This is a genomic window from Acinetobacter sp. YH12255 (genome assembly GCF_013417355.1).
Lineage (GTDB): Bacteria > Pseudomonadota > Gammaproteobacteria > Pseudomonadales > Moraxellaceae > Acinetobacter > Acinetobacter pseudolwoffii.
In genome coordinates, this window is sequence record NZ_VPEC01000017.1 from 1 (window position 1) to 57,671 (window position 57,671).

At 42.9% G+C, this 57,671-nt stretch carries 53 protein-coding genes, 1 pseudogene and 1 riboswitch (1 of these 55 running past the window's edge); of the genes and pseudogenes, 25 read left to right on the forward strand and 29 right to left on the reverse strand.

Annotation, left to right across the window (positions count from 1 at the left end):
- Positions 1-162: 162 nt before the first annotated feature.
- The 6 genes and pseudogenes from FTV30_RS08750 to FTV30_RS08775 form a co-directional block, all read right to left on the reverse strand.
- Positions 163-741: a transglycosylase SLT domain-containing protein gene (locus FTV30_RS08750; protein WP_180001429.1), complete on the reverse strand. Its 579-nt coding sequence runs from the start codon at positions 739-741 to the stop codon at positions 163-165.
- A gap of 211 nt (positions 742-952) precedes the next feature.
- Positions 953-1,441, reverse strand: coding sequence for a GNAT family N-acetyltransferase (locus FTV30_RS08755; RefSeq protein ID WP_180001430.1), 489 nt, complete (start codon positions 1,439-1,441; stop codon positions 953-955).
- Between the two features lie 89 nt (positions 1,442-1,530).
- Positions 1,531-2,729 (reverse strand): annotated as a pseudogene (locus FTV30_RS08760) (acyl-CoA dehydrogenase family protein).
- Between the two features lie 22 nt (positions 2,730-2,751).
- A complete protein-coding gene (locus tag FTV30_RS08765) occupies positions 2,752-4,047 on the reverse strand; it encodes an acyl-CoA dehydrogenase family protein (RefSeq protein WP_074382715.1) in 1,296 nt (431 codons plus the stop codon).
- A 239-nt stretch (positions 4,048-4,286) separates the two neighbouring features.
- Positions 4,287-5,660: an AarF/ABC1/UbiB kinase family protein gene (locus FTV30_RS08770; protein ID WP_180001431.1), complete on the reverse strand. Its 1,374-nt coding sequence runs from the start codon at positions 5,658-5,660 to the stop codon at positions 4,287-4,289.
- A gap of 160 nt (positions 5,661-5,820) precedes the next feature.
- A complete protein-coding gene (locus tag FTV30_RS08775) occupies positions 5,821-6,129 on the reverse strand; it encodes a hypothetical protein (protein WP_005097049.1) in 309 nt (102 codons plus the stop codon).
- 199 nt (positions 6,130-6,328) lie between these two features.
- On the opposite strand from FTV30_RS08775, the gene FTV30_RS08780 reads away from it, so the two are divergent.
- From FTV30_RS08780 to FTV30_RS08805, 6 genes are all read left to right on the forward strand, one after another.
- A complete protein-coding gene (locus FTV30_RS08780; protein ID WP_180001432.1) occupies positions 6,329-6,715 on the forward strand; it encodes a DUF1311 domain-containing protein in 387 nt (128 codons plus the stop codon).
- A gap of 204 nt (positions 6,716-6,919) precedes the next feature.
- Positions 6,920-7,930 (forward strand): 50S ribosomal protein L3 N(5)-glutamine methyltransferase, encoded by a 1,011-nt coding sequence (gene prmB / locus FTV30_RS08785; protein WP_034609000.1) that lies wholly within the window; start codon positions 6,920-6,922, stop codon positions 7,928-7,930.
- Positions 7,931-7,943: 13 nt separating this feature from the next.
- Entirely contained in the window at positions 7,944-9,038 is a 1,095-nt protein-coding gene (gene aroC / locus FTV30_RS08790; protein WP_180001433.1) for a chorismate synthase, read from the forward strand.
- 68 nt (positions 9,039-9,106) lie between these two features.
- Positions 9,107-9,625 (forward strand): GNAT family N-acetyltransferase, encoded by a 519-nt coding sequence (locus FTV30_RS08795; protein ID WP_074382719.1) that lies wholly within the window; start codon positions 9,107-9,109, stop codon positions 9,623-9,625.
- A gap of 127 nt (positions 9,626-9,752) precedes the next feature.
- On the forward strand, positions 9,753-10,661 hold the full coding sequence (locus FTV30_RS08800; protein ID WP_180001434.1) for an AEC family transporter: 909 nt from the start codon (positions 9,753-9,755) through the stop codon (positions 10,659-10,661).
- A gap of 330 nt (positions 10,662-10,991) precedes the next feature.
- Positions 10,992-11,079, forward strand: a riboswitch (glycine riboswitch).
- A gap of 135 nt (positions 11,080-11,214) precedes the next feature.
- The gene (locus FTV30_RS08805; protein WP_180001435.1) at positions 11,215-12,459 is read left to right on the forward strand and encodes a D-amino acid dehydrogenase; all 1,245 of its coding nucleotides are present in this window, start codon (positions 11,215-11,217) and stop codon (positions 12,457-12,459) included.
- Positions 12,460-12,543: 84 nt separating this feature from the next.
- Here the strand turns inward: FTV30_RS08805 and FTV30_RS08810 are convergent, their stop codons facing one another.
- Positions 12,544-13,197 (reverse strand): hypothetical protein, encoded by a 654-nt coding sequence (locus FTV30_RS08810; protein ID WP_180001436.1) that lies wholly within the window; start codon positions 13,195-13,197, stop codon positions 12,544-12,546.
- Between the two features lie 100 nt (positions 13,198-13,297).
- Between FTV30_RS08810 and ispF the strand changes: the two genes are divergently transcribed.
- A complete protein-coding gene (ispF, locus tag FTV30_RS08815) occupies positions 13,298-13,786 on the forward strand; it encodes a 2-C-methyl-D-erythritol 2,4-cyclodiphosphate synthase (RefSeq protein WP_005170695.1) in 489 nt (162 codons plus the stop codon).
- Positions 13,787-13,788: 2 nt separating this feature from the next.
- Here the strand turns inward: ispF and FTV30_RS08820 are convergent, their stop codons facing one another.
- The 3 genes from FTV30_RS08820 to FTV30_RS08830 form a co-directional block, all read right to left on the reverse strand.
- Positions 13,789-14,313, reverse strand: coding sequence for a protein tyrosine phosphatase family protein (locus tag FTV30_RS08820; protein WP_100535153.1), 525 nt, complete (start codon positions 14,311-14,313; stop codon positions 13,789-13,791).
- 63 nt (positions 14,314-14,376) lie between these two features.
- A complete protein-coding gene (locus tag FTV30_RS08825; protein WP_180001437.1) occupies positions 14,377-15,468 on the reverse strand; it encodes a 3-deoxy-7-phosphoheptulonate synthase in 1,092 nt (363 codons plus the stop codon).
- A gap of 127 nt (positions 15,469-15,595) precedes the next feature.
- Complete coding sequence (locus tag FTV30_RS08830) at positions 15,596-16,486, reverse strand: sulfite exporter TauE/SafE family protein (protein WP_180001438.1); 891 nt, start codon at positions 16,484-16,486, stop codon at positions 15,596-15,598.
- A gap of 389 nt (positions 16,487-16,875) precedes the next feature.
- Here FTV30_RS08830 and lpxB point away from each other — a divergent pair, with 389 nt between their 5' ends.
- Entirely contained in the window at positions 16,876-18,048 is a 1,173-nt protein-coding gene (gene lpxB, locus FTV30_RS08835) for a lipid-A-disaccharide synthase (protein WP_180001439.1), read from the forward strand.
- Here lpxB and FTV30_RS08840 read toward each other — a convergent pair.
- Positions 18,037-18,987, reverse strand: a complete 951-nt coding sequence (locus FTV30_RS08840) for an AraC family transcriptional regulator (RefSeq protein ID WP_180001440.1) — start codon at positions 18,985-18,987, stop codon at positions 18,037-18,039. The two genes, lpxB and FTV30_RS08840, sit on opposite strands and share 12 nt — an antisense overlap.
- 188 nt (positions 18,988-19,175) lie before the next feature.
- On the opposite strand from FTV30_RS08840, the gene FTV30_RS08845 reads away from it, so the two are divergent.
- Entirely contained in the window at positions 19,176-20,390 is a 1,215-nt protein-coding gene (locus tag FTV30_RS08845; RefSeq protein WP_180001441.1) for an alkane 1-monooxygenase, read from the forward strand.
- A gap of 54 nt (positions 20,391-20,444) precedes the next feature.
- On the opposite strand, the gene FTV30_RS08850 is transcribed toward FTV30_RS08845, so the two are convergent.
- Entirely contained in the window at positions 20,445-22,268 is a 1,824-nt protein-coding gene (locus FTV30_RS08850) for an acyl-CoA dehydrogenase (protein WP_180001456.1), read from the reverse strand.
- 78 nt (positions 22,269-22,346) lie between these two features.
- On the opposite strand from FTV30_RS08850, the gene FTV30_RS08855 reads away from it, so the two are divergent.
- The gene (locus FTV30_RS08855) at positions 22,347-23,327 is read left to right on the forward strand and encodes a GlxA family transcriptional regulator (protein WP_180001442.1); all 981 of its coding nucleotides are present in this window, start codon (positions 22,347-22,349) and stop codon (positions 23,325-23,327) included.
- A gap of 6 nt (positions 23,328-23,333) precedes the next feature.
- Here FTV30_RS08855 and FTV30_RS08860 read toward each other — a convergent pair whose 3' ends face one another.
- Positions 23,334-24,533, reverse strand: a complete 1,200-nt coding sequence (locus tag FTV30_RS08860; RefSeq protein WP_005097026.1) for an MFS transporter — start codon at positions 24,531-24,533, stop codon at positions 23,334-23,336.
- Positions 24,533-24,973: a MarR family winged helix-turn-helix transcriptional regulator gene (locus FTV30_RS08865; RefSeq protein WP_180001443.1), complete on the reverse strand. Its 441-nt coding sequence runs from the start codon at positions 24,971-24,973 to the stop codon at positions 24,533-24,535. The genes FTV30_RS08860 and FTV30_RS08865 overlap by 1 nt, the downstream gene beginning before the upstream one ends.
- A gap of 256 nt (positions 24,974-25,229) precedes the next feature.
- Between FTV30_RS08865 and FTV30_RS08870 the strand changes: the two genes are divergently transcribed.
- Genes FTV30_RS08870 through FTV30_RS16325 form a run of 3 tightly spaced genes read left to right on the forward strand, consistent with a single transcriptional unit; the run spans position 25,230 to position 27,793 of the window.
- On the forward strand, positions 25,230-26,675 hold the full coding sequence (locus tag FTV30_RS08870) for a cytochrome ubiquinol oxidase subunit I (RefSeq protein ID WP_074382730.1): 1,446 nt from the start codon (positions 25,230-25,232) through the stop codon (positions 26,673-26,675).
- Positions 26,672-27,676: a cytochrome d ubiquinol oxidase subunit II gene (cydB, locus tag FTV30_RS08875; protein WP_005097023.1), complete on the forward strand. Its 1,005-nt coding sequence runs from the start codon at positions 26,672-26,674 to the stop codon at positions 27,674-27,676. The genes FTV30_RS08870 and cydB overlap by 4 nt, the downstream gene beginning before the upstream one ends.
- A 9-nt stretch (positions 27,677-27,685) precedes the next feature.
- Positions 27,686-27,793, forward strand: a complete 108-nt coding sequence (locus FTV30_RS16325; RefSeq protein WP_100328576.1) for a DUF2474 domain-containing protein — start codon at positions 27,686-27,688, stop codon at positions 27,791-27,793.
- A gap of 67 nt (positions 27,794-27,860) precedes the next feature.
- On the opposite strand, the gene FTV30_RS08880 is transcribed toward FTV30_RS16325, so the two are convergent.
- Positions 27,861-28,415: a thermonuclease family protein gene (locus FTV30_RS08880; RefSeq protein WP_005170726.1), complete on the reverse strand. Its 555-nt coding sequence runs from the start codon at positions 28,413-28,415 to the stop codon at positions 27,861-27,863.
- Between the two features lie 221 nt (positions 28,416-28,636).
- Complete coding sequence (locus FTV30_RS08885; RefSeq protein ID WP_074382731.1) at positions 28,637-29,554, reverse strand: LysR family transcriptional regulator; 918 nt, start codon at positions 29,552-29,554, stop codon at positions 28,637-28,639.
- A gap of 92 nt (positions 29,555-29,646) precedes the next feature.
- Between FTV30_RS08885 and FTV30_RS08890 the strand changes: the two genes are divergently transcribed.
- The 5 genes from FTV30_RS08890 to FTV30_RS08910 all read left to right on the forward strand — a co-directional run bounded on the left by FTV30_RS08890 (position 29,647) and on the right by FTV30_RS08910 (position 35,100).
- The gene (locus FTV30_RS08890) at positions 29,647-30,888 is read left to right on the forward strand and encodes an acyl-CoA dehydrogenase family protein (RefSeq protein ID WP_180001444.1); all 1,242 of its coding nucleotides are present in this window, start codon (positions 29,647-29,649) and stop codon (positions 30,886-30,888) included.
- Positions 30,889-30,943: 55 nt separating this feature from the next.
- Positions 30,944-32,065 carry a phosphotransferase family protein gene (locus FTV30_RS08895; protein ID WP_180001445.1) on the forward strand — a complete coding sequence of 374 codons (1,122 nt, stop codon included), beginning with the start codon at positions 30,944-30,946 and terminating at the stop codon, positions 32,063-32,065.
- On the forward strand, positions 32,062-32,760 hold the full coding sequence (locus FTV30_RS08900; RefSeq protein ID WP_074382732.1) for a histidine phosphatase family protein: 699 nt from the start codon (positions 32,062-32,064) through the stop codon (positions 32,758-32,760). The genes FTV30_RS08895 and FTV30_RS08900 overlap by 4 nt, the downstream gene beginning before the upstream one ends.
- A gap of 53 nt (positions 32,761-32,813) precedes the next feature.
- Positions 32,814-33,557 (forward strand): SDR family oxidoreductase, encoded by a 744-nt coding sequence (locus FTV30_RS08905; protein ID WP_005097014.1) that lies wholly within the window; start codon positions 32,814-32,816, stop codon positions 33,555-33,557.
- A gap of 481 nt (positions 33,558-34,038) precedes the next feature.
- Positions 34,039-35,100 carry a fatty acid desaturase gene (locus FTV30_RS08910; protein ID WP_180001446.1) on the forward strand — a complete coding sequence of 354 codons (1,062 nt, stop codon included), beginning with the start codon at positions 34,039-34,041 and terminating at the stop codon, positions 35,098-35,100.
- 41 nt (positions 35,101-35,141) lie between these two features.
- On the opposite strand, the gene FTV30_RS08915 is transcribed toward FTV30_RS08910, so the two are convergent.
- The gene (locus FTV30_RS08915) at positions 35,142-36,512 is read right to left on the reverse strand and encodes an alpha/beta hydrolase-fold protein (protein WP_257228921.1); all 1,371 of its coding nucleotides are present in this window, start codon (positions 36,510-36,512) and stop codon (positions 35,142-35,144) included.
- A gap of 182 nt (positions 36,513-36,694) precedes the next feature.
- Between FTV30_RS08915 and FTV30_RS08920 the strand changes: the two genes are divergently transcribed.
- Together FTV30_RS08920 and FTV30_RS08925 are read left to right on the forward strand one after the other, a co-directional pair.
- Positions 36,695-37,405: an SGNH/GDSL hydrolase family protein gene (locus FTV30_RS08920; protein WP_074382734.1), complete on the forward strand. Its 711-nt coding sequence runs from the start codon at positions 36,695-36,697 to the stop codon at positions 37,403-37,405.
- Between the two features lie 32 nt (positions 37,406-37,437).
- The gene (locus FTV30_RS08925) at positions 37,438-38,022 is read left to right on the forward strand and encodes a uracil-DNA glycosylase family protein (protein WP_005170739.1); all 585 of its coding nucleotides are present in this window, start codon (positions 37,438-37,440) and stop codon (positions 38,020-38,022) included.
- Positions 38,023-38,297: 275 nt separating this feature from the next.
- Here the strand turns inward: FTV30_RS08925 and FTV30_RS08930 are convergent, their stop codons facing one another.
- Entirely contained in the window at positions 38,298-38,735 is a 438-nt protein-coding gene (locus tag FTV30_RS08930) for a hypothetical protein (RefSeq protein ID WP_005170745.1), read from the reverse strand.
- A gap of 168 nt (positions 38,736-38,903) precedes the next feature.
- A complete protein-coding gene (locus tag FTV30_RS08935) occupies positions 38,904-40,460 on the reverse strand; it encodes a phospholipase D family protein (protein WP_180001447.1) in 1,557 nt (518 codons plus the stop codon).
- Positions 40,461-40,580: 120 nt separating this feature from the next.
- Between FTV30_RS08935 and FTV30_RS08940 the strand changes: the two genes are divergently transcribed.
- From FTV30_RS08940 to FTV30_RS08955, 4 genes are all read left to right on the forward strand, one after another.
- Complete coding sequence (locus tag FTV30_RS08940; RefSeq protein WP_159515735.1) at positions 40,581-41,693, forward strand: S-(hydroxymethyl)glutathione dehydrogenase/class III alcohol dehydrogenase; 1,113 nt, start codon at positions 40,581-40,583, stop codon at positions 41,691-41,693.
- Between the two features lie 210 nt (positions 41,694-41,903).
- Entirely contained in the window at positions 41,904-42,434 is a 531-nt protein-coding gene (locus tag FTV30_RS08945) for a hypothetical protein (RefSeq protein ID WP_005097004.1), read from the forward strand.
- Positions 42,435-42,948: 514 nt separating this feature from the next.
- The gene (locus FTV30_RS08950) at positions 42,949-43,998 is read left to right on the forward strand and encodes a 3-deoxy-7-phosphoheptulonate synthase (RefSeq protein WP_180001448.1); all 1,050 of its coding nucleotides are present in this window, start codon (positions 42,949-42,951) and stop codon (positions 43,996-43,998) included.
- 251 nt (positions 43,999-44,249) lie between these two features.
- Complete coding sequence (locus FTV30_RS08955) at positions 44,250-45,446, forward strand: PilT/PilU family type 4a pilus ATPase (RefSeq protein WP_074382739.1); 1,197 nt, start codon at positions 44,250-44,252, stop codon at positions 45,444-45,446.
- Positions 45,447-45,501: 55 nt separating this feature from the next.
- Here the strand turns inward: FTV30_RS08955 and FTV30_RS08960 are convergent, their stop codons facing one another.
- From FTV30_RS08960 to FTV30_RS08980, 5 genes are all read right to left on the reverse strand, one after another.
- Entirely contained in the window at positions 45,502-46,686 is a 1,185-nt protein-coding gene (locus FTV30_RS08960) for an MFS transporter (protein ID WP_100328583.1), read from the reverse strand.
- 241 nt (positions 46,687-46,927) lie between these two features.
- Positions 46,928-47,302, reverse strand: coding sequence for a glycine cleavage system protein GcvH (gcvH, locus tag FTV30_RS08965; protein WP_005097000.1), 375 nt, complete (start codon positions 47,300-47,302; stop codon positions 46,928-46,930).
- Positions 47,303-47,384: 82 nt separating this feature from the next.
- Complete coding sequence (locus FTV30_RS08970) at positions 47,385-48,413, reverse strand: AraC family transcriptional regulator (RefSeq protein WP_100354802.1); 1,029 nt, start codon at positions 48,411-48,413, stop codon at positions 47,385-47,387.
- 151 nt (positions 48,414-48,564) lie between these two features.
- On the reverse strand, positions 48,565-49,014 hold the full coding sequence (locus FTV30_RS08975; protein ID WP_005096996.1) for a MaoC/PaaZ C-terminal domain-containing protein: 450 nt from the start codon (positions 49,012-49,014) through the stop codon (positions 48,565-48,567).
- Positions 49,014-50,867 (reverse strand): ABC transporter ATP-binding protein, encoded by a 1,854-nt coding sequence (locus FTV30_RS08980; protein ID WP_005096995.1) that lies wholly within the window; start codon positions 50,865-50,867, stop codon positions 49,014-49,016. The genes FTV30_RS08975 and FTV30_RS08980 overlap by 1 nt, the downstream gene beginning before the upstream one ends.
- A gap of 223 nt (positions 50,868-51,090) precedes the next feature.
- On the opposite strand from FTV30_RS08980, the gene FTV30_RS08985 reads away from it, so the two are divergent.
- Entirely contained in the window at positions 51,091-51,732 is a 642-nt protein-coding gene (locus FTV30_RS08985) for a hypothetical protein (protein WP_373683712.1), read from the forward strand.
- A 131-nt stretch (positions 51,733-51,863) separates the two neighbouring features.
- Here FTV30_RS08985 and FTV30_RS08990 read toward each other — a convergent pair whose 3' ends face one another.
- The 5 genes from FTV30_RS08990 to FTV30_RS09010 all read right to left on the reverse strand — a co-directional run.
- Positions 51,864-53,102: a mechanosensitive ion channel family protein gene (locus FTV30_RS08990; RefSeq protein ID WP_180001459.1), complete on the reverse strand. Its 1,239-nt coding sequence runs from the start codon at positions 53,100-53,102 to the stop codon at positions 51,864-51,866.
- A 185-nt stretch (positions 53,103-53,287) separates the two neighbouring features.
- On the reverse strand, positions 53,288-53,824 hold the full coding sequence (locus tag FTV30_RS08995) for a DUF2058 domain-containing protein (RefSeq protein WP_180001449.1): 537 nt from the start codon (positions 53,822-53,824) through the stop codon (positions 53,288-53,290).
- A 15-nt stretch (positions 53,825-53,839) separates the two neighbouring features.
- A complete protein-coding gene (locus FTV30_RS09000; RefSeq protein ID WP_180001450.1) occupies positions 53,840-54,514 on the reverse strand; it encodes a YoaK family protein in 675 nt (224 codons plus the stop codon).
- Positions 54,515-54,556: 42 nt separating this feature from the next.
- Complete coding sequence (gene sstT / locus FTV30_RS09005; RefSeq protein WP_180001451.1) at positions 54,557-55,753, reverse strand: serine/threonine transporter SstT; 1,197 nt, start codon at positions 55,751-55,753, stop codon at positions 54,557-54,559.
- Positions 55,754-56,081: 328 nt separating this feature from the next.
- Positions 56,082-57,671 carry the 3' portion of a SulP family inorganic anion transporter gene (locus tag FTV30_RS09010; protein WP_180001452.1) on the reverse strand. It continues 159 nt past the right edge of the window, so the window shows 1,590 of its 1,749 coding nt (coding positions 160-1,749); its start codon lies off the right edge, out of view; it ends in the stop codon at positions 56,082-56,084.

The window sequence follows — 57,671 nt, forward strand, 5'->3', positions numbered from 1 at the left end:
AGATCCATGCACGCATGGCAGTCTTGAATAAATTCACAGAATTAGGTCGCCCTCATACCCAAGTTGTCTCTTAAATTTGAGTAGCTTAAGGGAACTCAGCCTTTCAAACCTTTATGCAACAAAGCCGTTTTAAACTGATTCAAGCATTATGTTAAAGATAAATTAAATTACATTCTTCAGATCTTTTTTATGCTGTTTCACTTGTTGTGCATAACGTTTGCCTTGCTTACGCATTTTACGGTTTTTCTCATAGGCAGTCGGACCTACATTATAATAGCCCAGTGCTTTTTCTAAGCTGCCACTGGATTCATGATAACGAGAAAGAATATGGCTACCACATGAAATATTTATAGCTTCATTATATAAATCATCACCACAAGTCGCTTGCCAATATCTTGGCATAATTTGCATGAGGCCAACAGCTCCAGCATGTGAAGCCACTTGGCTACGATAAGTTGACTCCTGACGAATTACGGCTGCTACAAGTAATGGATCCAGACGATTTTTTTCTGCATTCTGAATAATCAAAGGTGAAACGCGAGTTGCGGTGGTTGCTGGAACACCGTAGGCTGTCTGAATTCCTTTAGACAGTTGAGCAGAACGTTTTTCTAAAGAATTGCCGCCAAGAGAAGAACAGGCACTAAAAAACACGGTACTTAGACCAAGCAGCCCAATTTTAAAAATTGTGCTATTGAATACTGGTAATAATAAGTTTTTTCTAACAGAAAATTTGCCTAACAACTTTCAGCTTCCATGTATTTTTAAAATTAAACTGATCTTAGGAAGATGTATAAAAATCGTCAAGAAATTATATGATTTGTTTACAAAGTCAAAGCAGATCTGCTTGAATCATGGATGATTTATGAAGAGGTGATCAAAGAAAAGCCGGTTGGAATAGAGATTTATTTAAGGCTTTTCTTGGTGTTATGGATAAGATGAGGATCGACATCGATTAGGCTAGGTTTTTAAGCATCCAGATTTCACAGGCTTGACTATGGCCAGTGTCGCCTTCAGGCCGATCCAGATGCTCAAAACCTAAGTTCTCGTACAGCTTCACCGCTTGCCAAAGGTTTTTGGTAGTCTCGATATAAATCCGTTCAAATTTATGTTGTTGGGCAAAATCAAAGGCCAAATTCAAAATCTGTTTTGCAAAGCCATATCTACGAATGGCTGGTAGAAAATACATTTTCTGTATTTCTAGAATATTGTGGTCACCTTGTAGTGGAGCAATACCACCACCGCCATAAACCTGATCCTGTTCATCAACAATGACCCAATAGGCAGAATTTGGCTGTTGATATACGTCATACAGGTGATCCAGAATTGAATCACCTACAGCGCAACCGGACTCCGCTGCCAGACCAAACTCCATGGAAACGTCACGAATAATCTTGGCAATTTGAGCATTATCTTGAGGCTGAAGGGGACGAATAGAATACATAGCACATGACATAAAAGAAGATGGAATTTTTATAGTCCGAAAACTTTAAAAAATCCATCTTTTTCCTTCAATTTTTCTTCGATAAAGTTTTATTTTAGCTCACTCGAAGATTTACCCAGTTCGCGTCGAGCGTAATCAGTTGCTGAATCTGCTGGGTACCTTCAAAAATATCCAGAATCTTGGAATCACGTGCCCATTTTTCTAACAGTTCAGTTTCGTTATAGCCTACCGCAGCTGCCAATTCTACACATTTTAAGGTGATTTCATTCCCCATACGTCCAGCTTTGGCCTTTGCAATAGATGCTTCACGTGAATTCGGTTTATGATTATCTGCCATCCACGCCGCTTTGAGCATCAGCAAGCGCGCAGCTTCCCATTCTGCTTCCATACGATAGATTTGTGCAGCGATATTGGAGCTTTGTAAATAGGGCGTGACATAACTGGAATCCAGTTGATCCTTAAAAATTTCCTTGATACGTTCCAGCGAGGCTTTGGCACAGCCAATTGCCATGGCAGCGACCAATGGCCGGGTATTATCAAAGGTTTCCATTACACCGGCAAAGCCCTTGGCAACATCGATTTCTGCATGACCGAGCAAGTTTGCCGCAGGTACTCGACAATTGATCAGACGAATCGTGGCAGTATCCGAAGCTTTAATTCCTAACTTATGTTCCAGTCGTTCAACCTTCATTCCGGGCGTACCTTTGGTCACCACAAATGATTTAATTGCCGATCGTCCCAGTTTTTTATCTAATGTTGCCCAGACCACAACCGCATCGGCACGTTCCCCAGAGGTCACAAAAATCTTCTCACCATTTAAAATATAGTCATCACCATCTTTGGTCGCAGTGGTGCGAATTGCAGCAGAATCTGAGCCGAAACCTGGTTCGGTAATCGCCATGGCTGCCCAAGTCCCATGAAAACGTTGTCGCTGTTCTTCATTTGCCACCGCTGCAATGGCTGAATTTCCTAAACCTTGACGTGGCATAGACAGCAATAAACCCGTATCGCCATAGCACATTTCAATAATACTCAGGGCAGTAGACATATTAATACCATTTTTATTGCTGCTGTCGGTCTCGCCCCGTTTATTCACTGCTGCGCCCGCATTCATACCTTCACTGCCTTGGTTCATACCATCTACGATGGAGGCCAGCATATCCAGCTCTTTAGGATAAGTGTGTTCAGCCTTATCATATTTACGCGAAATAGGGCGGAGTACATTGAGTGCAACTTCGTGCGCTTGATCAATCAGGAGTCTGAATTTTTTTGGATTTTGTAGATTCATGATAGTTTTCTTTATTCTCCGATCAGGCATGTAGGCCAGAATGAACAATCGCAGTGGCTCTGAGGTCTCGATACCAGCGCTCGACCGGATGTTCTTTGGTAAAGCCATGACCACCCAAAATCTGCACGCCATCTGTACCGATTTTCATGGATTTTTCTGCGCAGAGTAAACGTGCCAGATAAGCTTCACGATGAAAAGGTTGGCCGGATTCAGCCAGACTGGCAGCATTGAAAATCAGCATCTGCATGGCATCAATTTCAATCGCCATATCAGCAATCATAAAAGCGACACTCTGACGATGGGAAATGGGCTCGCCAAAGGCAGTCCGTTCATTGGCATATTGTATGCAGTATTTTTTCACGGCTTCACAAGTGCCGACGGCCATGGCACACCACATCAAATTGCCTAAATCAACGAAAGTATGATAATCGAAATCATCATCACCCAAACGCTGCGCTGGTGTATTTTTAAATTGAAGTGTGACGCTTTCAGTTGCTTTTAGACCCATGGCAGGGGATTTTTTTGCAGTAATGCTATGGTCACGTTGTACCACAAAGACCTCAGGTGTTCCGTCTAGATCGGCACTGACCAGATAAAGATCCGCATTTTCTCCGAGCATGACCAAGGTCTTTTCACCGCTAATCAGATAATGCGCCTGATGAGCAATCGCTTGAGTTTTTAGTTGATACGGATTAAATGCGGCGGTTTCTTCCTGTACCGCAAAGCTTGCTTTCAGCTCTGGATTTTCTGCGAAAGCACCAAGATATTTTGCCTGAATCTGCTCTGAACCCCAGCGGGTAATGGCATTGATCACACTAAAGCTAGACAGTAAACCGGCAGTCAAACTGAAATCCCCGCGAGCCAAATGTTGTGCAATTAAAATATTACTGACAATATTCTGTTCGCAGGCGATACCCCCTAAAGCTTCGGGCAAGGCATAGAAATTCAGACCGAGATCGGTGTTATATTGCCACAGTTCATACGGAAATATTTCCTGCTGATCGGCAGCATGCGCCAATGGATAAAGTACCTCTTGAGCAAATTTCTGCATCGCATCGCAGGTCAGTTGCTGTTCTACAGACAGGTTTAGATCAAACAGTGCTTTAGATTGAGGGGGGAGACGCTGTTTTTGAATGTTCTGGCCAGATTTCAGGATTTTCTGGGTTTGACTCAGGGTTTTAAATCCTGCTTTGGAACTTTGATACAGGGATTTTTCTATAAATTTACGCAGCTTTAATTGATCTAATATTTCGCTACCCGCAATTTTGGTCAGCATGGACAAGCCAAATCCTTGAGCTTTGTTCACCATATTATTCATTTTGATTATCCTATGGGTGTTGTCACGTTATTTTATTCATGCTGACATGCACGCCAAGAAAAAACCATGTCATCGCTGACATGAATGATTGACAATTTTTAAGTTATTAAAAGTTAATAGATGGTAAGCTAAGTTTATGAAAATATAATTAAAAACAAGAAAAGAGAAAATTATTTTTGAATAAAAATTGACCCGGATGACAAAATCATCCGGGTTTCTATGTAGCGTCTATTAGGGTATCAAAGGTAATTTTTGATCATGGCACGCACATTGGTTTTGGCATCAATCACGGTCATAAAGGTATATGCACCGATGAATTTACGACTAATAAACATAAATTCCTTGGGTGGAACACTGAAATAACGCGAAGCCATAGATCTTGAAGCCTGTTGCATGACACGGCTATGCAATTGGCTTTTTTTCCAGTCATAACGATTATGTTGATCCATCACATTAGCTGGCAGCTCCTGATTATTCAATGGTGAGCTAAAAGCCTCAGTGGCCAGTAAAAAGACCTTGGCCATATCCGGCTTGATGCTTTGCGGAATTGAATCAAAAAACTCATAACCGGTCATGGCTTTGACCATCATGTCTGAGTCGTGATGATAACCGGCCTGAATCAGATTTCGCGCGACGCTGAGCAAATGCTGGTCAAACTGACGGATGGCACCAAAGTCGAGCAGGACAATCTTGTCAGGAATATCTTCGCCATTGCCCAGACGAACCAGATAATTCCCAAAGTTCGGATCGGTCTGCATTTCACCCCATTCAAAAATTTCACGTACGGCAATTTCTAACGATGCTTCACCCAACTGGTTGCGGCGTTCTTGTGGCAGAGACAACATTACTGGGCTATTGATCGGCACACCGCGTTCGAAAGTCATGCACAGCACGCGATCAGAGCAATACTCATCAATAATCATCGGCACGATATAGCGCGGATCGTCTTTTAAACGTGCCGCAAAACGCCGTGTGGTATCTGCTTCAATCTGATAGTCCACTTCACGATGCATCATCTCACGGACTTCATCGAACCACTGGTCGAACTCGCGGGTTTGCGGCACCAGACGCGTCAGTTTGAGCATGTTTTTAAACAGGCTCATATCTGAATCAATGGCTTCTGCCACACCGGGATACTGAATTTTTAAGACCAGTTCCATGCCATCAGATTTGCGGGTAGCGCGATGGACTTGGGCTAAAGATGCAGTGCCCAAAGGCTCATGATCAATGGTGAGATCATTCAGCTTTGCACCGAGCTGCTGCTGTAATTGTGTCTTGATCGCTGGCCAAGCCAGTGCCACGGTCTGGTTGTTGAGCGTATTTAAAGCCTGTGTGACTTCTTCTGGCAAAAAGTGTTCGCCATACAGCGCCATCATCTGGCCGATTTTAACGATTGAACCTTTGAGCTTACCAATTTCTGCAACCAGATAATCCGCCTGCTCTTTCATGGCCTTTTTACGTTTCTTTTCTTTTTCTTCTTCACTCGAAAATATGGAGCCTGCACTGGAAGCCGCCCAACGCGTGCCTGCCAGCAAGGATGCCTTTGCGATCGATAAGCGTCGATCCATAGAGGAGGTTTTCAGTTGTTTAAGCTTATCGTTCTGATCTGACATGTAAACTCAATCCTTTCATCATCAGCATGAAGCAGAATAAATCATTGTAGGGGATATTAGCGCTTCTGCACGTATTAAAAAAGTTTAAGCCGCTGAATTCATAGTAAAAGCTAGGCAAGCTTTCATTTATTCACCAGCCTGTATCAGTTTAGACAGGGCATTATGCCATTTGAAATTGGATTTTTAATTCAGATCGTTGTTGTAACTGTTGTTTATTTGTTTGAATATGTTGATGAATCAGGTGCTGGACACTGTCGTGCATAAAACCCAATGCATAGCCTTTTACAATCACAATACTCGGCAAACCAAAAAACAGATATTTGGCATCGTCCAGTGTCGCACTGCTAAATACACCATGCTGGATTAAAGTTGACTGCAAAAATACCTTTTCTTGCTGCACCTGACCGGAAACCTGGTCATTCCAGTAATTTTGGCGCATCGCCATAAGATTATTGTGCTTATAGCTCATAGGACCGGGCTCGTTTGAAGATTTAATTCGGATTATATGTGGGTGATAGGCCAGTTTTCAATTGCACAACTGTTTAATTTGCTGCCGGAGAAATACATAGGATTATTGCAAGGACTGCGTTAATATTCATGGATAATTTAAACAATATTGATTGTTAAACATTTATTGGAATTATACCAGTTTAGGTAAAGGGGATTTTATGCGTCTTGCATGGTTTTTGGTTGCAGTTTTTGTGGGTAGTGCAGTTCAGACTCAGGCTGCTGTAGGATATTCCAAGGAATATTCGCAGTGTATGAACTTTAGTTATGGTAATACCGCTAAAGCAGAGAAATGCCTAAAGAAAGAGCTGAAACTACACAACAAACGTCTGAAGAAAAGCTATAAAAATTATCTAAAGCTGAATCCGAATCAGACCGCGGCCATCCGCAGTCAGCATGTGCTTTGGGAACGTAAACTGTCGCAGCAATGTAATTTAAGAGTGTCTGGAAAATATGCCAAACAGCAACAAGGTCAATGTATGCTGGCCTTGATTATGGATCAGGCAAATCTTTATCAATCCCGCTCCTATGCACCAGGTTCACGATAAATCACCACATGAGGCATAGTTTGAATTGTCTGAACTTGCTCTGAAAAAACTAGAATGACAGGTTGAGGATTGGGTAAAAAAACACGAATTTTATCATTTTTATGAGCCTAGAGAATTCGTGTTTTTCATACTTTTAGCATTATAAAAGCAGGCAAAACAAGGTATCATAAGGCGTTTAAAAAAATGACCTTGGAGACGCCCTACGTGGATCGACCGACTATTAGCCCTGAACATATTCAGGAAGCCGCTGAAAACCTAAGCACAATTCGTGATTTTATCCGCTTTGGTGTGACAGCATTACGTCAATATGATGCGCACTTAGGCCAAGGTACAGAAGATTATTTTGCTGAAAGTTCAGCATTGGTATTACAAAGCATGTCATTGGAATGGAAAGCGGATGCTGAAATTCTCGAGGCAAAATTACTCCCAAGTGAAAAAGCTGAATTTTTAGGATTGTTGGAGCGCCGTATCAATGAGCGTATGCCAACTTCATATTTATTGAATTTAGCCTACTTTGACGATAAACCTTATTACGTGGATGAGCGTGTACTGATTCCACGTTCACCGATTGCTGAACTGATTCAAAATCGTTTTGCACCTTACTGCCTGGATGAAAATTATCAGGCGCGTGAAGGTGTAAACAATCTACCTGAAAATCCAGATCCAAAAATGCCTCGCCGTATTTTAGATATGTGTACAGGTTCAGGTTGTATCGCGATTGCTCTGGCTTATGCTTTTCCGGAAGCCGAAGTCGATGCCACTGATTTATCTAAGGATGCTTTAGAAGTAGCACAAATTAACTGTGAACATCATAACCAACAGTTTAATGTGGCCTTGCTTGAGTCTGACCTGTTCGAAAAAATTCCTGCTGAAAATCAATATGATTTAATCGTATCGAACCCACCATATGTGGATGCAGAAGATATGGCTGATCTTCCCGATGAGTTCCATCACGAACCTGAAATGGCATTGGCTGCGGGTCAGGATGGTTTGGATCTTGTACGTAAAATGTTGGCACAAGCGGCAGATTACCTGACTGAAGACGGTCTTATTGTCATTGAAGTCGGTAACTCGGAATGGGCGATGAAACAGAACTTCAATTCAGTCGATTTCTACTGGTTACAATTCCAGAAAGGTGGTTCAGGTATCTTTGCACTCACTGCACAGCAATGCCGTACTTACCGCGATTTATTCATTCAGTCTATTCAAGCATAAGGAGTCGTGTGACATGGCAGGTAATAGTATAGGGCAACTGTTCCGTGTGACGACTTGTGGTGAATCTCACGGTGTGGGCCTGATGGCCATCGTTGATGGGATTCCACCGGGTATTGAGCTGTGTGAAGCCGATTTGCAAAAAGATTTGGACCGTCGTAAGCCGGGTACATCGAAATTTGCCACCCAGCGTAAAGAGCCGGATGAAGTAGAAATTATTTCTGGTGTGTTTGAGGGTAAAACCACTGGAACATCGATCGGGCTCTTGATTCGTAATACGGATCAGAAATCGAAAGATTATGGCAATATCGCGCAAACTTTCCGTCCGGGTCATGCAGACTATACCTATACCCAGAAGTACGGTTTCCGTGATTATCGTGGTGGTGGCCGTTCAAGCGCGCGTGAAACAGCGATGCGTGTGGCAGCGGGTGCCATTGCCAAGAAATTCCTGTTAGAGAAATTTGGCATTGAAATTCGTGGCCATGTCACACAAATTGGTACTGAAAAAGCAGAAAAACTGGACTGGGATGAAGTGCCAAACAATCCATTCTTCTGTGGCGATGTGGATGCCGTGTCACGTTTTGAAGCGCTCGTGACTTCACTACGTGAACAAGGCACCAGCTGCGGTGCAAAACTTGAAATTATTGCGTCTAAAGTACCTGTGGGTTGGGGTGAACCGGTCTTCGATCGTTTAGATGCAGATATTGCGCATGCCATGATGTCGATTAACGCGGTCAAAGGCGTTGAAATTGGCGATGGTTTTGGCGTCGCTGAGCAATTTGGTCATGAAACACGTGATGAGTTAACAACAGACGGTTTTCTGGCAAACCATGCCGGTGGTATTTTAGGCGGTATTTCTAGTGGTCAGGACATTCGTGTCGCGATTGCACTGAAACCAACGGCTTCAATCACTACTCCGGGTAAAACCATTAATATCGATCGTGAAGATACAGACGTGTTGACCAAAGGCCGTCATGATCCTTGCGTGGGCGTGCGTGCGACACCAATTGCAGAAGCGATGCTGGCGATTGTGCTAATGGATCACTTTATGCGTCATCGTGCGCAAAATGCCGATGTAGTTACGCCTTTTGAGCCGATTGAACCAAAATAATTCGCTTTTCATCTGAAGCGGATACGATTAGAGTCAGACTTCGGTCTGGCTTTTTTTATATTTATATAATGAAAAATAACAATATTCGCTTGGCAAAAACTACAGATATCCAGAACATTGTTGTATTGATCAATACAGCTTATCGTTCCAATCGTGGCTGGACACATGAACATAAGATGGTTGCTGGTCAACGGATTAATTGTGATCAGGTAATGATTCTCTTGGCACAGACTAATGTTAAGCTTTTTGTATTAGAGAATCATGATCAGATCATTGGCTGTATTGGGCTGACTGAATTCGATGACTCTATCGAAATTGGAAGTTTTGCCATTGATCCAGACCAACAAAACTCGGGTTATGGAAAGCAGTTACTAGATTTTGCCGAGTTTTATATTATTGATACGTATCAGAAGAAAGTGATTCGAATGTCAGTATTGAATGTCCGTACAGAATTGATTGCTTATTATCAGCGCCGTGGCTATCTATTGACTGAAAAAATTGAAGCATATCCACTAGATCAAAATGTCGGAGAGCCTTTGATTCCGTTACATTTACTGATTTTAGAAAAAATGATCAGATCAATATAATGAGTTGATGAAAATTCAAGCATTTTACTTCTTAAATTAATTGGTGAAACAGCCACTAAATATGCTAGTTTTTGTGCACCGTCTAAAGGGTATTGAAAAATAGACGGGAAACAGACCAGGATGGCACATGCTGCAAATTATTTTAACTTCTTTATTTCCTCTTATTGGCTTGATCAGCTTTGGCTATCTGCTTAAGCATGGGCAATGGTTGAGTGAAGACTTTTGGCGCGGTGCAGAAAAGTTAAATTATTATGCACTATTTCCAGTGATGTTATTTTTAAATCTGGCCACTGCCAAGATTCAGATGAATGTGATTCAGGATGTGGTACTGGTGGTATTTAGTATCATGATCGTGGTCAGTATCGTACTGTATATCTTGCGCCATATGTACCAGATATCTTATGCGCGTTTTGGCGTCTATGTTCAGGGCTTGTTGCGCTTCAATACCTATATCGGACTTGCTGCGGTCAGTAGCTTATTTCATCAGCAGGGCATGACCATCTTCGCTGTGATCATGGTGTTGTGTATTCCTTTGGTGAATATCTTATCGGTACTGGCATTTACCCGCAGTCACGATATGCAGCTGAAAAAAATCATTCTGGATTTGTCTAAAAATCCATTAATTTTAGGCTGTATGGTGGGTGGTGTGTTTAATCTTTCCGGTTTGGCACTCTGGGCAGGAGCAGAGCAATTTCTTAAACAGATTGCACTATGCAGTTTGCCACTCGGTCTGATGTGTGTAGGAGCAGCCTTAAAGTTTCAGGGCTTTCAGCGAGATGTATTGCCACTCAGTCTGATGACCTTTGGTCGCCTGTTTGGAATGCCGCTGATTGCATTTTTAGTCTGTAAAATTTTCCAGATTGATGCATTCACCACGCAAGTATTGGTATTGTTCTTTGCCTTACCTACCGCCTCAGCGTCTTATGTGTTAACCCGGGTATATGGCGGCGATAGCCAGTTAATGGCGAGCATCATTAGTGTACAAACCGTCGTAGCGGCGGGAAGCTTAATATTGGTACTTTCCTGGATTATTTAAAATTCCTTGATTCTCAAATAGATGATATAAGATCTAAATCCTGAATTTAAACTCTCTATGCTTTGAACCATTAAAATAGCCTAAGCAATAAAGGTTCTATTTAAGCGCCAAAATCAAATCAATCCTAAAATCTTATAAAGTTTAGAATCTGTTGTATCTCGCTGAATAGAGCAAAAGTGAAATCTAAAAATTTGGTAGATGGGCAATATCAGTCAGCAGCAATAACTCAGTTTAATTCGGAACAGTAATTACAAATTGATTCACGTGAACTCACATAAATAAAAACTGTCTTATTGAATAAAATGGTATATAAATTGCTCATGATAATAAAACATTATTGCAGGAGAGAAATGCTTCTGCGTTCGCCGAAGGAGCAAGTTCCCAGGAAACTCTCAGGCAAAAGGACTGTGATAATGGATAAAAACTCTGGAGAGAAGTGTTCAATCACTCACCGAAGGGGAAGGTGCTCGCATTGATGTGCAATGCAGCGACCGAAGCTCTCAGGTACACATGACAGATGGGAAAAGACATCAATATAATCAAGGAGGTGTCTATGTGTCATGTCGTGGTGATTGGGGCGGGTATTACTGGGGTAACCACAGCGTATGAGCTTGCTTTGGCAGGCTATCAGGTGACTGTGATAGATCGACATCTCTATCCGGCCATGGAAACTTCTTTTGCCAATGGCGGCCAGCTTTCAGCCTGTAATGCCGAAGTATGGAACCAGAAAGCTACGGTACTCAAAGGTATCAAATGGATGTCTCAAAAAACTGCACCACTTTTGCTCAATCCTTCTTTTAGTGTGCATAAATATAGTTGGCTCATGGAATTTTTGGGAAATATCAAACATTATGAAGCCAATACCCGAGAGACTGTACGTTTGGCTTTATTGGCCAGAGCACGTTTGTATGAAATTGCCCAAACAGAACAGATTGATTTTGATCTGGAAAAACGCGGCATTTTACATTTTTATCATAACAAGACGGATTACGATGTCGCGATCAAGGTCAATGACCTGTTGTGTAGCGGCGGACTGGAGCGCAATGCCATTTCCAATGCGGAAATCAAGCAGATCGAACCTGCATTAACAGGCGATTACTATGCCGGATTTTACTGCCAGAGCGATGCGACCGGAGATATTCATAAATTCAGTACAGGACTGGCCAAAGCCTGCATGCAAAAAGGCGTGAAATTTGAATTTGGCCAAGATGTCTTTGCCGTCGATCATCAGGCTCAACATATTCGGGTGAAATGCAAACCCAGTACTGAAAATGTACATCATTCTACAGATGACATTCTGGAAATTAATGCAGATGCCATTGTGGTGTGTGCGGGTGTGGGCAGTTATCAATTGGCCGAGATTTTAGAGGAACGAGTCAATGTTTATCCGGTCAAAGGTTATTCAATTACCGTGCAGCTGAATGATGAACAGAGCCAAAACAATGCACCATGGGTCAGCTTGCTCGATGAAAGTGCCAAAATTGTCTTGTCACGTCTGGGTAAGGATCGTTTACGAGTCGCAGGAACCGCCGAGTTTAATGGCTATAACCGGGATATTCGTGCAGACCGGATTCAACCACTGATTGACTGGAGCAATCGTAACTTTGATCTGTGTACCGAGCATGTCGTACCTTGGGCTGGCTTACGCCCGATGATGCCAAATATGATGCCTGTGGTGCGCCGTGGTAAACATGAGCGGGTATTTTATAATACCGGCCATGGTCATCTGGGCTGGACCTTGTCGGCTGCAACGGCTGCACTGATTAGCAAGGAAATTGCTCAATACTATCCTGCTTAAATTGATGGCCCGCATGCGGGCTATTTTTTACATCAAATTTCTCATTTTATATAAGGTTAAGTTTTTAATATTTTTTAAATTGAATCAATCATATAAGCGATAAACCCCAGTAAAACGTTCACAACCTTTTTGCTGAGTGTTGACGGCTAGAATCGCTTTACTATAGTTAAACTCATAGCGGCAGTCATTTTCATTATCCATGATCTGTTCTTTTGCTGCAGGCGTGGTATAGGCTAAAAATGGAACAGTCTGCGTTTCGGCCCGGTTATTGGGATTGCGATAGGCCTGACCTTCAATCTTGATGCGGTCTTTAGTCAGTTGATGAATCTTGATATGCACAGGCTGTTTGGTCATTTGTCCCTGCTCGAACTTAATATAATGCTGAGTTAGGCTTTGATTCAGTGAAATATAGATATTTAAATCATCGAGGCGCCATTCAAACTGCTGTTTAAAACAGTCCAGCGTTTTGCATTGCTGTAACCGATTTGCCCATAACTGTTGGGTGTCTTGCAATAAGCGAACGGGGGCATCAGTAATTAAAAAAGCGGTCAAGTATTGGTCAGCGAGTTTTTCCCGAGCTTCGGACAGCGCTACTGAGCAGACTTTATTCATGGCCGCTGTTTTTTTGCTGTCGTTGTTACAGTCGAGTGGGTTCGCTGAACTACCCGCAGATATCATCCCCAGGCCGAGCATCAGGCCAATTATTTTCAACATATTTATATCAGTTTTCAGTAGCATGATCGCTTATACTTTCACTGTGTTACGCTTGGTCTAACTATAGCGAAATAGAAAGCAAGTGTACAAGATTTCAATGGGCTATTTCTAAAGGATGTATAAGGTGATCGCACAAATTCGTATTGGTCAGGGTCTGGATGTGCACGCATTTGAAGAGGGTGAGTTTGTCACTTTGGCCGGCATTCAAATTCCGCATACGCACGGTCTGAAAGCACATTCGGATGGTGATGTGATTCTGCATGCACTCTGTGATGCATTGTTGGGCGCGTTGGCACTTGGAGATATTGGCCAGCATTTTCCGGATACCGATCCGGATTTTAAAGGTGCGGATAGCCGGGTATTGTTGAAGCAGGTTTATCAGTTAATTCTGGATCGTGGCTATCAGCTGAACAATGCTGATATTACCGTCGCCTGTGAACGTCCAAAACTGGCGAAACACAATCTGGCCATGCGTCAAAGTATCGCAGATGTGCTCAATGTCGATGTCACTCAAATCAGTATTAAAGCCACTACCACTGAGCAGCTCGGTTTTACCGGTCGTCAGGAAGGTATTTTATCTATGGCAACCGTGCTGTTGAGCCATAATAAATAGGCTCAGACAAAATAATTTGGATTAATCAGGGATCGTTCCAGTTCCTGGGTTGCTTTACGGCCTTGCAGCTGTAGGGCAACTGCATGCATGAGACCTGTCCAGGTTTCATTCGGTTCCCAGATTTGATGCAAATGTTCATGCGCCGTAGGAAGATCCACGTCCATATAGTATTGACGATATAAATACATCAGACAGCTGACATGATAGTTTTGTGAACAGTGTACCCAGACCATCTGTTCCTTAATCAGGTGATTGATCAGCTCGAGTACCAGTAAACATTGATTGTCTGAAGGGGTTTCCCATGAAATCGGTAACTGGATATAGTTCAGGCCCAGCTCAAGGCAAATTTTATCTTCATGTGGCAGATATTGGTCGTTATCTGTTAATGCTACATTGATGACCGTAGACACACCGTATTCTTTAATCAGCTGCAGCTGCTCAGTTGTCGGTTGACCGGATGTAAATAAATGGTCATGTATAAACTGAAAATTATCAATCTGGCTTAATGCTGTTTCAATATCATTCATCAGATAAAATTTCCTTGTTCAGAAATGCAAACGCCATCTTGGCGATGGCGTTTGTCAGATCATTTAACGATTAGCTAAAGTATCTTTTAATGCCTCATGCATGTCGAGTAAGACTTTTTCAGTCGTTTCCCAGTCGATACAGCCATCAGTGACTGATTGGCCATACTCCATATCACAAAGGTTCGTAGGAATGTCCTGACGACCGCCTTTAAGATGACTTTCTACCATAATACCAACAATTGACTTGTTTCCATCAAGAATTTGTTCGGAAATATTTTTGAGTACAAGCGGTTGCAGGTACGGGTCTTTGTTTGAGTTGGCATGGCTGGCATCAATCATGATTTTGGTGCTGACTTTGGCCTTGGCTAATGCGGCTTCCGCATCTGCGACCGAGCCGGCATCATAGTTAGGCTTGCCATTACCGCCACGCAGTACCACGTGGGCATACGGGTTGCCTGAAGTACGGATCACAGCGACCTGACCTTGATCATTTAGACCCAGGAAGCTATGGCCATGTTTGACCGATTGCATCGCATTGGTTGCCACGGTTAAACCGCCGTCCGTCCCGTTTTTAAAGCCGACTGGTGAAGACAGACCTGAAGACATTTCACGATGCGTCTGGCTTTCAGTCGTACGTGCACCAATTGCAGACCATGAAATCAGGTCTTGATAATACTGCGGTGAGTTCGGATCAAGTGCTTCAGTGGCACATGGTAAACCTATTTCATTCAGTTCAAGTAACAGCTTACGACCGATACGCAGACCTTTTTCGATATTGAACGAGTCGTTCATATCCGGATCGTTGATCAGGCCTTTCCAGCCCACTGTGGTACGTGGTTTTTCAAAATAAACCCGCATCACGATGTATAAGCTGTCTTTAACTTTTTCGCTTAACGCTTTTAAGCGTTCAGCATATTCGTGTGCAGCCGCAGGATCATGAATAGAACAGGGGCCGATGACAACGAACAGGCGTTTGTCTTCACCATCCAGGATTTTACGAATCGTTTCACGACCATGCAGTACGGTTTGATAAGCAGTTTCAGTCAAAGGTAATTCTGCTTTAAGCTCAGCAGGGGTTACCAAAGGAATCATGCTGTGGATATTCACGTCATCAATATCTGATGCTGAAATGGGATTTGACTGTTGTGTATTCATTGCCGTCACTGGTTCGATCATACAAAAGGTTGTTTAATAGCCCGAATATAACATGAATGATGCGTCACTTTGTTATAAAAAAGATGAATACTTCTTTGAAAAAAAAGTGATGAATCGCATAGTTAAATTAAACGGACTGGGAATTCTGGCTCATGACGACCATCGCTGTTTCGGCAGGTTGAGCCGGTTTTGATTTTACAGGGTTAAGCATGAAATTCAGGCCGAGCCCAAATAAGGTAATGCCTAAAATTTTGCGAATCAGTTTTTCTGGCATCCGTGAACTGAGTAAAGTGCCGACAATAATCGCTGGAATAGAACCCACCAATAACCACATGAGCAGCATGAAATCGACATTGCCTGATGACATATGCCCCAAGCCTGCAACCAGCGTCAGTAACACCGCATGCACCACGTCTGAGCCAATGATACGAATCATCGGCAGATTCGGAAACATCACCACTAAAGCCATGATGCCAAATGCACCTGCACCGACTGAAGATAAGGTGACAAAAACACCCAAGATAACGCCCATAATCATGATGGCGATGCGCTTTTCCTTGGCTTGCAGTTTTACTTTTTCCAGATCCTGCGTCATATCTGGCAGTTCTTGTTTTCGGTATTTGTTGAAAAGATTTTCGATCTGGGTGCGAAACAGAATAGACAAGCCGGTAATGGTCAGCATAAAGCCCAATACCATGGTCAGGACGGCCTTGTAATGTGTCGATTGGCTTAAATAGTTGTCGAGTACCCAATGCGTGGCAAAAGATGCTGGAATACTGCCTACTGCCAGCCAGATCACAATTGGCCAGACAATATTCATTTTTTTGGCATGCACAAAAGAACCGCAGAATTTTGAAATCGCGGCATAGAGCAGATCCGTACCAATTGCAATGTGGGGTTCAATCCGGAATAGGCTGATCAGAATGGGTGTCATCAATGAGCCACCACCGACACCGGTTACTCCAACACAAAAACCTACCAACACACCTGCTAAAATAAACTCAATCGGACCAAACATGCATATATGCCAAAATCAAAAAACGTGGATATCTTATGACTTTTGGATATAAGTCGTTGTCTTGATTATTGATTTACTTATGCATAAAAAAGATAAAGCACTGGGCTTAAAATTAAATGAAGTTTCATGTTCATCCTCGCTATAGAAAATAACGTGAAAGACCGGTCACTTATTTTAAAGGACACTTTGATCTGCCTGAAAATGAAGATGAATCAGGAAAACCACTTCAATAGAAAAAATCATCAGGGAAGATTAAGAGTAGGCTAAGTAATTCTAAAGCATACCTTTCTTAAAATATAAGATGCTCACTGCTTATTCAGGCATAAACCCAGCTTTATGTTAGAATTACGATTAAATACAGTTCAATACGGATCTGAGAGGGAACTCACTTGCTAAATCGAAAACTAAAAATTGGAATCGTGGTCGGTGAGGTCTCTGGAGATACGCTTGGCGCAAAGTTGATTCGCCGTTTTCGTGAGCAAGGGATTGATGCCGAATTTGAAGGCATCGGTGGTCCACAAATGATCGCAGAAGGCTTTAAAAGCTATTATCCGATGGATGTTTTATCGGTGATGGGCATTGTTGAAGTTCTCAAGGATATTAAAAAACTCTTTGCTGTACGTGATGGGCTGGTCGAAACTTGGACTAAAAACCCTGTCGATATTTTTATTGGTATAGATGCACCTGATTTTAACCTGCGCCTGTCGAAAACCATTAAACAAAAACAGTTGCCGATGAAGACCGTGCAATATGTCAGTCCTTCCGTCTGGGCATGGCGTCAGGGACGTGTGCATGGTATTAAGGCCAACATTGATCTTGTGCTGTGTTTATTCCCATTCGAAAAAACCTTCTTTAAAAAATGGGATGTGCCAGCCGCTTTTGTGGGTCATCCTCTGGCCAGTCAGTTGCCGCTTGAAAATCCGATTATCGATGCTAAACAAGAACTGAATCTTGATCCGAATCAGAAGCATATTGCACTATTACCGGGAAGTCGCCGCGGTGAGATTGAACGTTTGGGGCCTTTGGTTCTGGATGCAGCCAAGATTCTGCATCAGAAATATCCGGACTATACTTTCCTGATTCCGGCAATTAATGAGGCGCGCAAGCAACAGATAGAACGCTTGCTGGTGACTTATCCTGAAAGTCTAAAGATTCAAATCCGCTTAATGGAAAACAGCGGTACCGAGTCAAAAATCGGCCGTCAGGTCATGAATGCATCCAATATTATTGCGCTGGCGTCAGGTACTGCGACATTGGAAGCGATGTTATTACATCGTCCGATGGTGACTTTCTATAAGCTGAATTGGTTGACTTATCATGTGGTGAAATTTCTCATCAAAATTCCTTATTATTCGCTACCAAATATCATTGCCGGCAAAAAAGTCATTCAGGAGCTGATTCAAGCCGATGCTACGCCTGAAAAGCTGGCGGCTGAAATTGAAAAACTAATGAATATTGAAACTGCACAAATTCAGGTGATGCAGCATATCACCATGCATAAGCAGCTATTGTCTGGTAATAGCGAAGACCCGGTCAAAGCCGTGCTCGCGCTAATCCAGTAATTTGACATTATTGTTCTGACAATTCAGCCGGTACTGGGTGGGCGTCTGTTCAAACTGTTTTTTAAAACTTTGACTGAAGGCCGTCTCGGATGAATAACCAACGCCATGTGCGATCTGCTGAATGCTAAATCCGCTATTTCGCAAATATTGTGCCGCCAGCCGAAGGCGATGCTGTTGCAAATAAGCCAGTGGCGGCTCACCGACAATCTGGGTAAAGAGCTGGGCAAATTTGGAACGTGACATATGACATTGCTCAGCCAGACTTTCTACGGTCCAGAACTGCTCAGGTTTGCCATGAATTGCAGCGAGTGCATTGGATAGTTCCGGATGCGAGAGCGCATTCAGCCAGCTCGAGGAATTTTCCAGATTTAAAATATAATCTCGCACACATTCGATCAGTAAAATACTGACCAGATGATCCAGAATCTTGTCACGTCCCGGCCGCATCTGCTGGGTTTCCAGCGCCAGAAACTGCAAACCGACCTGTAACCATTCCGGTGCGGTGTCGCCCAGAATATGCTGAATATGCAGGTATTTAGGTAAGGCACTTAGCAGAGGCTTTGCCATCTGCATATCCAGGCTGGAACGAATAGCCAGTATGAAACTATGCTCCGCCGAATTTTCCCGATTGAGATCAACACATTGCTGTGCATTGCTCTGAAAATAAGGATTAATCGCATGGTGCTCAGAAAAATCGGCATTGTCTGGGCAGGAAACATGATGGGCAGAACCTGCGGGTAATAGCACCAGATCACCTTGTTGCAGCTCCAGCCGATCACCATTCATGAACTTTAATTGCGCCTGTCCCTGTAACAGGATATAGGCCAGCATAAAAGGCTCATGCTGATAGTCAAAGCCGCCCGGATGAAACACATTTAGATAAAGATATTCCGATTTTTCCAGATGAATATCATCAAAAATTTTACTTAAAGCATCCATGCCTAGCTCTATTCTTCTGTTTTATTTCATTTAATTGACAATAAATTTTTTAACTTTGTGATTTTAGGCCAGAATTTGGCAGCATGTGCCAAAGACGCTGACATAGCTTTTCTGGACGTTGAATACTGTTCGCTACTGCTGAAATATTCAACTATAAGTGCAGAGTAACATAAAAAAGGAAGGTCGCAATGAATGCCCCTGCACAAATCCAGAAAGCGCAGTTTACGCAGGAAGCGTACGCACCAAAAGGTGTAAAGCTGGATAAAAAACGTTTTGGCTGGTTGCTCAGCCCAGGTCTGCCTGTGATCGGAATGGGAATTCTGGCTGGTTATCATTTTGGTCCCAAAGCCACTCAAAAAATCTTTGCGATGGGCGGGCCTTTATTACTGCATGTAATCATTCCGACATTGGACGCACTGATTGGCGATGATGCCAATAATCCAAATGATGAGCAGATCAAGGCACTGGTTAACGATCCTTATTATGACCGCATTGTAAAAGCATTTATTCCCTTGCAAATGGCAGCCAATGCCTTTGCCGGCTATGTCGTAAGCCGGCCAAATGTGTCTTTGCTGGATCAGATACTGCTTGGAGTTTCTATGGGGGCGATTAATGGTGTGGGGGTGAATACCGCACATGAACTCAGCCATCGTCCCCAGAAAAAAGACCATTACTGGTCTCATGCCAGCCTGATGCCTTTGGGTTATAACCATTTTCGGATTGAACATCCTTATGGACACCATAAACGGGTGGCGACACCAGAAGATCCGGCATCTTCGAAAATGGGTGAGTCTTTTTACCGCTTCTGGCCACGTACAGTAATAGGCGGATTAAAATCTGCAATCCAGATTGAAAAAAGACGGCTCGAGCGTAAAGGACTGAAATTCTTTAATCAGGAAAATGAACTGTTTCATGGCTGGGCCATGAGTGCCGGCTATCATGCATTGATGCTGCAGGCGTACGGCAAGAAAATTATTCCTTATACACTGACACAGGCATTTTATGGCGTCAGCCTGTTTGAGATTGTGAATTATATCGAGCACTACGGACTAAAACGCGGACAGAAAGCGGATGGCAGTTATGAGCGAACCTTACCGGAACATAGCTGGAACAATAATAATATCGTGACCAATCTGTTTTTGTATCAGTTACAGCGCCATTCTGATCATCATGCTTTCCCAAGCCGTCCATTTCAGGCGTTGCGGCATTTTGATGAAGCGCCAGAATTACCCAGCGGTTATGCAACTATGTTGATTCCAGCCTTGATTCCACCTTTATGGTACAAAATCATGAATCAGCGGGTATATCAGCATTATCAGGGCGATTTAAGCAAGGCCAATATCTTGCCTTCCAAGCGTGCCAAACTGTTTAAAAAATTTGGTGTAAAAGACTCTGCAGCTTAATGAATTACAAAATAAAAATGCGCCGATAAAGGCGCATTTTTTGATGAATTCTGCCTAGAACCAGTCGGCTTGCATATTCAGGCAAGTATCATCCAGATTCATCAGTAATTTGGCTTGATGTTCAACTTCCGGGAGTTCCCAGCGAATAAAATATTGAGCTGCCTGAATTTTCCCTGCCAGAAAAGTCTGATCTTCTGCCTGCGAAGATGTGCCAAACTTGAGTTGAGCCTGATTCGCCATTTCCAGCCAGAGCCAGGACAGGATGGTCTTACCCATCATATCCAGATACAGGCCTGAGTTGGCCAAAGCTTCACTGACTTTGCCTTGATGTAGGGCCTGACCTAAAACCTGAGTAGTTTCTTGTACAGTGACAAGATGCTGTTTATAGATCTCTGCCAGTTCCACTATCTTAGGTTCATGAATCTCTGACAAGGTTTTCTGGATGCGCTGCATGAGCAGATTTAGCCCTTTGCCATTATGCTGCCAGAGTTTACGTCCCAGCAGATCCAGAGATTGAATGCCGTAAGTTCCTTCATGAATCGGATTGAGCCGGTTATCACGGTAACATTGCTCCACCGGATATTCACGGGTATAACCCGCGCCGCCCAAGACTTGAATGGCCAGATCATTGGCTTTCGGACCATAGGCGGAAGGGAAGGATTTCACCACCGGTGTGATCAGATCCAGCAGAATGGCACTATCTTCATCCTGAGCTGCCTGATGCTCATCAATCAGCCGCGCTGCAAATAGACACAGCGCCAGCGCACCTTCTACATACGACTTTTGCGCCAGCAGCATGCGTTTGACATCGGTATGTTCAATGATATTCACTGCTTTGGAATCAGGTATTTTTTCATGAACTGGCCGGCCTTGCGGACGGTTTTTAGCATAATCCAGAGATTCCAGATAGCCACGATAGCCAATCATGGCTGCGCCGAGGCCTACGCCAACACGCGCTTCATTCATCATCTTGAACATATATTTTAAACCATGTCCTGGTTCTCCAATTAAATAGCCTAAGCAATTGTCATTTTCTCCAAAGCTTAAAACTGTGGATGTGGTACCTCGATAGCCCATTTTGTGCAGTAAGCCAGCCAGCTGTACATCATTAGCTTCACCGAGTGAACCATCCTCGTTGGTTTTGAATTTTGGTACGATAAACAGAGAAATTCCTTTCACGCCTTGCGGTGCATTCTGAATCCGGGCTAAGACCAGATGCACAATATTTTCAGTAATGTCCTGATCGCCACCCGAAATAAACATTTTCTGGCCTTTAATTTTATAAATTCCATCTGTCTGAGGAATGGCTTTAGTGGTCAGATCGCCCAAAGAGGAACCTACATTCGGCTCGGTCATGGCCATGGTGCCGGCAAAGCGGCCACTCAACATATGCGGTAGGAATATTTGCTTTTGTTCTGGGGAGGCAAAAGCCTGTATCAGGTTCGCCGCAGCGGCTGTTAGAAAAGAATAAGCCACGGTGGACGGATTGGCTGACATGAAATAAGCATTGCAGGCCATATTCACCAAAGTGGGCAGTTGCATGCCACCATCTGCATAATCATGCTGGGCGCAAAGCAGGCCGGCATCGGCAAACTGCTGCCAGGCTGTCTTCACTTCATCAATGGTTTTGACCTGTTTGCCATCAAAGTTCGGTTCATGCTGATCAGCTTTGGCATTATGCGGCGCAAAATAATCAGTCGCGATACCTTTTGCCGTTTCCAGAATGCTGTCGAAGGTATTTTTATCATGATCCTGATAGCGTTGCAGTTCAGTCAGCGCTTCAAGTTTGAATACGTCATAAAGCTGGAAATGAAGATCTTTATCATTAATCAGTTGGGTCACGGTACTATCCTGAGTGTGCAATCCTTGAGATAGCATCAAGACTAGCAGTTGCTTTTATTGAGGAGGATTGTCAATAATGACATGAATCGGGTGAAAAGTGACAAATAGAAAAATATGCAACAGGTGGTGATTTTAGGCTTTGATGGGGCTCTGGCTTCAGCTATTACGGGCGTGGTCGATTTATTTGCCATGGCTGGCGTAAGCTGGAACCGGATTCAGCAGCAGGATGTACAACGCCTGTTTAAGGTCAGTATCGCCAGTCCAGATGGACACCCGATTCGTTGTATTAATGGTCTGGAATTACAGGTACATTGTTCCTATCAAGAGATTCAAACCGCAGATATTGTGGTGGTGCCCACCATCGCTGCACCGATTCAGGATGTATTGCAACAGAATCCAGAACTGATTCATTTTTTAAAATCTGCACATGCAGATGCGACTTTAATTGCCGGAAACTGCACCGGGAATTTTTTTCTGGCAGAAGCCGGTATTTTAGATAATCGCGTGGCAACGACGCATTGGGGCTTTCAAGATATTTTCCGGAAGCATTATCCGCAGGTCAAATTGAATGCCGATCTGATGATTAGCCGCGACCAGAATATCTATTGTGCGGGTGGAGGCCTGGCCTGGTTCGACCTAGGCTTACATCTGATTGAACGCTTTTATGGCTTTGAGGTGGCCATGCAATCGGCCAAATCTTTTGTGATTGATTACCGCCGAGATAGCCAGTTGTCTTATTCATTGCTGAATATTGGCCAGCCGCACCATGATGAACTGGTACAAAAAATCCAGAACTGGCTAGAGCAGCATTTTCATGAAGATTTTAGTTTGAACGAGCTGGCAGAGCAGTTTAATGTGACCGGCCGAACCCTGATTCGACGCTTTAAACAAGCCTTAGACATACCGCCCAATCAGTATCTGCAAGCGATCCGGATTGAAGCTGCACGCAAACGTCTGGAAGAAACCGATCAGGCGGTGGATGTGATCATGCAAAATATTGGTTATCAGGACCCAAGTTCATTTCGCCGTTTATTTCATAGAAAAACTGGCTTGACGCCGTTGGAATATCGGCGCCGCTTTAGCCGTCGCTTTTAGAAGTGTTTAATAAGAAGGTTGTATTTCCCCCGCTTTACGGCCATGCAACAGGTAATACCAGATCAGACAGCTGATGGTCAGTACAGCAGAGTACAGGTAAAGCTGACGATAACCGATCTGATCCAGAAGCATGCCGAGGAAATAAGGTCCAAAACCCAAACCTGCATCTAGCGCAATAAAGAAGGTTGAAGTCGCCAGCCCCATACGCTGCAAACTGGTACTTTTTACCGCAATGGTCTGACAGACGGACTGGAGATTACCAAAGCCAAAACCAAGCAGTGCGGCGCTGGCCAATAACATCGTAGCATTATGGGCCTGACTGAGTAATAAAATTCCTAAGGCCATAATCACAATGGCCGGATAGATGATGATGTTTTCACCTTTACGATCCATTAGCGGGCCGGTAAATGGACGTGAAAGCAAAATCGCAATGGCATACATCAGAAAGAAAAAAGAAGCCGTTTCGACTAAATTAATCTCTTTGGCATAGAAATGAATAAAAGATAAGACGCCGGAATAGCAGGTTGCCACAATCAGAACAATCATCGAAATCGGCAAAGCCTTGGGTTCAATATATTGCGCCAGTCTGCTAGATGATTGATTTTCTATATGATTGACTGGATTCGTTATTTTAATCTGTGGCGGCTGAATAAACAGGCTGCAAATCAGGCAGCTGAGTGCGACTACACTGGTAAAAACAAAAATCACCTGATAGTTAAAATTTGACATTAGCCAGATGCCTAAGAAGGGGCCAATCGCTGTGCCAAGTGTGCTGCTCATACTAAAATAACCAATGCCTTCACCACGTCGAGTCGCAGGAATGGTCTGGGCAATCACGGTGCCTAATACCGTTGAGGCCACACCCATCATAAAACCGTGCATCAGACGGATGCCCAGTAAAATTTCCAGCTTGGCCGGAATCAGATAGAGGCCAGAAAAAAGCAGAAAACCTGTCAGACCGGCCACAAGCGTAATTTTTAGGCCCAAACGGTTTAGCAGTTTCCCGATAATAAGACGGCCGAATAAGGTACCGACAATAAACAAGCCAGAAACCAGCCCTGCCTGTGCCGTGGTTGCACCTAATTCTGCTACCGAGTAGCCGACAATCACAATCACCAGCAAATAAAACACCAGCACCAACTGGAAATTCACCAGACTGATCAAAATAAAATTGGGAGTCCATAAAGGCGTTTGTTCTTGGCTCATTAAAGTCGATCCTGCGAAGCGGGTTGTAACTGCTGAATGATCTGCATCAAGATATTTTTACTACTTTCAATATCATCTGAGGCAATTTGCTCAAGCAACTGCTTTTCAAATGCCTCAATCTGTGTGGAACCCAGGGCAAAAGTCTCGACTCCTTGCTCACTCAGTGTGAATAGCTTCTGACGCTTGTCTGCAGTTTCGAGTTGGCTAATTAGACCGAGTTCCACTAAATTCTGGATACGTTTACTGATGCTGGGTTTAGATACGTTCAAATAATGAGAAATATCCATCAGGGTACATTGCTGATGCGTCTGAATCACATACAGCACTTGCCATAAGGAATAATTTAACTGTGAAGATAATAAAATCGTATTTATTTCATCACTGAGTAACCGTGCACAACGTAATAACAAGGCGCGAAATGGAAGAGAGGCAGAAGGCATATAGTTAACCTGGCTAACTAATTTAGAGCCAATTTACGCCTATTTGGGGGATTACACAAGTGGTCACCGTTCAATTAAATATTCACTTGCATATTTAATTAAATAGCGCTTACACATTGTTAACTTGAGTAAAAAATAACCGACAAAAGTCTACATATTGCCAAGCCAAATTAAGCCTAAGCTAAGACCAAGAAAAAACACTTCACTAATAAATCTAAGCAAGGCTCCTACAAATAATTATATATAGGTGAAATGTATGACCCTGGGTTTAACCGCATTAGAGTTAGCGCGAATACAATTCGCCTTTACTGTCTCTTTTCATATTATTTTTCCTGCAATCTCAATCGGATTGGCCAGCTTTTTGGCGATTCTGGAATGGCGCTGGCTCAAAACCCAAGACCCGATTTATCGGGATCTGTTTAAGTTTTGGGTGAAAATCTTCGCTGTAGCATTTGGGATGGGCGTGGTCTCTGGCGTGGTCATGAGCTATCAGTTCGGCACCAACTGGAGTGAATTCTCCCGGATTGCAGGTGGCGTGACTGGCCCATTACTGGCCTATGAAGTTCTTACCGCCTTTTTTCTGGAAGCGGGCTTTTTGGGAATTATGCTCTTCGGCTGGGGACGGGTGGGGCCACGTGCACACTTTTTCTCGACCTTGATGGTCGCGGTAGGCACCTGTATCTCGATGTTCTGGATTTTATCCTCCAATAGCTGGATGCAAACGCCGCAAGGCTTTGCCATCGAAAATGGTCTGTTTGTCCCCAAAGACTGGATCGCCATCGTATTTAACCCGTCATTTCCCTACCGTTTGGCGCATATGGCCATTGCTGCCTTTTTGGTTTCTGCATTGCTGGTGGCAGCCACAGCAGCCTGGCATCTTATTCAGGGCCGTCGTGATGCCTTGGTCAAAACTTCATTTTCCATGGCAATGTGGCTGATTCTGGCACTTGCGCCGCTACAGGTTTTGGTGGGTGATGTACATGGTCTAAATACGCTTGAACATCAACCCGCCAAACTGGCGGCAATGGAAGGTCATTGGGAAACCAATCATGATGGCGGCATGCCTTTATATCTGTTTGGACTGCCAGATATGCAGGCTGAGGAAACCAAATATGCCATCGCCATTCCTAATCTGGGCAGCTTGATCCTGACACATTCCATGGACGGTACTGTCACCGGCTTAAAGGATTTTGCACCTGAAGACCGTCCTAATTCGGCAATCGTGTTCTGGAGTTTTCGGATCATGGTCGGGCTAGGAATGTTGATGCTACTGCTGGCAATCTGGGGAGCATGGTCACGTAAAAAAGGCCGCTTTTATGAATCCCGAGGATTACATCGGTTTGCCCTGATTATGGGGCCTTCCGGTTTTATTGCCATGCTGGCGGGGTGGTTTACGACGGAGGTTGGCCGTCAACCCTGGGTGGTGTATGGCATCATGCGTACCAAAGACGCCCTATCGCCGGTATCGGCAGAGCAGGTAGGCTTGACCCTGATTATCTTTGTCGTGGTCTACTGTGTGGTCTTTGGCGCCGGTATTTATTATATGTTACGACTCATGCACAAAGGCCCGGAATTTATTCATTCTACACCCCCACATGAAATTGATAGTGATGTGATTCAGGCATCTCGCCGGCCATTGAGCAGTATTCGCGAGAGTATTGAGGATGGGGCCGATAATGCAGATCAGGAGAATAAAAAATGATTGATTTGTCATTGATTTGGGTGGTGATCATCGCCGTTGGTGTCCTGATCTATGTCATTCTGGATGGTTTTGATCTGGGCATTGGCATTCTATTTCCGTTTTTTCCGCATCAGGATGACCGTGATGTGATGATGAATACTGTTGCGCCTGTCTGGGATGGCAATGAAACCTGGATGGTATTGGGTGGCGCAGGTTTATTTGCAGCATTTCCGCTGGTCTATTCCACCGTATTATCTGCACTGTATATGCCGATCATCCTGATGGTGATTGCGCTGATCTTCCGTGGTGTTGCTTTTGAATTCCGTTTTAAGGCCAATCGCAGTAAACATTGGTGGGACAAAGCCTTTATTGGTGGTTCTGCGCTGACCAGCTTCCTGCAAGGGGTGATTTTAGGCGCTTATATTCAGGGAATTGAAACCCGAAATGGCATTTATGCGGGCGGCGGGCTGGACTGGTTGACACCATTTAGCCTGTTTACCGGTCTGAGTGTCATGGTGCTGTATGCTGCCTTAGGCTGTGGCTGGCTGATTTTTAGAACGGCCGATCAGTTACAAGACCGTATGTATCAGCTGATGCCAAAAATGATTATCGCCTTATTGATTATCCTGGGCGCTGTCAGTATTTATACGCCGCTGACTCATCCGCAGATTGCGGAACGCTGGTTTAGTCAGCCACAATTTATGTATCTCATGCCCGTGCCGATCTTAGTCCTGTTATTTACCTGGCTGGCTTTACGTGCCTGCAAACAACGTAAGGAACTTAGCCCATTCATGTACATGCTGGTGCTGGTTTTTCTGGCCTATACCGGATTTCTGATCAGTCTCTGGCCTTATATCATTCCACCGTCAGTGACCATCTGGGAGGCGGCAGCGCCAGAAAGTAGTCAATTATTTACCTTAATTGGTGCTTTATTACTTATTCCAATCATTCTGATTTATACCGGCGTGTCGTACTGGGTATTCCGCCATAAAGTGCGGGTCGGGGATGATGGCTATCATTAAGGAGCAACAATGAAAGGGAAGCAGATATTATGGTTTGTGGGCCTATGGATTTTAGGCTTCGTTACTCTGGCTTTAATTGCAGGCGCATTCAGGTTTTTTGTCCATCTGGCGTATTAATTTAAAAATTAAAAAGTGATCTGGCGAGCCGGATCACTTTTTAATAGCGAAGAGAAATCAGCAAAGATTAGGATTTTACCTGTTTTCGATACACACTTGGGCGTACAGGTCGGCTACTTTTCCAGAGTCCTTTTTTCTGTTTTTTGGCTTTGTTTTGCAAGTCCAGCATATAGCGTAAATGGTTTTTATCTTTAATATAATCTTCGTAGACCCATGCTGCGCCGCGTTTCACGATTTCTTCATTGATATTTTTACGATAGCGGTAAACGACGCCGACGCAGCGACCATAACGGTCAATATCTGTAATTTTCACGCGAACTATTTTGTTTTTCACCATGCTTTTAACTAGACGCTGTGACTCTTTGCCATAGCTTTGGCTGGATTCTGGCGCATCCACATAGGCAAAACGTAGTCTGGTTTCAGAACGTCTAATATTGAAACGGTAGCAGGTGAGGGTATCCCCATCGCTAACCGCCTTAACACGACACCAGTATTTCTGTCCTTTTTTAAAGGGACGAAATATATCCTTGAGGTAAATGGTGAGTTTGTGCAGCAAATAATAGGAAAAGCATAAGGCAAATAAACCCAGCACAATTTGCCAGGTGGGAGAAAGAGGCAACAAGCTAAAATCCAGATCATCAAAAGAAGCTGTAGAAGAACAACAGCAAGCAGATGCATGATTGTAGAGGAAAGCCCCAAGCACTAGAGTTCAAAAGCTAAACAGTCAGTGTTTCATTTTGTATTTATAAATAGCCTAAGCAATTTAGGTTGAGCCTGACATTTCAGGCTACAATACCAACCATTAGAATAGCCTAAGCAAAATTCATATCTACTTAAAATAGCCTAAGTAAAAATGTTATTAATTTCGCTTCGCAAAAATTGATGTCTCTTATTTTCCTGTAAATCTTTGTGCCAATACATTCCCATATTAATCTTAGGCAGTTGCACAGGCACTTCAAAAAAATTCAGAATTTTGGCTATCTGTAAATGTTCTAAGATATTGCGTGGCATAGTCAACATCGCTTGGGGATATTGCTCCAAAATTTGCAACGCAGTTGAATAATGCTGACAGCGTAAAAAAATCTGTCTTGAAAGCTGCTTACGGCTCAAATACAGATCTTCAATTAAGATACCTGTACGGCGAGATGATACGCCTATATGTGGGGAGGAAAGATAGGATTGTTCTGAAATTTTATTTTGCTGCGTACAGACGACAAATTCATCTTGTACTAAGGGTTCAAACTGAATTTTATCTCCCAGTTTTTGCTCAAGATCCATGACAAAATCGACCTGCTGCGCCGCCAGGTCAGCACTGATATTTTTACGATCCAGCTTGATGCTACTAAACTGAATATCCAGATTCATTTTCTGAAAATGTGCCACCAACTTTGGAAAAATCATTGGTTCAATTTCATCATGTACGGCAATTTTTAAACTTTGCACCATATTTGGTTGAAATTGTTGATGCTGAATAGAAATACTTTGAATCGTCATCAGGGCATTTTTAATGGCGGGATAAATCTGTTCAGCAAACGGCGTGGGTTGCATTTTTGCACCAAAACGTACGAACAGATCATCCTGCAACTGATTTCTGAGCCGCTGCAAAGCGTGACTAGCAGCAGATTGGGTGATACATAATCGCTGTGCTGCTTTAGAAATACTGTTCTGTTCAAAAATAGCGACAAAAAGTGGATATAAATTGATATCTATACGATGGAAAACACTCATATCCATCAGTGTTTTATTATGAATGCTATGCATGATGAACTATGGATTAAAATCATTTTATTCATAATAGTTTTTAAGTTAAGGTCTTGTAAAGCAGAATACAAAATATCCAGAGGGAAATAGCCATGTTTGAGTTATCCGCACGCGCACAAGACTATGTTGAACGGACTAAAAAATTTATTAAAGATGAAATCGACGCCGTTGAAGCCGATTTTTGGCAGCAAGTGCATGAGTTAAATCAAGGCAGTGACTGGACCAAATGGCAATGGCCGACTGAACTGGAAACTTTAAAAGCCAAAGCCAAAGCAGCAGGGCTGTGGAATATGTTTCTGCCATGTCCTGAACTGGGCCAAGGTTTATCAGTCAATGAATATGCTCATATTGCCGAGCTTTCGGGCCGTAGCCTGATTGCACCGACCGTATTTAACTGTAATGCGCCAGACAGCGGCAATATGGAAGTCCTCTGGCGTTATGGCTCTGAAGAACAGAAACAGCAATGGCTTCTGCCATTACTTGAAGGAAAAATCCGTTCTGTATTTTGTATGACTGAACCGGCGGTGGCTTCTAGTGACGCGACCAATATGCAAGCAACGGCGGTCATCGAAGGCGATGAAATTGTTCTGAATGGCCGTAAATGGTGGTCATCAGGTCTGGGCGATCCTAATGCCAAAGTCATTATTTTTATGGCGCATACGCCAGATGAAAGCAAAGACCGTCATCATCAGCATTCCATGGTTCTGGTTCCTGTCGATACGGCGGGTGTGAAAATCGAAAGAATGTTATCGGTATTTGGCGACTATGATGCACCGCATGGTCATGGTGAAGTCAGTTTTGAAAATGTCCGCGTTCCAGTTGCCAGTTTTATTGGTGGTGCCGGTCAAGGCTTTGAAATTGCTCAAGGTCGTCTCGGGCCAGGCCGTATTCACCACTGTATGCGTTGTATCGGTGCTGCGGAAAAATCTTTGGAGCTGATGATTGACCGCGGTATGAGCCGGACTGCCTTTGGTAAAGAAATTTTAAAACTGGGTGGTAATCTGGAACGTGTTGCTGAAGCACGGGTCGCGATTGATCAGGCACGTCTTTTAACCTTGTATGCAGCCTATAAAATGGATACTTTAGGGAATATGGCGGCTTTGACTGAAATCTCGGCCATTAAAGTGGTTGCGCCAAGTGTATTAGAAAAAGTAGTAGACATGGCCATACAAATTCACGGTGGTGCTGGTGTCTCCCGTGATACGCCACTCACCGGATTCTTTGCTCAGGCACGTGCCCTACGTTTGGCGGATGGACCAGATGAAGTGCATAAAGGTATGATCGCAAAACTGGAACTGGCTAAACGTGGTTACAGTACACGCCATAAAAAATAAGCTTAAACACGATATAAAGTTTGAAGACATTTGAAAAAGAATTGAAGGAAAAATTATGGCAGTTATTGATGTCGGTGGATCGGTTCGTGCAGGTGAGGAACTGGATGTTCAGGCTGTAGGAAACTGGCTGATTGGGCAGGGAGTTCAACTTGAAGGTCCGGTCGAAGTTACTCAATATTCGGGTGGCGCATCGAACTGGACTTATCGTCTGAAATATGACAATGCCGATTTAATCCTGCGTCGTCCACCCAAAGGTACCAAAGCCAAATCTGCCCACGACATGGCCCGTGAATTTAAGGTTCAGCACGCACTTTCCGAGTTTTATCCGGTATTACCAGAAATGGTGGCACTTTGTCAGGATGAATCCGTGATTGGCTGCGACTTCTATGTGATGAAACGCATTGAAGGCATTATTCCACGCGCCAATTTACCCAGAGAACTGAATTTTAATGAAGCTCAGGTACGTGAACTGTGTATTAACGTCATTGATAAGCTGATTGAGTTGCATCAGGTGCCTTATGTGGGTACTGAACTGGAGAAATTAGGCAAAGGCGAGGGCTATTGTTATCGTCAGGTAGATGGTTGGGATGCACGTTATGCCAAAGCCAAGACCTTGAATGTGCCATCTTTCAGATATGTCCGTCAGTGGCTTAAAGACAATACCCCAGTGGATGCTAAAACCTGTCTGATTCACAATGACTGGCGTTTTGATAATGTCATTTTAGATCCAAACGATCCGACTCAAGTCATTGGCGTTCTGGATTGGGAAATGGCGACACTCGGTGATCCATTGATGGATCTGGGTTCAGCTTTGGCTTACTGGGTTGAAGATACGGATAATGCAATTTTTAAAGCCACACGTCGTCAACCCACCAACTTAAAAGGCATGTTTAGCCGTAAAGAAGTGGTGGATTATTATCTGGAAAAAACCGGATTAACCCCTGAAAACTGGACCTTCTATGAAGTCTTTGGAGTTTTCCGTTTAGCGGTGATCGCGCAGCAAATTTATTATCGCTATTATCATAAACAGACCAATAATCCAGCATTTAAAGATTTCTGGATTGTGATTCATGCCTTGCATATTCGTGCCTTAAAACTGATTGGCCGCCAGAAAATTGAGGCCAATGATATTGCACAGAAATATATGACCAAATTTAAGGAGTTGATGCCGAAATGACGACGATTTATTTAATCCGCCATGGACAGGCGTCTTTCGGTGCAGAAAGCTATGACAAACTTTCTCCAAATGGTGAATTACAAGCCAAATTATTGGGTCGCTATTTTGATGAAATTTTAAAAGAAGCACCTTATGTGGTGGCAGGCTCCATGCAGCGTCATCAACAAACGGCGCAATTGGCCTTGGCTGAATGTTTTCCTGAAAGTGAGCCAGTTACAGATTCAGCCTGGAACGAATTTAATCATCAACAAGTCTTTGCTCAATATGAGCCACGCTTTAATCAACCTGAACTGTTGAAAGAAGATGTATCGCAGCATGCCAATCCACGCGCCTATTTAAGTAAAATTTTTGAAGGTGCAATTGAGCGCTGGACTGGCGGTGACTATCACCATGAATATGAAGAATCCTGGCCGGATTTCAAACAGCGGGTGGAAACGGCATTGCAGCATTTGTGTGATGATCTGGCTGAAAAGAAACCGCGCTATGCTGTAGTGTTTACGTCGGGCGGGGTCATTTCGGTTGCTGCGGGCAAAATTCTCGGTTTGTCTCCGAATAAAACTTTTGCTTTAAACTGGGCAATTACCAATACCAGCATGACCACGCTACGTCTGGTAGGCAACCAACCCCAGCTATTAAGCCTAAATGAACATCATTATATTAAAGCGCAACGTCCGGATTTATTGACCTGGATTTAAATCTATATTGCAAATCTGATTGCTTAGAAAAATAAAGGAATAAGGTAAAACACATGGCAAAAACAATTTTAATTACTGGTGCAAGTTCAGGAATTGGTGCAGGTATGGCACGCGAATTTGCTCAGAAAGGCTATAACCTGGCCATCTGCGCGCGTCGCCTGGATCGTTTGGAAATACTTAAACAAGAGTTGGAGAGTCAATACGGCATTCAAGTAATTGCTAAAACTTTAGATGTCACTAATTATGATCAGGTCTTTGACGTATTTCGTGCTTTTAAACAAGATTTTGGCACGATTGACCGGGTGATTGTCAATGCCGGAGTTGGTGAAGGCCGTCGTATTGGCAAGGGAAACTTTGCCATTAATAAGGCCACAGTTGAAACCAATTTTATTTCGGCCTTGGCGCAATGTGAAGCAGCAGTAGAGATTTTCCGGGCGCAAAATTCAGGCCATCTGGTCATGATTTCTTCAATGAGTGCCATGCGCGGTATGCCTAAACATTTAACCGCTTATGGTGCAAGTAAAGCAGGTGTTGCACATCTGGCCGAAGGGATTCGTGCCGAACTGATTGATACGCCAATCAAAGTCACCACAATTTTCCCGGGCTATATTCGTACCGAACTTAATGAAGGCGCCAAGAAACTGCCATTTGAAGTGGATGAAAAAACCGGATCGCGTTTACTTGCTGCTGAAATTGAAAAAGCGCCAGTAAAGGCTTATGTGCCAAAATGGCCATGGCTGCCATTGGGTCTGGCGATGAAAATATTGCCGCTGAAATTGGTGAATAAATTAGGCTAAGGTTTAAAATCTAAAAGCTCCATAAGGGGCTTTTTACTTTTCTAGAACTTCAGAACTTTTTTTGCTGGTAATTTCACTTGAAAAAATTGCTTTGCAAAGTCAACGCTAATGCTGGCGTCAGCAAAGTTGCAGATAAAAATGTGCCAAATACATGCAATATCCTGTGTAAAGAAAACAAAGCTCGTTAATTCGATTAATCAGGATCAGGTAGTTTGATAAGCTTTTAATAATGAAATATTTATTATTTCAAGGCAAACCAAGTTTAATTAATATAGAGATAAATTGCTGTTAAAAAACAGATTTTTTAGAGACTGAATCTCATAAAAAATTACGCATGACCTCCCTGTATTTTTATTCATCTTAGAAAAAGTGCCAAAATTGTCCAAAACTTGGACATACTCGCTCGGACAGTCAAAAGATCACTTCTCTTTTTTTTAATTTCCTTTAATGTGCAACTGTCCAGAAATTAAAGGTTCTCTATATGTCTACATCTTCAGAGATGACAGACCAGCAGCGTATCTCCAAAGTTAGAACTGTGGTGACACAGGCAGGTGAAGATTTACGTAACCGTTATCCAATATTGAAACATCAAAATTTTATTGGTGCCAGTATTCTCGGTTTTGCCTGGGTCGGTATGGTTTTATGCGCATTGGCCTATGCCTATGGCTATCTTTCTGTATGGCTGACGATTCCTTTAATTGCAATTTTTGCTTCATTAACGCATGAATTAGAGCATGACTTAATTCATTATATGTATTTCAAAAAAACGCCCTGGGCACATCACTTGATGCTGGCTTTGGTGTGGTTGGCGCGTCCAAATACCATTAGTCCGTGGGCACGTCGTCGTTTACACCTGCATCATCATAAATATTCTGGAACTGAACATGATCTGGAAGAACGTGGAATCAGCAATGGTATGCCCTGGGGAATTCGCCGGATTTTGATCATCAGTGATCAATTGATGTCGGTTTATCTGCGTCCTTTTCAGATGTTTAAAATGATCCATCTTTTTCTGGAAAAACAGCCTGAAAAAGAACGTAAAATTGCCATGATTTCCCAGCTATTGGGCTTTGTGCCATTAAGCATTCTTTATTATGGCTTATTTTATTTATTTGTCGTGTTCCATGTTTCAAATGCAATCGTGCCTTTATTTGGCTATGAGATGCGCTGGTCGCAAGTCGTAATCGAAGCAATGCCAATCATTAATTTTATTGCAGTCATCTGGCTGATTCCCAATTTTATCCGTTCATTTAGCCTGCAATTTGTCAGCTCGAATATGCATTATTATGGCGATATTGATCCGAGGGATGTCATCAAGCAAACACAAGTACTGACGCCTTGGTGGATGATGCCATTTCAGTTGTTTTGCTGCAATTTTGGGGCCACGCATGCGATTCATCACTTTGTCGTTAAAGAGCCTTTTTATATTCGTCAAATGACCTCGAAAACGGCGCATAAAGTGATGAAAGAAGTGGGCGTACGTTTTAATGACCTGGGCACATTTAAACGTTTAAACCGCTGGAATGATATTCAAACTAAATAAAACTAAATTAAAAAAATCCTGCAAATGCAGGATTTTTTTATCTACTCTTTGGAATTTGCAAAGAAGTACAGCAAAGCATCTTGCAATATCACCTGCCAAATTGCATAGGAATGTGCGCCTTCATAAACCTGATATCTGACCTCATGCCCTTTGGATTTTAAAGCCTGTGCCACGATGGGTGACGTTTCCAGAATACTTAAGTCATTGTTGGTACGCGAAGATTCATAACGATTCGCTGAAATATGAAAATACTGTTGAGGCTGATTCTTTAAGTTATGAATCAATTGATTCATACCATTGATTTTTGAGTGTGGTTCAGGTGACCACCAGAACGAGCCGGATAAAGGCACAGCATGACTAATGTGCTGCGGATTTTCCAAGGCAAGATAAGCTGCACTCAGCCCTCCCAAACTGGAACCGAGAAGAACTGTTTTTTGCTTATCACGTACAATTTTCTGATCGAGCCAAGGCAAAAATTCCTGATTAAAAAAACCTGAAAATTTCGGGTTTGGTGTCAGCTCTTTAGGACGAAGTTCACTATTCGGTGCATGTAAAAAAACCGCTTGAATCGGTGGAAGTTTGCCTTGTTCCACCAGAATATCCAGCACTTTTGGCACATCAACCAAATGGGCATATTCATTTCCATCAAAGAAAATAGCCGTGATATAAGATTGTTGTGCAGTTTTTTTAGATTGATAGATTTCAACGCGACGTTGATTTTTTAAAAACTGGCTGGATAGCTGATAACGTTTTAGTTCAGGCTGCGGATGATCTGGATAGCGTTTAGGATCGATAAAGGGAGGGGCTTGATCCAGGGCGATAATATTTTCATTCCTCAGTTTAGAGGCAGTATTTTCTTTAAGCCAGCGTTTTGGATTCAATGGATCAAGTTGTAATACCTGCAATACAACACGGCGCTGCGCCCGGGGTTCTTTGAGTTCTGGGTTTAAATGTGCACAGTAATTCGATAGATAACCCTCCAGATTTGGTAAATCCACTGCAAAACTATAACTGCCGATATAGCGACGGTTCACAATATTTTCCTTAAACCAGATCTCGGTATCGGGCAGGCGAGTCAACCATTCATGATCATTACTCGGGCCACCGACCAGACGCACATTATGTTTGGCTGCTTTCCATAAAAAAATCAGTCGAACATGATCCTGATCAAGTGGCTCAATAATCGGTGTAGTTTGATTTTGCACTTTTTCCCAGAATTGTTGGATTAATCCCGCTCGGTTTTCAGGAGACTGCTTTAATTGCTGCTGTAAACTTTTTAACAGGTCGCTTTTGGGTTGAACTGCTTCACACGCTGCAGCATAGGGTGCTTGCTCTATTGAAGAAGGTGAATCTGCCAAACTATGTAATGATAGTGCGCTTAGTAAGAGTGTGCTTAAGTATAAGTAGTTCAAATCATCCCCAATTAATTTTAAAAAATAGTAATGATAATTATTATCAATTATAAATACAGATTTGTCTTTCAATTATTTTTATATATTTATTCAATTATTTACATGATGTTTTATCAAAAATCATAGCATGACAGGTTACAATAAAGTTCTAATTCATTGTTTTATATTTAAAGTATAGATTTATGTGGCTGAAAATATCGACTCTTGCATTAATTCCAGTATTGGTAATTCAGGGCAATCGCGTCAAAAAAAACACTGTGCAACTCCCAGAACCGGAGGGTGAACGTGAAGGAACGTGCGGTCAAGGCCAGCCGCTTTCTATACTGATTGTCGGCGATTCTGCGGCTGCCGGCGTTGGGGTAGAGCATCAGGATGATGCATTGCTGGGCGCCATTTTAAAAGATTTGCAGCATGACTTTAAAATTCAATGGAAATTGCATGCAAAAACAGGGGATAGCACAGCTAAAGTGATTTGTGCCATAGAACAACTGGAGACAGAACATTTTGATGTGGTCATTAGCTCGGTTGGTGTAAATGATGTAACCAAGCTCATGCCGGCTGATATCTGGATTCAAAAACAGAAAAAACTATATGCCATGATTCAACAAAAATTCAGTCCTGAATTGGTCATTGCAGCAGGTGTGCCACCCATGAATATGTTCCCGGCATTACCAAATCCTTTGGCCTGGTTATTTGGACAATATGCCAAAAAAATGAATCAGCAACTGGCGAAATTCGTAGCAAGCCAAGACACCATGCAATGGATTGAATATGATATTGAAAAATATCGTGCCATGAATTTAGAAATGGCTGCAGATGGTTTTCATCCGAGTAAGGAAGTTTATACACTTTGGGGACAAGAAGTGGCTAGCAAGATTCGGCAGACACTCTAAAATAGTTGAAAGTTCCCAATTTAAGGAATTCTATGTCTGATATTGAAACGCATCCATTACCGCCTTTTTTACCGCCAAATGCCAAATTACTGATGTTGGGTAGTTTTCCACCACCAGCAACTCGCTGGAAAATGAATTTTTATTATCCAAATTATCAAAACGATATGTGGCGGATTTTTGGTTTAATTTTCTTTCAAAATAAAGATTACTTTCTGGATATTGAGAATAAAAAATTTCAGGAATCATTGATCCGTGAATTTCTATTGGAGACTGGAATTGCGATTTTTGATAGTGCCTCTCAGATCAGACGGCTGACGGGTAATGCTTCAGATAAGTTTCTGGAAATTGTGGTACCGACCAATTTAAAGGATTTATTGCTACAGATCCCAGAATGTACCTACATTATGACCACCGGTGATAAAGCCACCGATACCATGATGCTGTCTATGCCTGAAGATGCAGAAAAGCCCAAAATTGGAGAGCCGACGCAAACCAACCTGGAAGGACGCGAACTGCATTTATATCGAATGCCATCTTCATCTCGAGCTTATCCTCTGGCTTTAGATAGAAAAGCTGAAGCTTATCGACAACTCTTTTTAGATGTTGGACTGGTCTAGCGGATGACAGGAGAAAATTAATGAAATCGAAGCTCACTCTGATTTTTTCTTAGTTAAACTTAGAATATGTAAGAATTTTTAAAACAAGAGGTTGTTCTGAATTTTGGTGATTATATTGCTATTTTCTCATTATTTTTATAATGAACAGGCTGACATGATTTAAGCAGAGTCTTATTGCTGGATGCTATACTCGGCATTCATTGGTTTAAGAACATTCACACATAAAAAAGGGTGAATGTGGTCACCCTATATTTATTTCAATGCTAAATCACTGCTCAATCCTGATATTCCACATAGTCCCACAGGTTTAAACGGGTTTTAATTTCCTGACGGATCTCTGGCAACATCGGCAATAACGTCCCATCAATCCATAAACTGAGCGCCTGTGCAGAGAGCAATTGCTGTTGTTCATCGACTAGTTGTGCGCCTTTTAAGATCACGCAGGTTTCTTCAAGCGCTTCAGTTTCGACACCTTTGAATAATACCTGTAAATCATGACCGCTATCGTGAATCAACCACTCTAACTCGAGCTGTATATTTTCACTGGATTTTAGAACAACTTGACCCTGAATAATATCGGATTCAGACAGACAATCATGTTCTACCCGAATTTTGGCCAAATACCATTCTTGCTGAGATAAATCATGGAGAGTTTTTACAGGCGTCAGAATATCACTGAATTTAAACTGACGGCTTAAATCAAAAAATTGCATGGGAGTAGAGGGCGAAAAAATCGCAAAATATTGGAAAAGTTGAATTTTAAAGCAAGGCTAATCGCCTGTAAAACCCTTTAAGCGATGATAGCACCAGATGACTTGACGCTACCATGCCCGGAAAATAGATTCTGTACGTTGTGTAATACCAAAGTCATTACAATGTCATTACATTAGCCATTCCCCGGGGAATTTTGTCACCAGATTCATCATAAAACGCTGAAATTTTGTGGTTTCAGGGTCATGTACATGCTGAATAGTACGGCCATCTTTTTGATGTTCTAACCAGATTATTTCATCTTTTTCATTTAGTTTGAGCTGATAGGCCACGCGCGGTAAAAATTGATTCATCGCATTAGAGATTTCCTTTTGAAAATCTTCCGATTTAACCACCAAACCGACTTCGGTGTTCAGATAAGCTGAACGCGGATCAAAATTAAATGAACCCACAAACACCATACCATCCAGATCAAAAAATTTGGCATGTAGACTCGAACTGTTTTTATTTTTGGCCGGGATGATGTCACCAGTCATAATTTCATACCAAGTCCGTTCTGGCCGGACTATATACGGTTTAAACTCCCAGAGTTCGATGCCATTTTTCAAGAGCTGCTGACGATATTGCTGATAATAAGCATGTACCACAGCTACATCATTGGCCTGAAAAGAATTGGTCAGGATTCTAATTTTGACACCCTGTTGTGCACGCATACTTAAATAATCTGTGCCTTTTTGTGTGGGAATAAAATACGAGGAGACCAGTTCCAGATGATTTTTCGGCTCGCCCATCAGTTCAAGCATATGGGTGTAAATATAATCGCCATTTTTTGCATGAGGACGTGCTTTTGCGGGTGTATCCGCGACAAAATAAGCCTGTGCCCAGTAAATGGGTTGTTTCTTTAAGTGCTCTGCAACTTGTTTTTCGGCAATACCTACTCGGCGTTTTAATTCAGTTTCATCCACTTCTTCGCGCGCAAAATCAGCTCTTAGCCTTTTTAACATTTCCGGATGACCTGAATCATTCAGAGTCTGCCGAACATCATAACTCAGTTTATCATTCCAGAAATTGATGAAGGTCTGATTGGCATTTTCGACGGGTTGACCTGCAAAGAAAATATCGACATCGGTAAACTGGAAATTTTCGCTGGCATCAAAGTATTCACTGCTGATATTGCGGCCACCAGTGACAGCTGCGGTACCGTCTGCAATGATCAGTTTATTGTGCATGCGATGATTGATCTGTTTCATTCGAAAGCCATAATCCAGCGCACGTAAATGACGGAATTTATAAGGATTAAAAATCCGCACTTCAAAGTTTGGGTGTTGGCTTAAGGCCAGCAGTTTATCATCAAGCTGGGTGCCATTTTGGTCATCAATCTGCACTCGCACCTTGACACCGCGATCTGCGGCTTTTAACAGCTGGGCCAGCATTATGTTGCCGATAAAATCATCCTTCCAGATGTAATATTGCAGATCCAGATGATATTGGGCTTTATTGATCAGGTGCAAACGTGCGGCCATACTCATAAAACCATCATAGAGTGGTAAAAAAGCAGTTTTTCCTTCATTCATCTGCTGTTTTGAAATTTGATTATCAATCCAGTGCGCAGGTCGAACCGGCGTGATTTCTGCTTGTTCAGCAGTATTTGCAGCCAGTTCGCAGCCAGAAAGAATTATGCTCAAAGTTAAAATGTTCAAACAAACAAAAGGTGAAGGGTTAGTCATTGATGTTCCATTGATTATAGGATTTTTTATTCCTTATCTTCTGATGTTAATAGTTGAATCTCCGAATAGAAAGAGGTTACTGTTAGTCATCTGTAAATCAGCAAAAAAGGATAGTTTTACATGAAATCACGTGCAGCGGTTGCGTTTGGTCCAGGTCAGCCCTTAAAGATCGTGGAAGTAGATGTTGCTCCACCCAAAGCAGGTGAAGTATTGGTAAAAATTAGCCATACCGGAGTGTGTCATACCGATGCATTCACGTTGTCTGGTGAAGATCCTGAAGGCGTATTTCCGGCGATTTTAGGCCATGAAGGCGCAGGTGTGGTGGTCGAAGTTGGTGAAGGTGTCACCAGTCTGAAACCGGGCGATCACGTAATTCCGCTTTATACTGCTGAATGTGGCGAATGCTTGTTCTGTCAATCTGGCAAAACCAACTTGTGTGTGGCTGTGCGTGCAACTCAAGGTAAGGGTGTCATGCCGGATGGAACCACACGTTTTTCTTATAATGGTGAGCCGATTTATCATTATATGGGCTGCTCAACCTTTTCTGAATATACCGTGGTTGCTGAAGTTTCCCTGGCAAAAATCAATCCTGAAGCCAATCATGAGCATGTCTGCCTGCTCGGCTGTGGCGTAACCACTGGTATTGGTGCGGTGCATAACACGGCTAAAGTCCAAGAAGGCGATAGTGTTGCAGTATTCGGTTTAGGCGGTATCGGTCTGGCTGTGGTACAAGGTGCACGTCAGGCCAAAGCAGGTCGTATTATTGTGGTAGATACCAATCCGGATAAATTTGAACTGGCAAAACAGTTTGGTGCCACAGATTTCTTAAATCCAAAAGAATTTGATCAGCCAATCCAGCAGGTAATTGTAGAAATGACGGGTTGGGGCGTAGACCATTCATTTGAATGTATCGGTAATGTTGATGTAATGCGTTCAGCGCTTGAATGTGCGCACCGTGGCTGGGGTCAGTCGGTGATTATTGGAGTCGCTGGAGCAGGTAAAGAAATTTCCACCCGTCCATTCCAGTTAGTCACAGGCCGTAAATGGATGGGGACTGCATTTGGTGGAGTGAAGGGTCGTTCACAATTACCAGGCATGGTAGAACAATCCATGAAAGGTGAAATTCAACTTGAACCTTTTGTGACGCATACCATGCCGCTTGAACAGATCAATGATGCTTTTGACCTGATGCATGAAGGCAAATCAATTCGTACCGTTATTCATTTTGAATAAGTGAGCGTTTGATTTTGAAAAGACTGGTTTAATACCGGTCTTTTTTATGCGCGTTTCACTTAATTCAGGATACATTAGTGCATGAAAGCGTCACAGAGAATCACTTAAACAACACAAGCCTGCTAATGTCATTACATTCGAGATGCTTATATTAAATAGAGCGTATCAAAATACGTGATTAAACCATTTTAAAAAATAAGGATAAGCGCTATGTCGAATGATAATTTTGATCGTGATGTAATAAAAAACTCTCCTAAAGATGTGCGTGATGATTTAAATGCCGATCCAATTACCGGTGAACCGGGCGCACACCCTGTTGGTACAGGTGTAGGCGCTGCAGGTGGCGCAGCAGCAGGTGTAGCCATTGGTGCAGCAGGTGGCCCTGTAGGTGCAGCTGTGGGTGGGGTTGTTGGTGCAGTGGTCGGCGGTCTGGCAGGTAAGGGTGTCGGCGAAGCGATGAACCCAACAGAAGAACAAGCTTATTGGCGTGATAATTCCATTAATACACCATACTATTCAGAGGCTCGTACCACCTATAGCGATCTGGATTATGACCGTGATTATGATACGGCGTATCGGGTCGGTTATGAAAACCGCGGCAGCTATGATGCCAATACCCGTTTTGAAGATGTTGAACCTGAGCTTAGAGTAAAATGGGAACAGATGAAGGGCCAATCGCGTTTAAACTGGGAACAGGCGAAATATGCGGTACGTGATGCCTGGAATCGCGTTACACACTAATTTTTAATCTGTGTATTGAATTTGATTGGCAAGACCTATATTAAATTTACAGGTTTTGCCAATTTTATCGATATTCAACACTATTCAGTAAATTGATAAATAAAAGTAGAAAAGTTAATAAATATTTTTTTATATTTAATGCTTGTCAAATGCGCAGAGACCGCGTATTTTAATTTTAGATTCACATTTTATGAAAGACATAACATGTTAAAGCAACCTATCATTTCAAACGCATATTTTTATTTCTGGCAGTTTAGATAATTGCCTGAATGCGTTTGGGCAATGAACAGGTTGCCCACCAGTTTATACCTGATCGGCAACCCTGATCAGGTTTTTTTATGCTTATCATTTTTACAAAACTTTGGAGACAGCCATGACAAACTTTAACTATTCATATTTTAACAACTTTTATTGGTCTTACTTTAGTCAGCTCATGACACTCTCGACCTCGTTAATTAGACCCATAACGCTCAAATAAAAGTTTGGACTGATTGCCAGACCCAGGATTAAAGTCATGAATACCTTAAATACATCACAACAACATCACGCTGAAACCATTTTAACTTTACCTCAGCAACTGAAACAGCAATTGCCCCTGTCTGCGCAATTGGCTCATCAAGTCGCTGAACAACGTCAAACCATTCAAAATATATTAGAAGGCAAGGACCATCGTTTAATGGTGGTTACAGGCCCGTGTTCCATTCATGACGAAGCCTCGGCTTTAGAATATGCAGAAAAATTAAAACAGCTACAAGCCCAGGTGTCTGATCAAATTTTTCTGGTCATGCGTGCTTATATCGAAAAACCACGCACGACCGTGGGCTGGAAAGGTTTTCTTTACGATCCGAACCTCGATGGTTCTTCCAATATGCAATTGGGCCTGGAAAAATCCCGTGCTTTATACCTTAAAATTATTGAAATGGGCTTGCCAATTGCATCTGAAATTTTGAGCCCGATGGCAACTGCTTATTTTGATGATCTACTGGCGTGGGGTGCCATTGGTGCACGCACCAGTGAATCGCAAATTCACCGTGAAATCTCAAGTCACATGCCCTACAGCATCGGTTTCAAAAATGGTACTGATGGTTCGATCCAGATTGCACTAGATGCCATTCAGTCTGCCTCTCATCCACATCAATTCCTGGGTATGAGTCAGTCCGGTTTGCCATGCATTTTACACTCGCAAGGTAATCCGAAAGCACATTTGATTTTACGTGGCTCGAATAGCGGACCAAATTACCAATTGTCAGAAATTGAGAAAATCCGGGCCAAACATCAGATCGACTTACCGGCATTGGTGATTGACTGTAGTCATGGCAATAGCTCGAAAAATCCGATGCTACAGCCTGAAGTACTGGAACAGATCGTAGTAGAACGCTTACAGACCAATGTTCGTGGCGTAATGCTAGAAAGTCATTTGGTAGATGGCAACCAGAAAATTTCTGAGCAAATGACTTATGGTCAGTCTGTAACTGATGGATGTCTGGGCTGGACAAAAACTGAACAGTTGTTGCTTAACATTGCTCAGCATTTATCGCTTCGCTGTCTAAAACGCAGTGCATAAACCTTTAAAAGCACTTTCTCTGACCAGGTTTGGTGAAAGTGCTTTTTATTTTAGAAGCTTAAAGTGCTTCCCAGTAAATTGACTTAACATGAAATACATCACACAAATAAGATGATAAATTTTATAAAATAAATAAAATCTGTTTGTGTCCTCTTATAAATCCCTACACAATTAAAAGACAATATATCCATTTGAATATATAACCTTTTTTTCAATAATTTAATGTCATGGCAGGTTGTTTGGGGATCTTGATGTTTGCAACAGAGCTCTTAGAAGAAGCACGAAAATTCATGCACCACATGCTGACCAAAGTGGTCGAATATGGTGGTTCAGATTTATTTATTACCGCCGACTTTCCACCGAGTATTAAACATCAGGGTTTAATGAAGCCTTTTGGACAGCAAGAACTGACGGCTGAAAAAACCAAGCTGTTTGCCTATAGCCTGATGAATGAAAAGCAGCGCAAGGAATTTGAAACGGAACTGGAGTGCAACTTTGCTATCACTGTGCCGGGTGTTTCGCGTTTTCGGGTCAACGTGTTCCAGCAACAACTCAATGTTGGCATGGTGATTCGTACTATTACCGCAGAAATTCCAAATTTCCAGAAGCTCAAACTTCCTGATTCACTTAAACATGTGATTATGGAGAAACGTGGTCTGGTGCTGGTGGTCGGGGGAACCGGCTCAGGAAAGTCAACCTCGCTCGCTGCGATGATTGACTACCGCAATGAAAATTCAGCCGGGCATATTATTACCGTGGAAGATCCGGTGGAGTATGTACATAAACATAAAAAATCCATGATTACGCATCGTGAAGTCGGCGTGGACTGTCATTCCTGGCACAATGCGCTGAAAAATACCTTGCGTCAGGCACCCGATGTGATTCTGATCGGGGAAATTCGTGATACTGAAACCATGGAACATGCGATTGCTTTTGCCGAAACCGGGCATCTTTGTCTGGGAACTTTGCACTCCAACAATGCCAATCAGACTTTAGACCGGATTATTAACTTCTTCCCGGAAGAGCGCCGCAATCAGTTATTGATGGATTTATCCTCGAATATGAAGGCGATTATTTCCCAGCGTCTGATTCGGACGCAGGATGGTAAAGGCCGTCGTGCAGCGATTGAAATCATGTTAAATACGCCATTGATTTCCGACCTGATTTTGAAAGGTGAGTTTCATGAGCTGAAAGCGATTATGGCAAAATCCCGTGAATTGGGGATGCAAACCTTTGACCAGGCCTTATTTGAATTGTATAACCAGGGCGAAATTTCTTATGAGGAAGCGTTACGCAATGCCGACTCCACCAATGAATTACGCTTACAGATCAAGCTAAAAAGTAATCGTCAGGATAATGCAGCAGTCGGAGAAAGTACGCAGTTTTCTATGCTACAAAAACCAAAACCTGAAGAAAAATCAGCAGAAAATCAAGCTGTAGCTGAATAAAGACTGTCTTGGGAAACAATCAAAACAGGTAGATTTGAATTCTGCCTGTTTTGGGTTAGCTATTTTTGACTGCTTTAGCCTGAACCACCAGATGAAAATATCCCATACTACTTAGGGTCAAGACAGCACAAATCACAAAAGCAGTTTGATAACTATAAGCGGCAATGATAGCACCGATCAGGACTGAGCCAATGGCAATACCCAGATCATAGCAGGTATAAAAAGTCGAAGTTGCGTAGCCAATCCGGTGTTTTGGTGCACGTTGAATGGCTAAGGTTTGAATGCACGGTTGCACACTACCAAAACCGACTCCGACCAGAACCGCAGCCAGCATAAATCCCCATAAAGTCTGAATCTGGCTCAGTAAAAACAGACCCAGACTAAAAGCCAGCAGTGCCGGATAAATCACGTATTGTGGACCTTTGCGGTCATAAATTTTTCCAGTGATCGGACGCAGGCTCATCATGGAAATTGCAAATATCACAAAGAATAAACCGGCATAGGCCATTAAATCCTTACTGGCTGCAAATGGCGCGATAAAAGACATGATGCTGGCATAAGAAAAGGAAATCAGCATGGCAAGTCCTGCCACAGGCAGTGCTTTCTTTTCGACAAAATCAGTCAGCCCTAGTGATGTTTTCTTGTCGGTGTTGTCGATCATTTTTTCAGGCTCTTTGACCGGAATCAGTAAACAGAAGATAAAGCCGATAAAAACCAAAGCGATCAACAAGGTGCTGACCTGAAAATAAGACCAGTATTCAATTAAACTCAGACCAATTAAAGGCCCCAGGACAATTCCCAGATTGACAGACATGACAAAATAACCCATGCCTTCGCCTTTACGCTGTTCTGGAATAAACTGGTTGACCACCGGCACACAGGCTGTGGTCAGAATACTAAACCAGATGCCATGCAAGAAACGGATGATAAACAGAATCGTGAGCTGATCAGCGAGCAGGTAAGCTAAGGAAAAAAGACTGAAAAATATTTCTGAGACAATTAAAGTTTTGCGTATGCCAAATTTTTCGATAATTAAGCCACTAAAAGGACGTACTGCAATGGCAGAGACCATAAATAAGGTCATGGCCAGACCAGCTTGGGTCAGATTACCACCTAATTCTTTTAAGATATAAATCGGCAAAATTGTGGTTTGCGCAAAATAGAAAATAAATAAAAACAGGTTGTTGGCCAGACACAGTACAAATGACTTGGTCCATAACGGCGCTACAATGGCATTCATGATTATCCTAAAATGATGGGTGATGAGACGCTGGTCTTAGAATGGGGGAATTATTGTTATAAATAAGTGTGGCATATTCAGGAGTGCAGCGCGCCCTGTTCAGTACTTTAGGAAATATACGTGAAAAATACAATAATATTTTAATATGAATATATGTAATTGAAGCCGATTGGGAAAGCGGAACAATATCTATGGCATAAAAAAATCAGCCCGCAGGCTGATTTTCTAAATATAAGCGGGTTTATAGGCCAGCTTCATATGCTGTATTGGAAAGCAAGTGTTCAACATCTGACATATTGTCTGGTTTGATTTTATAGATCCAGCCTTTGCCATAGGGATCGTCATTAATAAAATCAGGATCATCTTCAAGATCAGGATTGATTTCAACGACAATACCAGAAACAGGTGCATGAATATCAGACGCAGTTTTGACCGATTCAACTACACCGGCTTGCTGACCCGCAGTGATGTGTGAATCAAGATCTGGTGCTTCTACATAGACCAAATCACCTAATGCATCCTGTGCATGGTCGGAAATACCGGTCACAACAAGATCACCCTCAATGCGTACCCATTCATGCGTACTTGCGTACTTTAATTCTGAAGGATGATTCATTGATAACTCCTTAAAAATCTTTAGATCATTTTTGACATGTTTTATACATTCTTTTTGGCCAAAACAAAAGGCTTATGACCCTTTATAAATAAGGATCTTTGCGCCAGTTGCTCGGGCTGCGACCACTCCAGCGTTTAAATGCCCGGCTAAAATTGGCGACATCACTATAACCAAGTTCATCAGCAATCTGTTCCAAGCTAAAGTCGGTCCGGGACAATAACGACGTCGCATGCCGGTAGCGTACTTCATCGACCAGCGTAGAAAAAGAGGTACCTTCAGCCGCCAGCTGACGTTTTAGGGTGCGGTCGGACATATGCAGACGATCTGCCACACTTTCAATACTCAGATAATGCTGCTCGGAATGGGTCAGAATATCACGGACCCGCATCGCAATCCGGTGTCGCTCGCCCAAGGCCGAGAGTTCAGTTTCACACTGGTTAATTGCAATCTGGCTGGCAATCGGATCGGCATGCACCAGCTTGTTCATCAGGTAGCTCTTATCAAAACTCAAGATCAAATGCGGCTGTTCAAAGCGAAACTGATGATGTGGAAATTTGGCCATAAAGCGTTCAAAGCCTTCCGGTTTTTTGAAATCAAAATCGATTTCTCCAGCGGCATAATCAATTCCGGTAATGGCCTTGGCCATACTGATCATGCCAAAAATCAGTGCAATCGAGATTTCGGTGCGTAAGGGTTCCAGCTGAATATCGGTTTGCAACTGGACTGTAGCCTTGGCACCAAAGGTCGAAAAGAATAGCTGTAAAAAGGGCATACGCAGCTGGATGAAACGGTTGGCCAGTACTAATGCATCGGTAATATCCTTGGCCGTCATGATGGCATAGCCAATAAAACCATGAATAGAAATCCGCATCTGGGTACCCAGATGATAACCAAGTGTCGGTTCACCGCTCAGCTTGAGGGCATGTTTGACCAGTTCATTGGCCACAGGTGTCGGGATGCGAAAATCAGGATCCGCCAGCTGCTCCGTACTCAGGCCAAAGGGCTTGAACAACGATTCGTCATTATATCCCCAGCGGGAAATGACATCGAGCAGCAAAAGAGCGTATACACCTGGAATTCCATGATCTTGGCGTGGAGCAATTGTTTTCATGCGCGATCCGTTGCACTCACTTAAATTTTTTTATTTATGGTCTGATATTGGCATGAAACTGCCATTTTTTTCATTAAAATTGTTGGACAAAGTTTTGGCTATTGCCACAATCATTGTGGCAGATTAGCCTGAATTTCGCCTAAAAATCAATTTAAACCGGAGAAAATCCTCGTTTAAATACCACAATTTTAGTGGTTGAACTAAAAATCATTTTATGATGCTGGTCAAATGCCTGCGTCTGGTAGCTAACGATCCCACGGTCAGTTTTGCTTCTGGAGGGCTGAATATCCATGATTTCGACTTCGACGTGAATCTCATCCCCGGGGCGGGTCGGACAAGGCCAACGCAGATGCGACTCTGAACCAATGAGCCCATAAGCCACAGGAAAACATTCAGTCCACAAGCGCATAACCACTGCCGCAGTATGCCAACCACTGGCGGCAATTCCCTGAAATACCGGATGGGCTGCAGCTTGCTGTTCATCAGTATGAAAGACTTGTGGGTCATAAGCCCGGGCAAAATTTTGAATTTCTTCCAGTCCCATATGATATTTACGGCTGCTAAAGCGGTCAGCGATGTTCAAATCTTCCAAATACAGCATTATTCACGATCCTTCGTTGCTTTGATCTGTTGTTGTATCAGTAATCCGCCCGTTTGACGCTGCCAAAGCTGGGCGTAGATTCCATTTAATGCTACCAGTTCATCATGGGTACCTTGCTCGGCAATTTTGCCTTGATCCATTACAATCAGGCGATCCATCTGGGCAATTGTCGATAAACGATGCGCAATGGCAATTACGGTTTTGCCTTGCATCAGATCATCGAGGCTGTTTTGAATGGCCGCTTCGACTTCAGAATCCAGCGCACTGGTGGCTTCATCCAGAATCAGAATGGGTGCATCTTTTAGAAATACCCGTGCGATTGCAACACGTTGACGTTGACCACCAGAAAGTTTTACACCACGCTCACCGACATAAGCCTCATAGCCTCTTTTGCCGCGTAAGTCGGTCAGATGAGGAATAAACTCTTCTGCTTTGGCTTTACGTACCGCTTCATACATCTCTTGATCGGTTGCATCAGGACGACCATATTTGATGTTCTCTGCAACGGTACGATGCAGCAGCGAAGTGTCTTGAGTCACTAAAGCAATGTTCTTACGCAAACTGTCCTGCGTCACATCTTCAATGTTCTGCCCATCGATTAAAATACGACCTTGGTCAAGATGATAAAAATGCAGCAATAACTGAATCAGGGTCGATTTACCTGCGCCTGAACGTCCCACAATCCCGATTTTTTCACCCGGGCGAATGGTCAGGTTAAACTGGTCAATGACATTTTTATCATTATAGGCAAAGCTGACATTGTCGAATTTAATTTCACCATGCTGAAGCTGTAGCTCTTTGGCATTGGGTTTATCTTCAATGGCAATCTTGCGGCCTAAAGTTTTCATACCATCCTGAATGGTCCCGACATTTTCAAACAGGGCAGAGGTCTGCCACATCATAAACTCGGCAATACTGTTCAGTTTGAGTATCATGGCCGTGGTGGCTGCAATAATGCCCAATTCGGCCTGTCCTTCCATCCATAGCCAGATGGCCGTACCCAACACACCGCCATAGAGAATAATGCTCAGAAATAAAATACTGATTTCATACTGAGCCCCCAGACGCATCTGTTTGTAAACCGTGACCATAAATTCCTGCATGGAGGTTTTAGCATACTGGCTTTCTCGACCAGCATGGGCAAACAGCTTGACAGTCTGGATATTGGTATAGGCATCGGTGACACGGCCGGTCATGACGGCACGCGCATCGGCCTGTGACTTGGAAATCTTGCTTAAACGCGGAATAAAGTACCAGGCCGCACAGATAAATAGCAGTAGCCACACCATCAAAGGGATAACTAAATAGGGAGAAATATTGCCTAAAACGATATTGATGGTGACGAAATAAATCAGCACATAGGCCAGCATATCTCCCAAAATGACCCAGAATTCCCGGATGGCCAGCGCCGTTTGCATGACTTTGGCAGATAAACGTCCGGCAAAATCATTATGGAAAAAATCCAGACTTTGTTTCATCAGTAAATTATGAAAGCGCCAGCGTAACCGCATCGGAAAGTTGCTATACAAAATCTGGTGCTTGATCAGGGATTGGGCACTGGCAAAGAAAATATTGGCCAGCAGGATAATGCTCAGCAAGGTTAGGTTGCTGGCATGTTGTTCCAGAAAAGTATCTGGCTGGCTTTTGCTGAGCCAATTTACCAGATCGCCAATTTTTGAGTAGAGTAAGGCTTCAAAGCTGGCAGCACCGGCCGTACACAGCACCAGAATCAGCAAATAACGGCGCACACCGTAGGCTGCCTGCCAGACAAATGGAAAAAACTTGGTCGGTAAAGGTTGATTCAGGTTTTTGGTGGGATAGGGATCAACCAGTCTTTCAAGCCATCGAAACATTATCGTACTCTTATCATGCATTTTGCTTTGTAGTGATTATAAAGGATTGAATTTTTTTAAGCCTAGGATTAGATGAAATAGCCACAAAATTATTATCCAAATCAGACTTTACTTTTCATGCCAGATACGTAATTCTAAATCCATAATTATATTAAAGTTTAAACCATTTTTCCTCATAAAAAGAATCAAAAACGAGAGAGCTTAAAGATGAGTATTTTGGGTAGTGGCCAGCCGTAAACGAGGCTCAGGAAAAACCACGATTGCGATGTATATCAATGAGTTATTACGTGGGCAAGGCGCGACCTTGCTCATTGATGCCAATCTGGAACCGTATGGTTATGAATGGGCAAATCTGAAAAATAAACAATTTTCTTTCGAGCATCTGGATATCTTAAAACAAGATGGTCGTAGTCTGGATCATCGTCTGGAACTACTGAAACAGCAGTTCGCCTATATTATTGTTGATATTGACGGGCAGGATACATCTGCCTTGCGTTCAGTCCTGAAACATGCAGATAAGCTGATTATTCCCAGTTCCATCAATCCAGAAGATATTCAACTTGAAACCGAACTGGTGCAATTGGCGATTGGGATCGCACAATATAATACTCAATTAAAAATTTATACGGTATTGAATAAGATTCCTGAACAGCAGCAACTTGCAGAAATGAAACAGACACAGCACCTGCTCAAGCATATGCCCGGTGCACAGTTTCTGAACACGGTGATTTATGAGCATCAAAGCTATCATCATTTATTATTAAACGGCGAAAGGATCTGTGAAGAGCAGTTCGACTCAGAACATGATTTTTATAAAATGCTACAAGAACTGATGCAGCTGCAAGCGTCTGCAATCTCAGCCTGAGCATCTCAATACCCAATCTAATATTTGTTTAAGTTGTCGATTTTTATATTTTTATTTAATCAGACCAATCAAAAGCCTGAAACTGTAGCCAGTTTCAGGCTTTTATTTTATTTGAAGATTGTCGCAGCTTTTCAGGAAACGCTAAAAGATTCCTTGAGGTCGAAACCTGAAGGTGCCTGATACACTTTTAGGCCAAATTCAGGAATAATCGCCAACAGGTGATCCAGAATATCCGACTGGATATTTTCATACTCGACCCAGACCGTGGTATTGGTAAATGCATAAATTTCCAGAGGCAAACCTTCACTGGTCGGTTGTAACTGACGAACCATCAGCGAGTGATTTTTACTAATTCCCGGATGCTGTTGCAGATAAAACTCCACATAGGCACGGAAAGTCCCCAGATTGGTCAGACGGCGCTGGTTATATTGCGAATGATGGCTGAGCTGTAAGTTAAATTGCTGCAGTTCTTCAGTTTTGGTATTTAGATATTGATCCAGCAGAATAAATTTTTTCAGCTTGTTCTGTTCCTCAGCTGACATGAAATGCACGCTGCTCTGATCGACATGAATGGAACGTTTAATCCGGCGCGCACCGGCTTCCTGCATGCCACGCCAGTTTTTAAAGGTATCCGTCACCAGTTTATTGGTCGGAATGGTGGTGACTGTTTTATCAAAGTTCTGCACGGTAATGGTGTGTAATGACATATCAATGACATCGCCGTCCGCATTTAAAGATGGCATTTCAATCCAGTCACCAATACGCACCATGTCATAAGAGGAAATCTGTACCGAAGCCACCAGCGATAGGATGGTATTTTGGAACACCAGCATCAGTACCGCAGCCATGGCACCAAAACCGGCCAGCAAGGTAAAGACATCTTTCTTGAGGAAAGTCCCCAGAATCATCAAACCACAAACGATGAAGATGATCAGCTTGACCAGTTGCAAATAGCCTTTAATCGGCTTGTTACGCGATTTCGGATTGCGCTGATAAATCAGGTTAAAAATATTCAGCAATTCGCCAATCGCCAGGGCAATGGTCAGGAAGATAAAGGCCTGCGCACCCATCTGGATAAAGGTCTCGACCTTGTCAGATAAATGCGGAACGGTGGTAATTCCGTTCATAATCACAATTGCCGGTACAATATTGGCGATACGGCGAATGACGCTATGCTCGGCAACAATTTCATTATGGGCAAAAGGCATTTTGGAAATCAGTTTGCGAATTCCACGAACAACGACTTGTTTGGCAAATAGATTTGCAATAATTGCCAGTAAAATCACGATGCTCAATGAAGAGAACATTTCTAGCCAGGGATACTGATCAGCCCACACTTGTATATTCCGAATAAAATTAAACTGTTCCAAACGATCTTTCTCATCAATCAAAAAATTAGATCAAGTTTATAGTTTTGCATCGGGTTTTTTAATATCGGATAACTTTTTAAAACATATCTATTTGTGCAAATCCCTCAATAAAACACAGAACAATAAAAAACCGGCTTCTTCGCCGGTTTTTTGATCTTCGATATTTCAGCAATGAAGCGTGATGCTTACCACATCAAATCATCAGGAATGACATAGGCTGCATACGGATCTTCCTCATCTGTGGTTTCTTCATTTTTCTCTGAATTATTCACAATGATAAAGCCTTGCATTTTCGCATTGATACGATCTGCCAGGGCTTTAGGCAGGAAGGCATAGCTGTCATTTTCACGTGCAATGACCAGACTGCCTGCGACCAGCGCATTATAGATTTGCTGATTTAAATAGACTTTCTTGATTTTACTGTCATCAATAAACTGATACACCGCATCGCCATCGGTATCACGGATTTTATGCTGATTGATCATTTGCATGATTGCAGCTTTCAGTTCTTTTTCCTGCAACTGGGCTTTTTTCTCTTGCTCAATTGCCTGATCTTTGGCGAGCTTTTCCTGTTTGTCCTGCTCAATCTTTGCCTTGATTTCAGCTTCGCTGCTGTCACCGGTACGTTTTTCATGCACAGCCTGTTTAGACAGTTTTTTGGCTTTTTTATTATCGACCAATCCTGCCTTTAACAATTGTGCCTGCAATGCATTTTTAACCATGAGAATGTCCAGATATTAGTCGTGTTGATGTCGATAACGTAAATAAATCACCCAATACGTGAGACTGAGAACCAGACTCAGCACTGCCGGGATCAGGAATGCATTTAATTTTAAATAAGGATAAAGCCAGCTGGCAAGAATGCCACCGCTTAAAAAACCGAGCAAAATAAGTAAATGTAAAACGACTCGGCGTGGTTCTACCTCCAAACCGCGCAACCGGTAGCCCATCGCTAAGCCAAGGTCGGTCAGTACACCAGATAAATGCGTGGTGCGAATAATGGCACCTTTATAATGGCTGACCATGGCATTTTGCAGACCCATCGCGACACAGGCCCATAACAGGGCATAGCGCGGGAAATAGGGCAATAATAACCAGCAGATCAGAATAAAAAAAGCCACCAGGCTTAAAGGGTAACCATAAAGTCGTCCCAAGCGAAAGTGACTATTTCCTAGAATCAGCCCGCTATACAGAGAACCAATGACATAGCAGAGTGTGACCAGAAGCAGATATAGCATCATGTCTGGCTGCCAGTTTAGCAGGGCCATGGCCAGCATACTGACATTACCGGTCATATGTGAAACAGACTGGTGAAGTACCGTCACCAGACCCAGGACGTTAATCATGCCGGCATTGACCGCAAGAAAAAACGCCCCTAATTGTACCCAGGTAGGTAAACGCTGTAATGGCATAACAAAATCATTGGCTAAACATATTGATTAATCAATATAAAATCAATTTGATGCGCGGTCTACTGCTGTAGTAAATAAAACATCGGTCGATGAATTTAGCGCGGTTTCAGTAGAATCCTGCAATACGCTGATGACCATACCAATCGCAACGACTTGCATGGCAATATCCGAAGAAATCCCAAACAGGCCACATGCAACTGGAATCAGTAACAATGAACCGCCTGCAACCCCTGAAGCGCCACATGCCGAAACGGTTGCCACCACAGAAAGAATGAGCATAGTGCTGAAATCGACGCTAATCCCCAAAGTATTTACAGCCGCCAATGACAATACAGTAATGGTCACAGAAGCACCTGCCATGTTGATCGTAGCACCCAGAGGAATTGCGATACTTGAAGTCGATTCTTTAACACCCAGACGTTTTGCCAGATCCAGATTGACTGGAATGTTGGCTGCTGAACTACGGGTAAAGAAAGCGGTAATGCCACTTTCGCGCAAACAGGTGAACACCAGTGGATACGGGTTGTTACGCGTCATTAAGGCAACCAGAAGCGGATTAATCACCAGTGCCACAAAAACCATCGTTCCGAGCAACACAGCAAGTAAATGTGCATAACTGGTCAGTGTATCCAGACCAGATTCAGCAAAAGTCACCGCAACCAGACCAAAAATACCCACAGGTGCAAAGCTGATCACTAAACGAATCACATAGTTCACTGCAAAGGCTGCATCATTCAAAAGCGTCTTGGTGCTATCCGATGCATGACGGAAAGCAATGCCCAATGCTACTGACCAGGCCAGAATGCCAATAAAGTTTGCTTCAGCAATTGCAACAACCGGGTTGGCGACAAAGCTCAGCAGCAAATTCTTCAGAATTTCCACCAGACTACCCGGTGGCTGCAAGTCAGCTTGTGCAGCAATATCCAGGAACAGCGTACTTGGAAATAAGATACTTGAAACCACAGCGCTCAGCGCAGCAAGGAACATACCAACCGCATACATCAGCATAATCGGCTTGATTGCGGCGTTGGATTGGCCCACTTTAAAATTCGCGATAGAAGCTAACACTAAAATGAAAACCAGAATCGGTGCAACAGACTTCAAGGCTTTAATAAACAGGTCGCCCAATAGGCTTAATGAGGGAGTAGCTTCGGGAAATACCACAGCCACACCCACACCTAAAATAATGGCGATGATGATTCGAGAGACTAAGCTCATGCGCATAAGGGCAGAAAACATAATGTTGCCTTGTGAAAATTACGAGGGCTAAATTTGGGAAAAAGTTGCGCTATTTTATACTTAATTTAAACAAGGCTTAAAATATATTTTCATATAAAAACCAAGATATTGATATTATTGATTTATTCTAAAATTAATTGATTTAAAACAGCGCTTATATTGAAGAAAAACTTCTTAAAATGATGAATAAATCAGCACATTTAAAATTGTATTCATGAAATAAATATCAAAGTTAAATAGATAAATTCAAATTATATTTGAAAATTCAGAAAAGACTGCACTTATGACCGGTCGAAATTTCCGGCCATAAGTTCAAGTATCTGCTGTTCTAAATCGTATAATCTTTATGCTGCTCAAAGGTCTCTGGCGCCAAGTCCTGAATCGCCTGAAAATGCGTCAGATAAATGCGCCCGCTCAGATGCGTCATCAATTTAGAAGCTTGCAGCTTGTCCATGACCGGACCTTTAACTTCGGCAAAATGCAGGCGAATATCCAGTTTGGCCAGTTCCGCATTTAAATCTTCCAGCATTTCCAGGGCACTCAGATCAATCGCACTGATGCTGGAACAGTTGATAATCACATGTTGCAGCTTGTCATTCAGGCTGATCTCATTGATTAGATAACCTTTGAAGCTATTGGCATTCAGAAACGTCAGATTCTCATCAATCCGCAGTGACAGCACCCGATCGGAGGTACTGACTTGATGACGCTGAATATTACGAAAATGCTGTGTACCTTCGACCAGTCCGAGCACTGCAATATGCGGACGACTGATTCGCCATAACATCAGGATAAACGTCGATATGATCCCAATAATCAGGCCAGTGGAAATATCAATCAGCACCACACCCAGAAAGGTAATCCACATGGCAATACCATCGGCTTTAGAATAACGCCAGGCATCAAAGAAAGGCCGAAAATCGACCAGTTTCCAGATGGAAACAATAATCGTGGCGGCCAGAATGGTCAGGGGCAGATCTTCAAAAAATCCGGTAAAGAACAGGCTGACGAAAATAATCAGAATGGAGGACAAAACTCCTGCCATGGGGGATTTGGCACCGGCATCGGCATTGACCACGGTACGCGACAGACTGCCAGTAACCGGAAAGGCTGAACTGACGCCTGCACTGATATTGGCAATCCCCAAGGCAATCAATTCCTGATTACTGTTTAAATGACTGCGTTGTTGCAAGGCTGTGGCTTGAGCAATTGACAGTGATTCCACAAAGCTGATCATGGCGATCATGCTGGCACCCGGTAACAGGGTCATGACCAGTTCCCAGTTCCAGTGCGGAAAAGACAAGGGCGGAAAACCGGACGGGATTGCACCCACTGTTTTAATGCCTTGGCCCTTTAAATTCAGAAATACAATCGCTGCAATCCCGAGACATACCAGAATGAGAGGCACAGCCCGTACCAGAAAATCTGTAGAGCCGATCCGGCTTTGTACTGTCTGAGATTTTAGCAACTTGGGCAGATAGATCAGTAAAGCCATCGACAACAGGCCAAATAACAGGCTTGGTAAATGCAGGAGCGGCAGATACTCCAGAAGACTTGTTGTAAATTCTGGAATGTTATTGGCTTTTAAGGGCAGGTCGACCAAGAACTTCAATTGTCCAAAAGCAATTAATAATGCCGAGGCAATAATAAAGCTCTGAATGACTGGATGACTAATCAGCTGAATTAAGAAACCGAAACGGAATAATCCCAAGAGCAGGGAAATAATACCGACCATGAGTGCTAATAAGGTCGCAGCTTCGATATAGACCGGTGAGCCGACTTCAAACAGTGGATTGAGCGTGGCAAAAGTCATCATTGAAATGATCGCCACCGGGCCAATCGATAAAGTCGAACTGCCACCGAGCAACGCATAAATGATCATTGGCAGGATGCTGGCATATAAGCCCATGATCGGCGG

Excerpts from the sequence above, each read along its gene's own strand:
- FTV30_RS08795 (WP_074382719.1), top strand. The coding sequence starts at position 9,107 with ATGAAAAATAACAATATTCGCTTGGCAAAAACTACAGATATCCAGAAC.
- FTV30_RS08855 (WP_180001442.1), top strand. The coding sequence starts at position 22,347 with ATGCAACAGGTGGTGATTTTAGGCTTTGATGGGGCTCTGGCTTCAGCT.
- FTV30_RS08870 (WP_074382730.1), top strand. The coding sequence starts at position 25,230 with ATGACCCTGGGTTTAACCGCATTAGAGTTAGCGCGAATACAATTCGCC.
- FTV30_RS08845 (WP_180001441.1), top strand. The coding sequence starts at position 19,176 with ATGAATGCCCCTGCACAAATCCAGAAAGCGCAGTTTACGCAGGAAGCG.
- gcvH (WP_005097000.1), bottom strand. The coding sequence starts at position 47,302 with ATGAATCATCCTTCAGAATTAAAGTACGCAAGTACGCATGAATGGGTA.
- FTV30_RS08950 (WP_180001448.1), top strand. The coding sequence starts at position 42,949 with ATGAATACCTTAAATACATCACAACAACATCACGCTGAAACCATTTTA.
- FTV30_RS08770 (WP_180001431.1), bottom strand. The coding sequence starts at position 5,660 with ATGTCAGATCAGAACGATAAGCTTAAACAACTGAAAACCTCCTCTATG.
- FTV30_RS08940 (WP_159515735.1), top strand. The coding sequence starts at position 40,581 with ATGAAATCACGTGCAGCGGTTGCGTTTGGTCCAGGTCAGCCCTTAAAG.
- FTV30_RS08800 (WP_180001434.1), top strand. The coding sequence starts at position 9,753 with ATGCTGCAAATTATTTTAACTTCTTTATTTCCTCTTATTGGCTTGATC.
- FTV30_RS08885 (WP_074382731.1), bottom strand. The coding sequence starts at position 29,554 with ATGCATAGCATTCATAATAAAACACTGATGGATATGAGTGTTTTCCAT.
- FTV30_RS16325 (WP_100328576.1), top strand. The coding sequence starts at position 27,686 with ATGAAAGGGAAGCAGATATTATGGTTTGTGGGCCTATGGATTTTAGGC.
- FTV30_RS08825 (WP_180001437.1), bottom strand. The coding sequence starts at position 15,468 with ATGAATACACAACAGTCAAATCCCATTTCAGCATCAGATATTGATGAC.
- FTV30_RS08765 (WP_074382715.1), bottom strand. The coding sequence starts at position 4,047 with ATGAATAATATGGTGAACAAAGCTCAAGGATTTGGCTTGTCCATGCTG.
- FTV30_RS08935 (WP_180001447.1), bottom strand. The coding sequence starts at position 40,460 with ATGACTAACCCTTCACCTTTTGTTTGTTTGAACATTTTAACTTTGAGC.
- FTV30_RS09000 (WP_180001450.1), bottom strand. The coding sequence starts at position 54,514 with ATGCCATTACAGCGTTTACCTACCTGGGTACAATTAGGGGCGTTTTTT.
- FTV30_RS08890 (WP_180001444.1), top strand. The coding sequence starts at position 29,647 with ATGTTTGAGTTATCCGCACGCGCACAAGACTATGTTGAACGGACTAAA.
- FTV30_RS08820 (WP_100535153.1), bottom strand. The coding sequence starts at position 14,313 with ATGAATGATATTGAAACAGCATTAAGCCAGATTGATAATTTTCAGTTT.
- sstT (WP_180001451.1), bottom strand. The coding sequence starts at position 55,753 with ATGTTTTCTGCCCTTATGCGCATGAGCTTAGTCTCTCGAATCATCATC.
- FTV30_RS08930 (WP_005170745.1), bottom strand. The coding sequence starts at position 38,735 with ATGCAATTTTTTGATTTAAGCCGTCAGTTTAAATTCAGTGATATTCTG.
- FTV30_RS08805 (WP_180001435.1), top strand. The coding sequence starts at position 11,215 with ATGTGTCATGTCGTGGTGATTGGGGCGGGTATTACTGGGGTAACCACA.
- FTV30_RS08975 (WP_005096996.1), bottom strand. The coding sequence starts at position 49,014 with ATGCTGTATTTGGAAGATTTGAACATCGCTGACCGCTTTAGCAGCCGT.
- FTV30_RS08980 (WP_005096995.1), bottom strand. The coding sequence starts at position 50,867 with ATGTTTCGATGGCTTGAAAGACTGGTTGATCCCTATCCCACCAAAAAC.
- FTV30_RS08920 (WP_074382734.1), top strand. The coding sequence starts at position 36,695 with ATGTGGCTGAAAATATCGACTCTTGCATTAATTCCAGTATTGGTAATT.
- FTV30_RS08850 (WP_180001456.1), bottom strand. The coding sequence starts at position 22,268 with ATGCTATCTCAAGGATTGCACACTCAGGATAGTACCGTGACCCAACTG.
- FTV30_RS08900 (WP_074382732.1), top strand. The coding sequence starts at position 32,062 with ATGACGACGATTTATTTAATCCGCCATGGACAGGCGTCTTTCGGTGCA.
- FTV30_RS08865 (WP_180001443.1), bottom strand. The coding sequence starts at position 24,973 with ATGCCTTCTGCCTCTCTTCCATTTCGCGCCTTGTTATTACGTTGTGCA.
- FTV30_RS08995 (WP_180001449.1), bottom strand. The coding sequence starts at position 53,824 with ATGGTTAAAAATGCATTGCAGGCACAATTGTTAAAGGCAGGATTGGTC.
- FTV30_RS08905 (WP_005097014.1), top strand. The coding sequence starts at position 32,814 with ATGGCAAAAACAATTTTAATTACTGGTGCAAGTTCAGGAATTGGTGCA.
- FTV30_RS08910 (WP_180001446.1), top strand. The coding sequence starts at position 34,039 with ATGTCTACATCTTCAGAGATGACAGACCAGCAGCGTATCTCCAAAGTT.
- FTV30_RS08895 (WP_180001445.1), top strand. The coding sequence starts at position 30,944 with ATGGCAGTTATTGATGTCGGTGGATCGGTTCGTGCAGGTGAGGAACTG.
- FTV30_RS08780 (WP_180001432.1), top strand. The coding sequence starts at position 6,329 with ATGCGTCTTGCATGGTTTTTGGTTGCAGTTTTTGTGGGTAGTGCAGTT.
- FTV30_RS08960 (WP_100328583.1), bottom strand. The coding sequence starts at position 46,686 with ATGAATGCCATTGTAGCGCCGTTATGGACCAAGTCATTTGTACTGTGT.
- FTV30_RS08970 (WP_100354802.1), bottom strand. The coding sequence starts at position 48,413 with ATGAAAACAATTGCTCCACGCCAAGATCATGGAATTCCAGGTGTATAC.
- FTV30_RS08945 (WP_005097004.1), top strand. The coding sequence starts at position 41,904 with ATGTCGAATGATAATTTTGATCGTGATGTAATAAAAAACTCTCCTAAA.
- FTV30_RS08860 (WP_005097026.1), bottom strand. The coding sequence starts at position 24,533 with ATGAGCCAAGAACAAACGCCTTTATGGACTCCCAATTTTATTTTGATC.
- cydB (WP_005097023.1), top strand. The coding sequence starts at position 26,672 with ATGATTGATTTGTCATTGATTTGGGTGGTGATCATCGCCGTTGGTGTC.
- FTV30_RS08775 (WP_005097049.1), bottom strand. The coding sequence starts at position 6,129 with ATGAGCTATAAGCACAATAATCTTATGGCGATGCGCCAAAATTACTGG.
- FTV30_RS08755 (WP_180001430.1), bottom strand. The coding sequence starts at position 1,441 with ATGTATTCTATTCGTCCCCTTCAGCCTCAAGATAATGCTCAAATTGCC.
- FTV30_RS08810 (WP_180001436.1), bottom strand. The coding sequence starts at position 13,197 with ATGCTACTGAAAACTGATATAAATATGTTGAAAATAATTGGCCTGATG.
- FTV30_RS08830 (WP_180001438.1), bottom strand. The coding sequence starts at position 16,486 with ATGTTTGGTCCGATTGAGTTTATTTTAGCAGGTGTGTTGGTAGGTTTT.
- aroC (WP_180001433.1), top strand. The coding sequence starts at position 7,944 with ATGGCAGGTAATAGTATAGGGCAACTGTTCCGTGTGACGACTTGTGGT.
- FTV30_RS08955 (WP_074382739.1), top strand. The coding sequence starts at position 44,250 with ATGTTTGCAACAGAGCTCTTAGAAGAAGCACGAAAATTCATGCACCAC.
- FTV30_RS08840 (WP_180001440.1), bottom strand. The coding sequence starts at position 18,987 with ATGGATGCTTTAAGTAAAATTTTTGATGATATTCATCTGGAAAAATCG.
- FTV30_RS08925 (WP_005170739.1), top strand. The coding sequence starts at position 37,438 with ATGTCTGATATTGAAACGCATCCATTACCGCCTTTTTTACCGCCAAAT.